Annotated in this window: 48 protein-coding genes, 4 tRNA genes and 1 riboswitch (1 of these 53 cut by a window edge); of the genes, 22 read left to right on the top strand and 30 right to left on the bottom strand. The window is 59.9% G+C overall.

Translation table 11 applies throughout. The features are described from left to right. The 10 genes from AB5Y73_RS12335 to AB5Y73_RS12290 all read right to left on the bottom strand — a co-directional run. On the bottom strand, positions 1–478 hold the 5' portion of the coding sequence (locus tag AB5Y73_RS12335) for a response regulator (protein ID WP_005355774.1). It extends 206 nt beyond the left edge of the window; only the first 478 of its 684 coding nucleotides appear in the window; the start codon lies at positions 476–478; the stop codon falls past the left edge of the window. A gap of 58 nt (positions 479–536) precedes the next feature. Continuing rightward, on the bottom strand, positions 537–3125 hold the full coding sequence (locus tag AB5Y73_RS12330) for a sensor histidine kinase KdpD (protein WP_107683414.1): 2589 nt from the start codon (positions 3123–3125) through the stop codon (positions 537–539). Positions 3126–3251: 126 nt separating this feature from the next. Next, positions 3252–3779, bottom strand: a complete 528-nt coding sequence (locus AB5Y73_RS12325) for a potassium-transporting ATPase subunit C (protein ID WP_005355772.1) — start codon at positions 3777–3779, stop codon at positions 3252–3254. A 62-nt stretch (positions 3780–3841) separates the two neighbouring features. Beyond that, positions 3842–5899 carry a potassium-transporting ATPase subunit KdpB gene (gene kdpB, locus AB5Y73_RS12320; RefSeq protein ID WP_107683413.1) on the bottom strand — a complete coding sequence of 686 codons (2058 nt, stop codon included), beginning with the start codon at positions 5897–5899 and terminating at the stop codon, positions 3842–3844. A gap of 67 nt (positions 5900–5966) precedes the next feature. Further along, positions 5967–7661: a potassium-transporting ATPase subunit KdpA gene (gene kdpA / locus AB5Y73_RS12315; RefSeq protein ID WP_107683412.1), complete on the bottom strand. Its 1695-nt coding sequence runs from the start codon at positions 7659–7661 to the stop codon at positions 5967–5969. Between the two features lie 562 nt (positions 7662–8223). Next, complete coding sequence (gene gorA, locus AB5Y73_RS12310; protein ID WP_107683411.1) at positions 8224–9573, bottom strand: glutathione-disulfide reductase; 1350 nt, start codon at positions 9571–9573, stop codon at positions 8224–8226. Positions 9574–9649: 76 nt separating this feature from the next. Further along, positions 9650–11617 carry an ATP-binding protein gene (locus AB5Y73_RS12305; protein ID WP_076494201.1) on the bottom strand — a complete coding sequence of 656 codons (1968 nt, stop codon included), beginning with the start codon at positions 11615–11617 and terminating at the stop codon, positions 9650–9652. Positions 11618–11735: 118 nt separating this feature from the next. Continuing rightward, entirely contained in the window at positions 11736–14816 is a 3081-nt protein-coding gene (locus AB5Y73_RS12300) for a multidrug efflux RND transporter permease subunit (RefSeq protein WP_005339270.1), read from the bottom strand. Between the two features lie 15 nt (positions 14817–14831). Next, a complete protein-coding gene (locus AB5Y73_RS12295) occupies positions 14832–15965 on the bottom strand; it encodes an efflux RND transporter periplasmic adaptor subunit (RefSeq protein WP_005339268.1) in 1134 nt (377 codons plus the stop codon). Further along, positions 15962–16558, bottom strand: coding sequence for a TetR/AcrR family transcriptional regulator (locus AB5Y73_RS12290; RefSeq protein ID WP_005339267.1), 597 nt, complete (start codon positions 16556–16558; stop codon positions 15962–15964). Before AB5Y73_RS12290 ends, AB5Y73_RS12295 begins: the two co-directional genes overlap by 4 nt. Before the next feature lie 232 nt (positions 16559–16790). Between AB5Y73_RS12290 and AB5Y73_RS12285 the strand changes: the two genes are divergently transcribed. The 5 genes from AB5Y73_RS12285 (at position 16791) to AB5Y73_RS12265 (ending at position 17948) form a co-directional block, all read left to right on the top strand. Beyond that, a tRNA-Arg gene (locus tag AB5Y73_RS12285) sits at positions 16791–16867 on the top strand. Positions 16868–16918: 51 nt separating this feature from the next. After that, positions 16919–16994 (top strand) — tRNA-His (locus AB5Y73_RS12280). Between the two features lie 20 nt (positions 16995–17014). After that, a tRNA-Leu gene (locus AB5Y73_RS12275) sits at positions 17015–17100 on the top strand. Between the two features lie 76 nt (positions 17101–17176). After that, positions 17177–17253: transfer RNA gene (locus AB5Y73_RS12270), tRNA-Pro, on the top strand. A gap of 179 nt (positions 17254–17432) precedes the next feature. Then, positions 17433–17948, top strand: coding sequence for a ricin-type beta-trefoil lectin domain protein (locus AB5Y73_RS12265; RefSeq protein WP_005339265.1), 516 nt, complete (start codon positions 17433–17435; stop codon positions 17946–17948). Positions 17949–17971: 23 nt separating this feature from the next. Here the strand turns inward: AB5Y73_RS12265 and pyk are convergent, their stop codons facing one another. Together pyk and AB5Y73_RS12255 are read right to left on the bottom strand one after the other, a co-directional pair. Beyond that, a complete protein-coding gene (gene pyk / locus AB5Y73_RS12260; protein WP_107683409.1) occupies positions 17972–19450 on the bottom strand; it encodes a pyruvate kinase in 1479 nt (492 codons plus the stop codon). 72 nt (positions 19451–19522) lie between these two features. Next, the gene (locus AB5Y73_RS12255; RefSeq protein WP_100644745.1) at positions 19523–20860 is read right to left on the bottom strand and encodes an MFS transporter; all 1338 of its coding nucleotides are present in this window, start codon (positions 20858–20860) and stop codon (positions 19523–19525) included. A 314-nt stretch (positions 20861–21174) separates the two neighbouring features. Between AB5Y73_RS12255 and AB5Y73_RS12250 the strand changes: the two genes are divergently transcribed. The 4 genes from AB5Y73_RS12250 to AB5Y73_RS12235 all read left to right on the top strand — a co-directional run bounded on the left by AB5Y73_RS12250 (position 21175) and on the right by AB5Y73_RS12235 (position 26487). After that, a complete protein-coding gene (locus tag AB5Y73_RS12250; RefSeq protein WP_162895421.1) occupies positions 21175–22434 on the top strand; it encodes an ABC transporter substrate-binding protein in 1260 nt (419 codons plus the stop codon). After that, positions 22431–24839: an ATP-binding protein gene (locus AB5Y73_RS12245; RefSeq protein ID WP_107683408.1), complete on the top strand. Its 2409-nt coding sequence runs from the start codon at positions 22431–22433 to the stop codon at positions 24837–24839. Before AB5Y73_RS12250 ends, AB5Y73_RS12245 begins: the two co-directional genes overlap by 4 nt. Further along, positions 24823–26100, top strand: a complete 1278-nt coding sequence (locus AB5Y73_RS12240) for a sigma-54 dependent transcriptional regulator (RefSeq protein WP_107683407.1) — start codon at positions 24823–24825, stop codon at positions 26098–26100. The genes AB5Y73_RS12245 and AB5Y73_RS12240 overlap by 17 nt, the downstream gene beginning before the upstream one ends. Before the next feature lie 72 nt (positions 26101–26172). Further along, a complete protein-coding gene (locus AB5Y73_RS12235) occupies positions 26173–26487 on the top strand; it encodes a hypothetical protein (protein WP_107683453.1) in 315 nt (104 codons plus the stop codon). A 75-nt stretch (positions 26488–26562) separates the two neighbouring features. On the opposite strand, the gene AB5Y73_RS12230 is transcribed toward AB5Y73_RS12235, so the two are convergent. The 8 genes from AB5Y73_RS12230 to AB5Y73_RS12195 form a co-directional block, all read right to left on the bottom strand. Next, the gene (locus tag AB5Y73_RS12230) at positions 26563–27378 is read right to left on the bottom strand and encodes a Cof-type HAD-IIB family hydrolase (protein ID WP_005339262.1); all 816 of its coding nucleotides are present in this window, start codon (positions 27376–27378) and stop codon (positions 26563–26565) included. 89 nt (positions 27379–27467) lie between these two features. After that, positions 27468–28508 carry an alpha/beta fold hydrolase gene (locus tag AB5Y73_RS12225; RefSeq protein WP_107683406.1) on the bottom strand — a complete coding sequence of 347 codons (1041 nt, stop codon included), beginning with the start codon at positions 28506–28508 and terminating at the stop codon, positions 27468–27470. Beyond that, entirely contained in the window at positions 28508–29167 is a 660-nt protein-coding gene (locus tag AB5Y73_RS12220) for a CatB-related O-acetyltransferase (protein ID WP_107683405.1), read from the bottom strand. Before AB5Y73_RS12220 ends, AB5Y73_RS12225 begins: the two co-directional genes overlap by 1 nt. After that, on the bottom strand, positions 29167–29898 hold the full coding sequence (gene trmH / locus AB5Y73_RS12215) for a tRNA (guanosine(18)-2'-O)-methyltransferase TrmH (protein ID WP_021230464.1): 732 nt from the start codon (positions 29896–29898) through the stop codon (positions 29167–29169). Before trmH ends, AB5Y73_RS12220 begins: the two co-directional genes overlap by 1 nt. Before the next feature lie 44 nt (positions 29899–29942). After that, positions 29943–32060, bottom strand: a complete 2118-nt coding sequence (gene spoT, locus AB5Y73_RS12210) for a bifunctional GTP diphosphokinase/guanosine-3',5'-bis pyrophosphate 3'-pyrophosphohydrolase (protein WP_005339255.1) — start codon at positions 32058–32060, stop codon at positions 29943–29945. A 131-nt stretch (positions 32061–32191) separates the two neighbouring features. Continuing rightward, a complete protein-coding gene (gene rpoZ, locus AB5Y73_RS12205) occupies positions 32192–32467 on the bottom strand; it encodes a DNA-directed RNA polymerase subunit omega (RefSeq protein WP_005307060.1) in 276 nt (91 codons plus the stop codon). A 79-nt stretch (positions 32468–32546) separates the two neighbouring features. Beyond that, complete coding sequence (gene gmk, locus AB5Y73_RS12200; protein WP_005357125.1) at positions 32547–33173, bottom strand: guanylate kinase; 627 nt, start codon at positions 33171–33173, stop codon at positions 32547–32549. Between the two features lie 303 nt (positions 33174–33476). Then, positions 33477–34529: a glycosyltransferase family 9 protein gene (locus AB5Y73_RS12195; protein ID WP_107683452.1), complete on the bottom strand. Its 1053-nt coding sequence runs from the start codon at positions 34527–34529 to the stop codon at positions 33477–33479. Positions 34530–34751: 222 nt separating this feature from the next. On the opposite strand from AB5Y73_RS12195, the gene AB5Y73_RS12190 reads away from it, so the two are divergent. Then, complete coding sequence (locus AB5Y73_RS12190) at positions 34752–35465, top strand: 3-deoxy-D-manno-octulosonic acid kinase (RefSeq protein WP_005357122.1); 714 nt, start codon at positions 34752–34754, stop codon at positions 35463–35465. A 70-nt stretch (positions 35466–35535) separates the two neighbouring features. Further along, positions 35536–36399, top strand: coding sequence for a sensor domain-containing diguanylate cyclase (locus AB5Y73_RS12185; protein ID WP_040069586.1), 864 nt, complete (start codon positions 35536–35538; stop codon positions 36397–36399). 6 nt (positions 36400–36405) lie between these two features. Here the strand turns inward: AB5Y73_RS12185 and AB5Y73_RS12180 are convergent, their stop codons facing one another. Continuing rightward, positions 36406–37260 (bottom strand): carboxylate/amino acid/amine transporter, encoded by an 855-nt coding sequence (locus AB5Y73_RS12180; RefSeq protein WP_107683403.1) that lies wholly within the window; start codon positions 37258–37260, stop codon positions 36406–36408. Positions 37261–37299: 39 nt separating this feature from the next. Here AB5Y73_RS12180 and AB5Y73_RS12175 point away from each other — a divergent pair, with 39 nt between their 5' ends. After that, positions 37300–37761, top strand: coding sequence for a DUF6314 family protein (locus AB5Y73_RS12175; protein ID WP_107683402.1), 462 nt, complete (start codon positions 37300–37302; stop codon positions 37759–37761). 124 nt (positions 37762–37885) lie between these two features. Here AB5Y73_RS12175 and AB5Y73_RS12170 read toward each other — a convergent pair whose 3' ends face one another. Together AB5Y73_RS12170 and AB5Y73_RS12165 are read right to left on the bottom strand one after the other, a co-directional pair. Next, a complete protein-coding gene (locus AB5Y73_RS12170; protein ID WP_005339236.1) occupies positions 37886–38047 on the bottom strand; it encodes a hypothetical protein in 162 nt (53 codons plus the stop codon). Further along, complete coding sequence (locus AB5Y73_RS12165; protein WP_005355734.1) at positions 38032–38931, bottom strand: DMT family transporter; 900 nt, start codon at positions 38929–38931, stop codon at positions 38032–38034. The genes AB5Y73_RS12170 and AB5Y73_RS12165 overlap by 16 nt, the downstream gene beginning before the upstream one ends. Before the next feature lie 91 nt (positions 38932–39022). Between AB5Y73_RS12165 and AB5Y73_RS12160 the strand changes: the two genes are divergently transcribed. After that, positions 39023–39982, top strand: a complete 960-nt coding sequence (locus AB5Y73_RS12160) for a LysR family transcriptional regulator (protein ID WP_107683401.1) — start codon at positions 39023–39025, stop codon at positions 39980–39982. On the opposite strand, the gene trpS is transcribed toward AB5Y73_RS12160, so the two are convergent. Both trpS and AB5Y73_RS12150 read right to left on the bottom strand, forming a co-directional pair. Next, positions 39961–40974 carry a tryptophan--tRNA ligase gene (trpS, locus tag AB5Y73_RS12155; RefSeq protein ID WP_107683400.1) on the bottom strand — a complete coding sequence of 338 codons (1014 nt, stop codon included), beginning with the start codon at positions 40972–40974 and terminating at the stop codon, positions 39961–39963. The genes AB5Y73_RS12160 and trpS overlap by 22 nt on opposite strands. Positions 40975–41166: 192 nt before the next feature. After that, positions 41167–41604 carry a universal stress protein gene (locus AB5Y73_RS12150; protein WP_005339229.1) on the bottom strand — a complete coding sequence of 146 codons (438 nt, stop codon included), beginning with the start codon at positions 41602–41604 and terminating at the stop codon, positions 41167–41169. Positions 41605–42005: 401 nt separating this feature from the next. On the opposite strand from AB5Y73_RS12150, the gene fabV reads away from it, so the two are divergent. From fabV to AB5Y73_RS12120, 6 genes are all read left to right on the top strand, one after another. Continuing rightward, positions 42006–43193, top strand: coding sequence for an enoyl-ACP reductase FabV (fabV, locus tag AB5Y73_RS12145; protein ID WP_107683398.1), 1188 nt, complete (start codon positions 42006–42008; stop codon positions 43191–43193). Between the two features lie 92 nt (positions 43194–43285). Next, on the top strand, positions 43286–43810 hold the full coding sequence (ftnA, locus tag AB5Y73_RS12140; protein WP_005339225.1) for a non-heme ferritin: 525 nt from the start codon (positions 43286–43288) through the stop codon (positions 43808–43810). A 151-nt stretch (positions 43811–43961) separates the two neighbouring features. Further along, positions 43962–45146, top strand: a complete 1185-nt coding sequence (locus tag AB5Y73_RS12135) for an NAD(P)/FAD-dependent oxidoreductase (RefSeq protein WP_005355716.1) — start codon at positions 43962–43964, stop codon at positions 45144–45146. Between the two features lie 81 nt (positions 45147–45227). Further along, on the top strand, positions 45228–46901 hold the full coding sequence (locus tag AB5Y73_RS12130) for a sensor histidine kinase (protein ID WP_162895420.1): 1674 nt from the start codon (positions 45228–45230) through the stop codon (positions 46899–46901). Positions 46902–46947: 46 nt separating this feature from the next. Continuing rightward, on the top strand, positions 46948–47679 hold the full coding sequence (locus AB5Y73_RS12125; protein WP_107683397.1) for a LytTR family DNA-binding domain-containing protein: 732 nt from the start codon (positions 46948–46950) through the stop codon (positions 47677–47679). 109 nt (positions 47680–47788) lie between these two features. Next, positions 47789–48979, top strand: coding sequence for an MFS transporter (locus AB5Y73_RS12120; protein ID WP_040069602.1), 1191 nt, complete (start codon positions 47789–47791; stop codon positions 48977–48979). 73 nt (positions 48980–49052) lie between these two features. On the opposite strand, the gene AB5Y73_RS12115 is transcribed toward AB5Y73_RS12120, so the two are convergent. From AB5Y73_RS12115 to AB5Y73_RS12100, 4 genes are all read right to left on the bottom strand, one after another. Further along, positions 49053–50177 (bottom strand): 5-(carboxyamino)imidazole ribonucleotide synthase, encoded by a 1125-nt coding sequence (locus AB5Y73_RS12115; RefSeq protein WP_107683396.1) that lies wholly within the window; start codon positions 50175–50177, stop codon positions 49053–49055. After that, a complete protein-coding gene (gene purE / locus AB5Y73_RS12110; RefSeq protein WP_107683395.1) occupies positions 50174–50683 on the bottom strand; it encodes a 5-(carboxyamino)imidazole ribonucleotide mutase in 510 nt (169 codons plus the stop codon). Before purE ends, AB5Y73_RS12115 begins: the two co-directional genes overlap by 4 nt. Before the next feature lie 63 nt (positions 50684–50746). Continuing rightward, positions 50747–51049: a hypothetical protein gene (locus tag AB5Y73_RS12105; protein WP_005321666.1), complete on the bottom strand. Its 303-nt coding sequence runs from the start codon at positions 51047–51049 to the stop codon at positions 50747–50749. A 4-nt stretch (positions 51050–51053) separates the two neighbouring features. Further along, on the bottom strand, positions 51054–51980 hold the full coding sequence (locus AB5Y73_RS12100) for a sodium-dependent bicarbonate transport family permease (RefSeq protein WP_107683394.1): 927 nt from the start codon (positions 51978–51980) through the stop codon (positions 51054–51056). A 109-nt stretch (positions 51981–52089) separates the two neighbouring features. Here AB5Y73_RS12100 and AB5Y73_RS12095 point away from each other — a divergent pair, with 109 nt between their 5' ends. The 3 genes from AB5Y73_RS12095 to murI all read left to right on the top strand — a co-directional run bounded on the left by AB5Y73_RS12095 (position 52090) and on the right by murI (position 56035). Then, positions 52090–52992 (top strand): LysR family transcriptional regulator, encoded by a 903-nt coding sequence (locus AB5Y73_RS12095; RefSeq protein WP_107683393.1) that lies wholly within the window; start codon positions 52090–52092, stop codon positions 52990–52992. Between the two features lie 35 nt (positions 52993–53027). Then, positions 53028–53206: riboswitch (cobalamin riboswitch) on the top strand. 51 nt (positions 53207–53257) lie between these two features. Further along, entirely contained in the window at positions 53258–55123 is a 1866-nt protein-coding gene (locus tag AB5Y73_RS12090) for a TonB-dependent receptor (RefSeq protein WP_107683392.1), read from the top strand. Between the two features lie 108 nt (positions 55124–55231). Then, positions 55232–56035, top strand: a complete 804-nt coding sequence (gene murI, locus AB5Y73_RS12085) for a glutamate racemase (RefSeq protein WP_107683391.1) — start codon at positions 55232–55234, stop codon at positions 56033–56035. Between the two features lie 7 nt (positions 56036–56042). Here the strand turns inward: murI and AB5Y73_RS12080 are convergent, their stop codons facing one another. Further along, positions 56043–56534, bottom strand: a complete 492-nt coding sequence (locus AB5Y73_RS12080) for an RNA-binding protein (protein ID WP_033138874.1) — start codon at positions 56532–56534, stop codon at positions 56043–56045. Positions 56535–57058: the final 524 nt, after the last annotated feature.

The following is a 57058-nucleotide window of genomic DNA, read 5'->3' as shown; positions in this document are numbered from 1 at the left end:
GGGCGAACTCCTTGCGGGAGAGGGGGATTTCTTCTTCCTTCATGGTCACCTTGTGGCTGCTGATATCCAGCGTCAGGCCGCATTGGGGGAAGTGGCGCCGCTCGCCGCTGCTGACGCCAGCCCGTTGGCGCAAGAGCACACGGATGCGGGCCATCATCTCGCCGATGCCGAACGGCTTGCTCATGTAGTCGTTGGCGCCGGCATCCAGCAGCCGCACCTTCTCCTGCTCCGAATCGCGAGCCGACAGCACCAGCACCGGATTGGGGTGATGCTCGCGAATGGCCTGCAACACCTGAATGCCATCGCCATCCGGCAGACCGAGATCGAGGATCACCAGATCGGGGTTGAGGTGGCGATACTGCTCCAGCCCTTCATTGACCCCCACCGCCTCACTCACCTGATGCCCTTCGGCAATCAGGCTGATCCGCAGAAAGCGACGGATCGCCGCTTCATCATCTATGACCAGAATGTGCGCCATCGAACCTCCAGAGGCGAATGGTGGGAGGGGCTGAGTGACCCGATCTGGCGGTCAACCATCAGACCTCCGGTGAATTGAGGGCGAGCGGCAGGGAGATGCGCATGCAGGTGCCGTTGCCATTGGGGCCGGAGAAGGCCCAAATCTTGCCGCCGTGGGCCTCTATCATAGCGCGGGAAATGGCGAGGCCAAGCCCGGTGCCACGGCTACCGCAATCGCCAACCGGCTGGGTGTAGAAGAGGTTGAAGATCTTTTCCCGATCCGACTCGGCGATACCGACCCCGATATCGATGATATCGATGATGAGGTCGGGTTCGGCCACCATCACCTTGAACTCGATGGGGGTGCCTGCCGGCGAGTAGCGGGAGGCGTTGTCGAGGATGTTGACCAGCACCTGCTCGATCAGGGCGCCGTGCACATAGAGCTGGGGCACATGCTGATCGAAATGGACCAGCAGCTTGTGCTGGCGCCAGGAGGAGTCGAGCCGCTTGCGGGCGCTCTCCACCAGATCTGCCAGATCGACCCAGTCTCGTTTCAGCTGGAAGTCGGGGGAGCCGATGCGGGTCATATCCAGCAGATTCTGCACATAGCTGTGGAGGCGGCGCGCCTCCTCCTGCACCGAGTGGAGCAGTTCGTCACGGTCTTCGGCGGGGATCCGGTCACCATATTCCAGCAGGGTGCTGCCGGCACCCATGATGGTGGCCAGCGGCGTTTTCAAATCGTGGGAGACCGAGGAGAGCAGGGCCGCGCGCATCCGGTCGGTCTCCGCCTGCAACTGGCTGTCGGCCAGCCGCTCGTTGAGGTCGATCCGCGCCAGCGCGGCGCGAATGTCGGTGAGCAGCGCTTGCAGCTGATGCTCGGCAGAGGAGGAAAGCGGATTGGCCAGCGTTATGCCGATCACCAGATCATCGCTGAGGTGGTGATACTGGGCCTCAGCGGCATTGAGGGTGGCGGTGTGGGCCCCGGCGCTCTGCTTCTGGGCCAGACACCAGTCGATGGCCGCCTTGTCGGTCTGGCCGGGCCTGTGCTTCTCGTTGCCGAGCCTGTCGTTGAACTCCTTGTCGATCACCACGGTCGGCTGGCCGAGCGCCAGCGAAATGGCCTGGGCACCTTGTCTCAAAACCTCCTCCGGGCTGCTGGCGGTGGCCAGCCCCTGACTGAGGGAGAGCAGGGCATTGCCCAGCTGCTGGGTCTCGCGCAGACCGATCAGCTGTTGCCGCTGGCGGGAGGCGAGCCGTCCCGCCGTCATGCCGACGATAAGCAGCACAAACAGGGTGAGCAGATCGCTGTGGTTGGCGACGCTCAGGGAGAAGTAGGGGGCGGTGAAGAGCAGATTGTGGGCGATAAAGCCCAGCACAGCCGCCAGCGTGGCGGGTACCAGACTGGTGGTGAGGGCCGTCGCCAGCACCCCCAGCACGAAGATGAGCGGTAACGCTGCGGGGGGCAGCCAGTAGGAGAGCCCCCAGGCGGCGGCCGAGGTGATCCCCATGATGGTCAACGCCAGCAGGCTGTGGTGAATATCCTTCGGGGTCGGGACGCGCATCCCCACTTCGGGCTTCTGCTTCTCGGTATCGACCAGCGTGATTTCGAGCCCCTGTGCCTGCTTGAGCAGGTGCTGCACCAGCGAGCGGCGCCACGGTGCCTTGTGGGGTTTGCCGAGCAGCAGCTGGGAGACCTGCTGCTGTTCGGCGGTCTCCAGCAGGGTGTTGGCGACCGCCGGGCTGGATAGCGTCAGCACCTTGGCGCCGAGGTGGGAGGCGAGCGCCAGCGCCTGCTCCACATCGGCCGAGCGGCGGCCATTGCTGTCGACATGCACCACCAGCCACGGGAGCTGACGGCGCTGGGCAAAGCGGTGGCCGTAGCGCACCAGCGCCGAGCCGTGCAGGTCACCGAGGCAAACCATCAGCTTGCCCCGCAGCGGCAAGGTGCTCTTGCCTGCTGCCTGCCATTGCAGTTGCAGATCGCCCTCCACATGGCTGGCGGCAGTCTGCATCGCCAGCTCCCGCAATGCGGTGAGATTGTTGAGGGAGAAGAAGGATTGCAGGGCAGCCTTGGCCTGATGGGGCACATAGACCTTGCCCTCCTTGAGTCGGCCGAGCAGCTCCTTGGGGGGCAGGTCGATCAGCACCAGACTGTCGGCTTCCAGCAGCACCTGATCGGGCAGAGTCTCTTTCACCCTGACCCCGGTCAGCTGCCACACCAGATCGTTGAGACTCTCCAGATGCTGCACGTTGAGGGTGGTGTAGACGTCAATCCCGGCGTTGAGCAGCTCCTCCACATCCTGCCAGCGCTTCTCGTGGCGGCTGCCAGGGGCGTTGCTGTGGGCCAGTTCGTCCACCACGGCGATGGCCGGCTTGCGCGCCAGCAGGCCGTCGAGGTCCATCTCCTCCAGCCGCTGCTGACGGTGCATGTGGATCTTGCGCGGCATGATGGCGAGTTTGTCGAGCAGGGCCAGCGTCTCCTGACGGCCGTGGGTCTCCACCACGCCGATCAGGATGTCGACCCCCTCCTTGGCCTGTTCCCGCACCGCCTGCAGCATGGCGTAGGTCTTGCCGACGCCGGGAGCGGCGCCGAGAAACACCTTCAGCTTGCCCTTGTGCTCCTGTTCCAGGCTCGCCAGCAGGGCGTCGGCCCTTACCTCATCACGCATCCCCATGCTCCAGTATCAGACTCGCCAGCAGGGCGTCAGCGCTTGCTACATCAGCCATTGTTATCCCTATCGAGCCAACCGCCCGTTGCGAAAATCGAGGTCATCACCAAACCGGAACGGGCGCCATCAGGCGCCCTTTTTATGATCCAGTTGCAGATTCAGCTGGAGAATGTTGACCACCTGCGGGCCAAGGATACCAGCTTGTGTGGCCGACTTGACCTGCTCCGTCAGTTGGGCGGGATCCAGTCCACGTTCTTTGGCGACGCGGTCGACCTGAGCCAGCACCGCATCCAGCGGCAGGTGGGGATCGAGGCCGGAGGCGGAGCGGGTCAGCATGGCGGGGGAGCTGGTTCCAGGCTGAGCCTTGGCTGCCTGTTCGGCAAACTCTGCCCGCAGTGGCGAGCTCATCCCCAGATTGCTGGCGCTGCCGCCTATGGTGTTGAAGTCGCTGGCGGAGGGACGGGGATGGAAATAGTCAGCCCGCTCGAATTTCTGCCCCAGCAGGGCGCTGCCGATGAGTTGCTGCTTGCTGTCGGTCAGCTGGCTGCCGTTGGCCTGCCAGGGGAACAGCAGTTGGGCCAGCCCGGTCACCGCCAGCGGATAACCCACGCCCAGCAGCAGGGTCAGGGTCAACAGGGTTCTGATTGCTATCATGATTCTCTTGCTCCAAAAGGATGGCTGGGGATGCGGGTCTGACCCGCATCCCGGTTATGTCGTTACACCAGACCCAGGCCGGTAATGACCAGATCGATCAGCTTGATGCCAATGAAAGGCACCAGCAGACCACCGACCCCGTAGATCAACAGGTTGCGGCGCAGCAGACTGGCGGCCGAGCCTTTCAGGTCGACACCACGCAGTGCCAGCGGCACCAGCGCCACAATGATCAGGGCGTTGAAGATGATGGCCGACAGGATGGCGCTTTGCGGGCTGCCCAGCTGCATCAGGTTCAGTGCCCCCAGTTGCGGGTAGGCGGCGATGAACAGGGCTGGCAGGATGGCGAAGTACTTGGCCACGTCGTTGGCGATGGAGAAGGTGGTCAGGGCGCCACGGGTCACCAGCAGCTGTTTGCCGACCAGCACCACATCCAGCAGCTTGGTGGGGTTGGAGTCGAGATCCACCAGATTGCCCGCCTCCTTGGCGGCCTGGGTACCCTCGTTCATGGCCAGCCCCACGTCAGCCTGCGCCAGTGCGGGCGCATCGTTGGCGCCATCACCGCACATGGCGACCAGACGGCCATCGGCCTGCTCCTGCCGGATATAGGCGAGCTTCTTCTCCGGCGTCGCTTCGGCGATGAAGTCATCCACCCCGGCTTCGGCGGCGATGGCGGCGGCTGTTTTCGGGTTGTCACCGGTGATCATCACGGTGCGGATCCCCATGTGGCGCAGGATCTGGAAGCGAGCCTTGATACCGGGCTTGATGATGTCCTTGAGGTAGACCACCCCCAACAGTTTCTCCTGAGTGCAGACCAGCAGCGGAGTCCCACCCTGACGGGCGATGCTGTCGACTGACTTGAGCACCAGCTCAGGCACCGCCTTGCGGTCGAGGCTGAGGTAGTTCAACACGGCATCCACTGCCCCCTTGCGATATTGATGACCGTTGCGATCCAGTCCGCTCAGGCGAGTCTCGGCGCTGAAGGGGATCACCTTGTCGCTCTCCAGCTGGCTAGGCTTGGCCATGCTCTTGCTGGCCAGAGTCAGGATGGATTTGCCCTCCGGGGTGTTGTCACCCAGCGAGGCCAGCATGGCCGCTTGTGCCAGCAGGGCAGGGTCGACGCCGGGGGCCGGGATCAACTCGTCGGCCATCCGGTTGCCGAAGGTGATGGTGCCGGTCTTGTCCAACAGCAGGGTGCGCACGTCACCGGCCGCTTCCACGGCACGGCCAGACTTGGCGATGACGTTCAGCTTCACCAGTCGATCCATACCGGCAATGCCGATGGCGGAGAGCAGGCCGCCGATGGTGGTCGGGATCAGGGTAATGAAGAGAGCGATCAGGTACAGACGCGGTACCTGGGTGCCGTTGTAGTCGAGGAACCAGGGCAGGGTGGCGACCACCAGCAGGAAGATCAGGGTCAGACCCACCAACAGGGCATCCAGCGCCATCTCGTTGGGGGTCTTCTGGCGCTTGGCCCCTTCCACCAGTGCGATCATCCGATCCAGCGTGCTCTCGCCCGGATTGTTGCTGACGCGCACCCAGATCTCGTCGGAGACGACCGTCGTGTTGCCGGTCACGCCGCTGCGGTCGGTACCTGACTCGCGGATGACGGGGGCGGATTCACCGGTGATGGCCGCCTCGTTGACCGAGGCGATGCCGGCGATTACTTCACCGTCGGCCGGGATCATCTCGCCGCTGCGTACCAGCACCAGATCCCCCTTCATCAGGCTGGTGGCGGGTACCCATTCGCCCTGACCATCTTTGGCATTCGCCACCCGGCGGGCCTTGAGCTGGCTCATGCCCGCTTTCAGGCTATCGGCACGGGCCTTGCCGCGTCCCTCGGCCAGAGTTTCTGCGAAGTTGGCAAACCAGAGGGTCAGCCAGAGCCAGGCGGTCAGCTGCCAGGCCAGTGAGGGAGCGACGCCGGAGAAAGGCTGCCCCAGCAGGGACTCCACGGTCGCCATGACTGCGGCCAGCCAGAGGGTGAACAGGATGGGGCTGCCAAACAGCGCCTTGGGATTGAAGCGATAGAGGGCCTCAACCATTGCCTGGATGATCTGTGATTTCTGTTTTTTGCCCTTCACCAACATGGTGTCGGTGTTCATTGCAGTGGACTTGCTCATTGGAAAGCTCCCAGCATCAGATAGTTGGCCATTGGCATCCGGATGGTGATCGACAGGGTCAGGTTCATCAGAGAGCCCCTCCGATCAGGCTCAGATGTTCGGCCACCGGGCCCAGTGCCAGCACCGGCAGGAAGGAGAGGCCACCTATCAGCAGGACGGTGATGATCAGCAGGGTAACGAACAGCGGGCCGCTGATGGGGAAGTCCCCTTCGCTCGTCTCCTGACGGGGCGCACGGGCCAGCTGACCGGCGATGGCCAGTACCGGAATGATGTAGCCGAAGCGACCGAGCAGCATGGCCAGACCGATGGCGATGCACTGCCAGTTGTCACCGGCGGCAAAACCGGCGAAGGCGGAGCCGTTGTTGCCGGCAGCCGAGGCGTAGGCATAGATAAGGCGTGACAGACCGTGCGGGCCATTATGGCCGATGATGGTGCTGGCATCCGGCATCAGCAGGGTGACACCACCGATCACCAAAACCCCCACCGGCATGACCAGCATGCTGGCGACCACCCACTTCATCTCGGTGATGCCGAGGCGTTTTCCCAGATAGGTCGGGGTACGTCCCACCATCAGTCCACACAGGAACACGGTCAGCAGCACGAACAGCATCATGCCGTAGATACCGGAGCCGACCCCGCCGAAGATGACCTCGCCCAGCAGCATGTTGATCATGCCCACCATGCCACCGAGCGGAGTAAAGCTGTCGTGCATGGCGTTGACGGCACCGTTGGAGGCGGCAGTAGTCGCCACTTCCCAGATGCTGGAGAGCACAGGGCCGAAGCGGCTCTCCTTGCCTTCCCAGTTGCCAGTCATGTTGCTGGCGTCAGTGGTGAGGTGGGCGAGGGCGGGATCCGGTTTCAGCTCCTGGGAGAGGGAGACGAAGAGCCCCAGCACCAGCATGAGGGTCATGGCACCGAGAATGGCGCGGCTGTGGGCCATGTCTTTCACATAGCGGCCCAGAGTAAAGACCATGGCGGCAGCGATGGTGAGCAGGGCGACCATCTCCAGCCAGTTGGAGAGGGCCGTCGGGTTCTCGAACGGATGTGCCGAGTTGATGCCGAAGAAGCCGCCGCCGTTGGAGCCGAGCTGCTTGATGGCAATTTGCGAAGCAGCCGGGCCGAGGGGCAGCAGTTGCTCTTGACCCTCCACACCGTGGAACGGCAGATAAGCGGAGAGGCTTTGCGGCACCCCTTGCCACACCAGCACCAGCGCCATGATCAGCGCGATGGGCAGCAGCACATAGAGGCAGAAACGCACCAGATCCTGCCAGAAGTTGCCAAGGTTGATGGTCTGCTGGCGGGCGATACCGCGGAACAGGGCAATGGCGACGGCTGCGCCCGTCCCTGCGGAGACGAAGTTCTGGGTGGTCAGGCCTACCATCTGGCTGAAGTAGGAGAGGCTGGCCTCACCGGAATAGGCTTGCCAGTTGGTGTTGGTCATAAAGCTGACCGCGGTGTTGAAGGCGAGTTGCCAGCTTAGACCCGGCAGTTGTTGCGGGTTGAGGGGCAGCAACCCCTGCGCCATCAGGATCAGGAACAGCAGACCGAAGCCGGCGCCGTTGAAGGCCAGCAAGCTGAGGGCGTAGGACTTCCAGTCCTGCTCCCGTCCATCGGTGCCACAGCAAGCCAGTGTGGCGCGCTCGACCGGTGCCAACCAGCGGACTTTGCCTTCAAATACCCGATAGATGTAGTTGCCCAGCAGCGGTGCCGGTAGCAGAACCAGCAGCACGAAGGCCACCGGATAGATTATTTCTTGCCACATGTTCTAGTTCCTCACTCGTGGTCACGGTGCGTCAGGGCACGCATTGGATTGCTCACGAGGCTCGGCAGTTTGCTGGCCACCGGGTAGATAATTTCTTGCTGCATATAGGTAGTCCCTCACTCGTGACTGCGCGTGAGTGCGCGCATCAGATAGGCCATCAAGGCGAGGACGAGCAGCAGATATAGCCAATTCATATCGACTCCATTGAGATAATTAGCTGCGAGAGCCGATGCAAGACCATATCGACTCTGTTGGTGTCATTGACGCTGAAAAGGGTATGTAAAACAGGCGTAAAGGCGCCATAAAGCGCCATGTGGCAGGCGTAAAATCGGCGTAAAGAACGACGGATTTGCGAGATAAATGGCGAGGAGTGATCAAAAAACCCGGCCTGAGCCGGGTTTGGATGAAGGGATTACATGGCTGTAGAAGCCGGCTGCTCGTGACAGGCCAACTTCATCAGCCCTTAGCGCATAGTGACGAACTCTTCCTCGCTGGTGGGGTGAGGCGTGGGAACGCAGTTGTTGAAGTTGGCCTGATAATGACAGGCCTGCTTCAAACGTGCTTATCGCATTGTCACGAACTCTTCAGCACTGGTCGGATGGATAGCCACGCAGTTGTCGAAGTCCGCCTTGGTGGCACCCATCTTCATGGCGACGCCGAAGCCTTGCAGGATCTCGTCCATCGCAAAGCCGATACCATGCAGACCGACCACCTTCTCTTCCGGGCCGACACAAACCAGCTTCATCCGGGTGGGCTGGCGATGCTGGGTCAGTGCCGAGTACATGGCGGTGAACTGGCTGCGGTAGACCTTCACCTGGTCCTCGCCGTATTCGGCGATGGCTTCAGGTTCGGTCAGGCCTATGGTGCCGATGGGCGGGTGGCTGAACACCACGGTCGGCACCAGATCGTAGTTGAGGTGCTCGTTGGGCTTGTTGTTGAACAGCCGCTCGGAGAGGCGACGGCCCGCAGCGACGGCCACCGGGGTGAGCTGGATGCGACCCGTGTTGTCACCCACTGCATAGATGTTGGCGACGGCGGTGCTCTGGAACTTGTCGGTCGGGATAAAGCCCTTCTCGTCCAGCGCGATGCCTGCGGCGGCCAGATTGAGGTTGTCGGTAGCCGGTACCCGGCCGATGGCCCAGATCAGGCAATCAACGGTGAGGTGGCGACCATCTTCCAGTTGCAGGGTCAGGCTGTTGTCAGCGTTCTTGAGCACGGCTTTGGGAATGGCGTGGGTGTGCAGCTTTGGGCCTTCCTGCGCCATGATTTCGACCAATGTCTCGTGGATCATGGGGTCGAAGTTGCGCAGCGGCGCGTGCTTGCGCACCACCAGATGGGTCTCGGAGCCGAGCGCCTGCATCACCCCTGCGATCTCGACTGCGATGTAGCCCGCACCCACTACGGCAACCCGCTTGGGTTGGCTTTGCAGGTCAAAGAAACCGTCGGAGTCGATACCCAGCTCGGCTCCCGGGATCGCCGGAATTTCCGGGCGGCCACCGGTGGCGATCAGGATGTGATCGGCCGTGTAATGCTCGCCATTGACCTCGATGGTGTTGCTGCTGACGAAGCGGGCGAAGCCCTTGATGACGGTGATCTGGTTCTTGCCCAGCACGTTCTGATAGGACTGGTGAATGCGGCCGATGTAGGCCTGGCGGGACTCGACCAGCTTGGCCCAGTTGAAGTGGTTTAGAGTGGTGTCAAAGCCGTAGTCGGCGCCATATTTCAGGGCATCGGCGATCTGGCCGGCATACCACATGGCCTTCTTCGGTACGCAGCCTACGTTGACGCAGGTTCCACCCAACTCTTTGGCTTCAATCAGGGCAACTTTCTTACCGTACATGGCAGCCCGGTTGGCAGAAGCAATACCGCCGCTGCCGCCGCCGATGGCGATATAGTCAAAATGCTGTGCCATTGCGAGGTTCTCCGCTCATTAAGAATGCAATCACAGCATGATGGGGATAAAGCGGCTGGCTCACAAGAGCCAGCGCTCAGTTATGTTGGATCGGCAGGCGAATATGGAACTGGGCGCCCTGGCCCGGTTCGCTGGCACAGCTGATACGGCCTTTCAGCAGTTGCACCACCAGGTTGTAGATGATGTGTGTGCCCAGACCGCTGCCGCCCTGACCCCGCTTGGAGGTGACGAAGGGATCGAAGATGCGCGGCAAGATTTCTGGCGGGATGCCGCGGCCGTTGTCCGAATAGTCGATAAACAGCTCCTCTCCCTGCTGTTCCACCTTGATGGTGATCTTCTTCGGTTTGTCCCAGTTGTCGAACCCGTGGTTGATGGAGTTGAGGATCAGGTTCGAGTAGATCTGGGTAAAGCTGCCCGGGAAGGAGAAGATAGACAGCTTGGGATCGCACTGGATATCCACTTCGCACTGGCTCTTCTTCAATTTGTGGCCAAGCGAGACCACTACCTGATGGAGATTGTCGGCGAGGCTGAAGTTGTAGCGCGCTTCCGATGACTGGTCGACAGCCACCTGTTTGAAGCTGGCGATCAGCTCGGAGGCGCGCCGCAGGTTGCTCTGCAGCAGCTGCATCGACTCGTCGAGGTTGACGGTGAACTCGTTGAGATAGGAGCGCGACAGCTGCTTGGAGTCGATATGGGACTTGAAGTCGGCGACCCGCTCCTGCAGGTAGGAGGAGGCGGTCACGCTGATGCCGATCGGAGTGTTGATCTCGTGTGCCACCCCGGCCACCAGCGAGCCGAGGGAGGCCATCTTCTCCGACTCCACCAGGGTTTGCTGGGCCTGTTTCAGGTCGTCGTACGCCTTGCCGAGCTGGTTGTTGGCTTCGCTCAGGCTGCGGGTACGTTCTACCACCTTGCCTTCCAGCTGTTCGTTGAGCTGGATTATCTCCCGCTCGACCTTTTTCAGCTGGGTGATGTCGTAACCGAAGCCGATCTGGTACTTGAGGTTGGGGCCATCGTAGAAGGGTACGAAGGTCCATTGCAGTACCAGCTCATGGGCCTGCTGGTCATGCATGATGACCTCTTTGTCGGCCAGTGAACCTTCCGCCGCCAGAATATCGTTCAGCTCTTCCCGTTGCGCCGGGCTGACAAAGAGATCCAGCCAGTTGTGCTGCAACAGCTCCTGCTGGTGGTAGCCGGTCAGCAGTATGGCTGCCGGGTTGATGCTGGCGATGGTCAAGTCTGGTTCCATGCAGCAGATGACCATGTTGGCGGAGTTGATCAGGGTGGCGGAGAAGTCCCGCTCCTTTTGCAGCTGTTCCACCGCCTGATGGCGGGCAACCAGCTCGTCACGCAGTCGGGTACGCATCTGGTTGAGGGTGGAGACCAGGGTATCCAGCTCATCGGGTTTCTTGCGTGGCTGCGGGCGGCCTTCCAGCTCCAGCGCCATGTCGAGCCGATCGAGGTTGAACTTCTGGGCGTAGTTGGCGATGCGGTTGATGTGCCTGACCACCAGATAGTAAATGATGATCAGGATGCAAAATGAGACCACCAGGGTCTTGATGGTCTGGCTGACCATGATCAGCACCGATTTTTCGATGAGGCGCTGGTAGATCTGCTCGAGAGAGGCGGCAACGAACAGCTTGCCGACGATTTCACCCTGATAGGTGAGATTGAATTCGCGGGAGATATCATAGCTTTCCCGCTCGACCCCCTGGGTCAGCAGCGGGACTTCGGAGTTGCCGAGCATCTCCTTGACCATCACGAACTGCATGTTGGGCAGGTTCATGATCCCTTCAATTTGCACTTTGACCTGCTCTTCATCCAGGTTCCACAAGCTGGCGGCGATGGGTTGCAGGAACGAGGCCTCGATCTGGCCGATGCTGTCTTCGATGACGGCGACATCCTTGCGGTAATCCCACGCGAGTTGCAGCGCCGTAATGATCATCGCCAATACGGTACTGCAGACCAGAATGTAGGAGAGCAGGCGATATGAGAGTCCGTTGCGGCCTACGGCCCTGGCGGTCTTGGTGAAGAGTCCTGACATGGCGTCCTTGCGGTCTGGATGTGGTGTTTTTTAGTTTAACTGCTTCATGCACTTATGTCGTCTTTCCTGCGAAGCATAAAAAAGGCCCCGTATCGGGGCCTTTGCATGTGATTGATGATTAATGTCCGCCGTTTGCTTTGGGCGGAATGGTTTCATCGAATACCGGCAAGGGTTTGTGCTCGGAAGCCAGATAGGTGTAGATCACCGGCAGCACGAACAGGGTGAACAGGGTACCGATGGCAAGACCTGCCACGATGACGATACCGATGCTGAAACGCTGTGCCGCACCGGCGCCTGCGGCGTAGAGCAGCGGGATCAGACCGGCAATCATGGCGGCCGTGGTCATCAGGATCGGACGCAGACGCACCTTGGCGGCCTGCATAACGGCTTCCATCCGGTTCATGCCGCGCAGCAGCTGCTCTTCCTTAGCTACTTCACAGATCAGGATACCGTGCTTGGTAATCAGACCCACCAGGGTGATGAGGCCCACCTGGGAGTAGATGTTCATGGTCGCCATACCCCATGCCAGGGCAATCAAGGCCCCGCTGATGGCGAGCGGTACAGAGACCATGATGACCAGCGGGTCACGCACCGACTCGAACTGGATTGCCAGCACCAGGAAGATGATCGCCAGTGCCAGCGCGAAGGTGGCATAGAGCGCATTGCCTTCGGTGACGAACTGACGGGCTTCACCCATGAAGTCGTAACGATAGCCTTGCGGCAGCTTCTCGTCGGCGGTGGTCTGGAACCAGTTGATCGCATCACCCATGGCCACGCCCGGAGCCGGAACGGCGCCTATGGTGGCAGAGTTCAGCTGGTTGAAGTGGGGCAGGGCGCGGGGCTCGCCAACCACTTCAATGCTGATCAGGCTGCCGAGCGGGATCGACTTGCCGTCTGCGGCCCGCACGTAATAGCCCTTGATGGACTCCGGATTGAGACGGTATTTGCGCTCGACCTGCGGGATCACCTCGTAGGAGCGGCCATCCAGGTCGATACGGTTGACGTAACCGTCCGCCATCATGGTGCCCATGGTGATTCCGATATCCTGCATGGTGATGCCGTAGGCACCTGCCTTGTCCTTGTCGATGCGGATCTTCATGGTGGCGGAGTCGTAGTTCAGATCGAGATCCGAATAGACGAACTGACCGTTACTCTGCGCCGCTGCCAGAATTTCACCGGCCACCAGGAACAGGCTTTCGAAGCTGTTCGGGGTGGTGATGACGAACTGGATCGGCAGACCACTCGATGCACCCGGCAGTTCCGGGAACTGGAAGGTGGTGATGGCCATACCCGGGATGTCTTTCACCAGATTGGCGACCCGGTCCAGCACCTCTTTCTGGCTCGCTTCACGCTGGCTCCAGGGCACCATGGAGGCGATACCGAACGCCTGGTTGGCGTTGAACACCCCTGAGAAGACCTGGGAGAAGGCGATCTCGGGCTGGTCGTCCAGGATCTTGTTCACATCCGCCATGGTGTTTTCGATGTAGTCCAGGTTGGCGTTGGACGGTGCGGTACCCAGCACGGCCATTACCCCCTTGTCCTCTGACGGTGCCAGTTCGCTCGGGATGAACTTGAACAGCAGCGGCAGGCTGGCGAAGACGATGACGGCGAACACCACGATGACGGGGCGCTTTTTCATCACGGCGTGCAGCATGCTGTCGTAGCGATCGGTCATCCGCTCCAGCAGGTGGTGGACCGTGCTCTCGAATTTGCCCGGCTTCTCGTTGGCCTTGAGCATCTTGGAACACATCATCGGGGACAGAGTCAGGGCGATGATGCCCGAGACGAACACGGCGCCAGCCAGCGTCAGGGCAAACTCCTTGAATAGGGAGCCTGTGATACCCCCCATCAGGGCGATAGGCGCGTATACCGCCGCCAGGGTAACCGTCATGGCGATAACCGGTACCGCGATCTCGCGGGTACCGATAATGGCTGCCCGGAACGGTTCTTCCCCCTCCTTGATATGGCGGTCGACGTTCTCCAGCACCACGATGGCGTCATCCACCACCAGACCGATCGCCAGCACCATCGCCAGCAGGGTCATCAGGTTTATCGAGAAGCCGAACATATCCATCATCATCACCACGCCGATGAGACTTAGCGGAATGGTGATGATCGGGATGATGACCGCGCGGAACGAACCGAGGAACAGGGTGATGACCACCAGAACGATGGCGGCTGCCTCCAGGATGGTCTTGATAACCTCGTGGATGGACTCGTTGATCGCCACGGTGGAGTCATACATCACGTTGAGACGCATGGTGCTCGGCATATTGCGCTCAAGGCTCGGCAGCAACGCCAGCACATCGTGGGCGATGTTGATGGGGTTGGCTGTCGGCGCGGCGTTGACCGCCATGACCACTGCTTCGCGGCCATTGGCGCTGGCTCGATAGATGTCGTGGCTCTTCTCGAGGGTCACCTTGGCAATGTCGGAAAGGCGGATCACCTTGCCGTCACGGGTAGCAACGACCAGACGCTTCAGCTCGTCGACATCCTTGACCTGGGTTTCGGCGTTGCCGTTGAACAGGGTGAAGTAACCGGTCGCCTGACCTGTCGCGGACTGATAGTTGTTGCTGTTGAGCACCGTCATCACGTCACTGGCAGTCAGGTTGAAGGCCGCCATCTTGGCCGGATCCAGCCATACCCGCAGGGCAAACTCGACACCACCGTAGAGATCAACCTTGGAGACCCCGCCCACGGTAAAGAGCTGCGGCTTGATAACCCGCTCCAGATAGTCGGTGATCTGGCTGGAATTGAGCTCCGGGCTGGTAAAGCCGAGGTAGAGCACCGCCGTGGTTGAACCGGTGGAGGAGGTGACCGACGGGTCTTCCGCCTCTTTCGGCAACTGGGAGCGCACCGAGTTCACCTTCGCCAGGATGTCGGACAGCGCGGCGTTGGGGTCGGTGTTGAGCTTCATGTACGCAGTGATGGTGGAGCTACCCAGCTGGCTGGAGGAGGTCATGAAGTCGATGTTGTCGGCTTGCGCGACCGCCTGTTCCAGCGGCTGGGTGATGAACCCCTGGATCAGATCAGAACTGGCGCCATAGTAGCCAGTGCTGACGGTGATCACCGTGTTGGTCACCTCGGGGTATTCCCGTACCTGCATCTTGAAGATGGCCTGAAAGCCCAGCAAGGCGATCAGGAAGCTGAGCGAGATCGCCAGCACAGGCCGTTTTATAAATATGTCAGTAAATCGCATCGCAGATCTCCGCGCTTACAGCATCGGGGTTTGTGCCGGAACGGCCAGGGCATCGTTCTCGACCACATGCACCTTGGTGTCGTTGCTCAGGCGAACCTGACCCGACAGTACGATCTGGTCACCGGCCTGGATGCCGGAGAGCACATGCACATCGTTGCCACGGCGCTCACCCGCCTTGACCACAACCTGCTTGGCTCGCAGCACTTTCACCTTGTTACCCTCTTTGTCGGTCTCTTCGCCCTCTTTGAGCACGTAGACGTTTTGACCGTAAAGGGTGAAGGAGATAGCGCTCTGCGGGATCACAATCTGATCTTTCACCGTCGGCAGAATGATGCTGGCGCGGGCGAACATACCGGAACGGAGCTGACCGTCGTTGTTCGGAATGTCTGCCTGTACCTGGATCAGGCCGCTCTGGAAGTTGACCGCAGGTTCGATGGCGGTGATGTGACCATCAAACTGGGTTTGCGGATAGGCATCCACATTGATCTTGATGGTCTGGCCCAGCTTGATTTTGGAGATATCGGTCTGGGGCACGGTGAAGCGCAGGCGCATCACGCTGGTATCTTCCAGGCGCACGATATCTGTGCCCGGCTGCAGATACTGACCGAGGAACACATTGCGCAGGCCGACCACGCCGCTAAAGGGCGCGCGCACTTCACGACGGGCAATGGTCGCCTTCAGACTCTCGATATCCGCTTCCAGCGAACGATAGGCCGCTTCGGCTTCATCCAGCTGCTCTTTGGAGATGGAGCTGGTCTTGTAGAGGTTCTGGAAACGATCGAACTTGGCTTTTGCCGCCGGTAGCTTGGCCTGGGAGGCGCGCAGATTGGCCCGCTCCACGGTGGAGTCCAGGCTCAGCAGCAGCTGGTCAGCCTTGACCGGTTTGCCCGACTCGAAGGTGATGGCGTCAATGGTACCTGCCAGTTCGGTGGAGAGGGTCACCCCCTGATTCGGCTCGATGAAGCCGATCGCTTCGATGGTCGGTACCCAATCCTGCGCCTTGGTCACCATGGCGGTGACGGGGAACTCGGGTTCCGGCCGGTTGGCCATATATTGGGCAATCATCTTCTGTTTGAACAAATTGAAGCCGATGACGCTGCCAAACAAGGCGATCGCTATCAGCAACATAATGGCCATCCACTTTTTCATGAACAGGCTCCTGAGGTGGAAAGATTGGGGGATAAAATGGCATTCCAGCTGGCCCGGATCGCGGTTTCCAACTGCGATTCGGTCAGCGTGATGTTGTGCACCCTGCACTGCAGGGCCAGATGCATGACACTGTCCAGACTCAACACCTGGAGTGCCCGTATCGGTAAATCAATAAACAATCCTTGTTCAACGCCCTGTTCAAAAAATCGGTCCAGAGGCTCCCAGGCGGCCAGAATGACAGGATTGGTTTCCAATTCTGCCCCTAGCGGAGAGCTCTCGTACTGCAATTTGCACCGGATAGCGTTGGGTTCGTTAACAAAAATGGCATGAATATTGAGCCATAATTGGCGAAATTGTTGAAATGAAACTTTATCGATTGCTACATCGGCCATGACCATGGGCACACACTGCAAGATAGTGTGCTGGTGCAGTTGCCGGATCAGATCATCCTTGTCGCCGAAGTAGCGATAGATGGTGCCTGTGGCAACATTGGCTTTCTTGGCGACTTCCGCAATCGACAGACCATGAAAACCCCGTTCACCCAGTACCTCATGGGCCGCGTTGAAGATGCTCTCTTTTTTATCCAGAATCATCAGTGTGACTTTCGATTGAATGAACGTTCATTCATTCTAGATGGGCATCAAATCAAGTCAAGGCAGCAAGGCGATTTGCGACTGCGATCTGCCCCTTTTCGGCTGTCAGCTGGGGAGTATTGGAAGAAAAGTGTGCAATGTGCTTGAAAAAACAACGAACAGTGTTTCGGTGACAGAAAAGTGTAGACAAACCAGCACCCATCATTAATAATGCGCCCCGTTCGACAGCGTAGCGCCCGTAGCTCAGCTGGATAGAGCGCTGCCCTCCGGAGGCAGAGGTCACAGGTTCGAATCCTGTCGGGCGCACCATCAAAAGTGCGTCGGTTAAACGGGCGTTGTTGTGGAACGAAAACAGCTGTGGTGGCTGTAGCTCAGTTGGTAGAGTCCCGGATTGTGATTCCGGTTGTCGTGGGTTCGAGCCCCATCAGCCACCCCATTTTACAGCTTGTCAGGTACGCGAAGGTGGCGGAATTGGTAGACGCGCTAGCTTCAGGTGTTAGTGCCCCCCGGGTGTGAGGGTTCGAGTCCCTCTCTTCGCACCATACTTGCTGTATGACGAGGATGACTATCAGGTCGTCTTTGTTTTTTTGAAGTAAACTATTTTGAAAGAAATAGCCTCGGTGATTAGCGCAGTCCGGTAGCGCATCTGGTTTGGGACCAGAGGGTCAAAGGTTCGAATCCTTTATCACCGACCACATTTAGAAAAACCTCGCTTCGGCGGGGTTTTTTGCTTTCTGGCCTCCGCTGGGCCAGTACTCTCTCCCTGTTACGTCTGTTTACACTCTATTTGGGCAGCGCGCCCCGCCTTTCGGTTATGCTTCAGCCTCGAGTCACTGACAACCGGATGTCATCGGCCCATTTCAGGCATTTTTCCATGAATAACAAAATTTCCTTTGCTTGCTCTCCCGCCCTGCTGGCTGCCTTGCTGCTGGGTGGCTGTACCATCAAGCCGCCATCCACCGATGTGATGATGGGCTCCATTGCTTCACAACCGCAGGAGGAGCGCTCTCTCTCCCCCTTGCTGACCAGCGGTGATTTTTGCGTTGCGGTGTCCCAACAGAAGGTGTTGGCACAACCTTGCAGCGGAAAAGACGATCAACTGTTCGAGTGGGATCTGGGTGAGTTGCGCCTGCAGGATCTCTGTTTGCAAGCAAAAAACGACAGCGAAGTGATGCTGGCACCCTGTGACGGTCAGGCGCAGTGGGAGTGGCAGAAAGACAGGCTTTTCAACAGCAAGGTCTCTCGCTGCCTCGATGTGGCCGGGCGACGCCATACCCCCGGCACGCCGCTGCGACTGGCTGAATGCTACGGCGGAGCGAACCAGAGCTTCAGCTGGCAGCGGCCCAATCCCTGGCTGGAAACCCTGAAAAAACAAAGCCTCACATGGTGAGGCTTTGTGGTCTCTATTCGGCGTTAGAGGCAGGATAATTTCTGGCTGGACTGAACGTCGCGGTGCTTGCTGCCGAGCGGGATCAGGCGGCAGACATCCTCACTACCCGCACCCTCCAGCGAATCGAGCCGGTTAATCAGCAGAGATTGAATGCCATGTAGTTGATTGGCTTGCTCCAGCGTTGCTATCAGCTGCCGTGAGTCTCTCTCATCTTCCACTTCCTCTTCATAAAAGAGGGGGGTGACACCGCGCAGAATCGTCATCTGGTTGAGTAACATGGGTTTGTTGGACAGTGCCCAGATTGGATTGTTCAGGTTGCTGCGAGAGATAGCGGTGACTGCATCTCCCTGTGAGGTCAGCACCGCGATACCACAGGATTGATCGTGACTGAACGCAGCCGTCATTGCTGCCAGTGCCATGCAGTGGCTGGATTGATCGCTGTGATGGGACGCTTTCTGCCAGCGTGGTTGAATCGGGTCTATTTCACGTTCTGCTCCGTGTGCGATGCGAGCCATGGCTTCCACTGCCTCGACCGGATAGAGACCCGCCGCCGATTCGGCTGACAGCATGACGGCATCAGTACCGTCTATCACCGCATTTGCGATATCCAGCACCTCGGCTCGGGTTGGCATTGGGCTACTGATCATGGACTCCATCATCTGGGTGGCCGTGATGACCGGTCGGCCGAGCTGATGGCAACGTTTGATCAGCTTCTTTTGTACGCCGGGCAGTCTGGCATCGCCAATCTCTACCCCCAGATCTCCACGTGCCACCATGACGATGTCTGCGGCGCGAATAACCTCGTCCATCGCCTCGACCGAGGCCACCACTTCCGCTCGTTCTACCTTGGCGACGATGGCGGCATGACTGCCTGCGGCCCGGATCAGCGTTCTGGCCTCAACAAGATCGGCAGCACAACGAGGGAAGGAGACGGCGATAAAGTCGGCCTCGATCTGGCTGGCGGTCAATATATCGGCTCTGTCTTTGTTGGTGAGTGCCGGGGCGCTGAGCCCTCCACCCAGTACATTGATCCCCTTGCGGTCGGAGAGGGGGCCACCGATCTGCACCCGGGTGAAGATACTGTTTCCTTCGATATGCAGGACCTCAAGCTGGATCCGGCCATCATCCAGCAGCAGGATGTTGCCGCTGCGTACGTCGTTGATCAGCTCCGGGTAGTCGAGGCCGACGCGATCCTGATCGCCCGGTTGGTCACCTGGAGCCGCATCAAGGATAAAAGAGGCGCCAGGGGTCAGGGTGATGCTCCCTGTGGCAAAGCGGGCAATACGGATTTTTGGGCCTTGCAGGTCGGCCAGTATCCCGATATGGAGCCCCAGCCGGGCGGCGGTCATGCGGATCAGGCTGGCGGTGGCAATATGTTGCTCACCGCTGCCATGGGAGAAGTTCAGGCGAAACACATTGGCGCCAGCCTCCATCAGTTTTTCCACCATGTCGGCCGTTGAGCTCGCAGGGCCCAGAGTGGCAATGATTTTGGTTTTACGCATCGGAAACATCCCTTCTCGGATTTGTCAATGAAAAAAGGGTGGTCAATTGACCACCCTTTGTCTGTTACAAGATCAATATTCGACCACTTTTTTGGCGTTCCATACCGTCAAGGCGAGCAGCATGGAGACCACGGATGCGCCGAGCCAGAAATACTGGGCACTGCTGAAGTCATAGTGAGTGACACCATCGACCACGCTGGTTTTGATCAGGGCGGCGGAGACCAGCTCCTGACAGGAGGCTGCGATGTAGGAGCAGAGGCCGATAAAGCCCTTCACGGCACCCACGGCCGTTTTTGGCATCAGGTCACAGGCTGTCAGGCCCGCCAGGAACACGACCAGTCCCCCTATGGCATAACCTATCAGCGCCAGCGCAACGGCATCCATCATGCGGCTCTGCGGGCCCCAGAACATCAGGCACATACCGGCAATGTTGGCCAACCCGTAGAGCAGGGTCGGGATGTGACGGTTGGCGTTGAACATCTTGTCAGAGATGATGCCCGCCAGAATGGCGCCGAGGAAACCGGCGATGGGGTAGGCAGACATGGCAAAACCCGCATCGATCAGGTTGTACCCTTTCTGCTCTTGCAGATAGAGCACGGCCCAGGAGCTCATGGCGTAGCGAGACATATACATGCAGGCACAGGCGGCAGCGATCAGCCATACGGTCGGCTGTTTGAGCACAAACAGCTGGGCGCGACGGATCTCGGCTGGCTCGACCTTCTTGGTGATCTCCGGTTGTTCGCCGAAGGCAACGGCAGGTTCCGGCAGGGCATAGGTCTGCGGGCGATCTTTCAGCACCAGATACATACAGAGCGCGGCAGCTAGAGAGGCAAGACCGGCACCGATAAAGCCCGCTTTCCAGCCGAAGAAGCTGACGACGCTGGCGGTCAGGATCCAGGAGATGCCTTCACCGATGTTGCGCGAGCCGCCCCAGATGGAATAGACGGAGCCCCGCTGCTTGGGGGAGAACCACTGGAAGATGGAGACGCAGGATGGTGCGGAACCGACCGACTGGAACCAGCCGTTCAGACCCCACATCAGTACCAGGAAGAAGGTCGCGGTATTCATGCCCATCAGGATGGTACAGATAGAGGAGAGACCGAGCGACACCGACATGAAACGGCCAATGTTGGCGTAGTCGGAGAGGAAGCCGTTCGAGAATTTGCCTACGGCATAGGTAAACAGGAAGGCGGAGCCAATGACCCCCAGCTCTTCCAGCGTCACTATGCCGGCATCCAGCATGGGTTTCTTGACCACGTTCAAACTCATTCGAACGACGTAGAACATGGCGTAGCCGAGTACCAGGCCGAGGAATACCTGCCATTGGTACTTGCGGTAAATCGAGCGGATTTTATCGGGCGAGGCATCCATGACCGGAAGGTCTGCTCGCGTTTTGAAAAAGTTGAACATATTGTTCTCCGTGTATGTTGGGCAGCAAGGTTTCAGGGGAAGCTCTGTTAGCTGGGGCCATCATATGAAAGGAGAAAACAGGCGGGCAAAATGGCCGAAATGAGTCAACCTTGACTCAACCGTGTGGGTTTCATGGGGCGAAAATGACTTCTTTTGACTGTCCCGGTAACGAGCGATGAATAACAATAGGCTCCTGTAACAGGGAGGTGAGTCAAAACTGGCTCACCCCTGATGAAATGATTTTTACACCTTGTGTTGAATATTGGATGTACCGCACATAATCCGATAATTGCCAGCGAGCCGACAGAGAGACCATGCCCATATTTTGCCGACAGCTCCCGTTTTTGCTGGTCGCGATCCTGCTGCCTTTTACCCCTCTCCATGCCTCGACCCTGACGGTATTGACCTCCTTTTCGGAGGCGCCGGTCAAGGCGGTGATCGAGGGATTCTCCCGGCAATATCCGGCGGTCCGCGTTGAGGTCATCTATCGCCGGACGCTGCCCGCCTTGCGGCTGCTGACGGCAGATGATGCTCCCGGGGTCGACATCATCATGTCTTCATCCCCGACTTTTTTTCACACGCTGGATCAGGCGGGTTTGCTGGCCGGTTTATCGGCTGAAACAGTGCCTCCCGATTGGCTGACTCCCCATATGTTGGGGCTGGGCAACAAGGTGGCCGTGGTTGGATACTCGGGCAGCGGCATCATGTATAACCGCCGCTATCTGGACAAGTACCACCTGCCGGTACCGACCACCTGGCAACAGCTGGCTTCGCCACAGTTCATGGGGCATGTGATGATGAGCTCCCCTTCCCAGTCAGGTACGACCCATATGATGGTGGAGAGTGTCTTGCAGCAGTATGGCTGGGAGCAGGGATGGGCACTCCTGATGAGGCTCGGCAGCAACCTGTCGGCCATTACGGCCCGCAGTTTCGGGGTTAGCGACGGGGTGACTCGTGGTCTGGCCGGAGCCGGTCTGGTGATCGACAGCTATGCCCGCAACAGTCAGGCTCGTTTCGATCACGTTGGCTTCAATATCCTGCCTGATGCAGTGATCCTGCCTACCTATCTTGGCGTTGCTCGCAGCAGCGAGCATCCGGCCAATGCGGCCCGCTTCATCAAGTATCTGTTATCAGCCAAGGGGCAGGCCATTATCGCCACCCCGGGTATGGCCAAGGTGACGCTGAATCAACCCCGCCTTGCCAGCGAGGCCAAATATGTCACCGACAAAGATCTGCTGTACCGGCGCGCCGGTCTGCTCAAGGCGTTGTTCGAGCAGACCATTACCCAGCAGTTACCGCGGTTGAAGCTCACCTGGCAGGAGATCAACGGCGCGGATACCCGGGGTAATCCTGCCCGTGAACGCCTGCTGGAACAGGCAAGAGCCAAGGCCAGCACACCCCCTTTGAGTGAGCTGGAGGCTAGTGACCCGGCCCTGCTGGCGCAGTTTGACGGACTGTATGACCGGGATCAGAGCAATCCGCAAACCGAGAAGGTGATGCACCAGTGGCGCCAGGCTATGGAAGCTCGTCTTGGCGAGGCTCGCCTGCTGGTCGATCAGGCGGTCAAGCCATGATGGGCTGGGGTCGCTTGTTGCGCTTGCCGAGAAGTCTGGGCCGTCGTCTTATTCTCGCGTTTGTTTCCATTACGGTTCTGACCTGTGTCATGGGGATGGCGGCTTACATGGTGTGGGGTCGACTGGGGCAGCAGGTAAACCGGATTGTTGAAGAGAGCCTGCCGGCCATCGGCAGCGCCTATCAGCTGGAGCGGGCCAGCTCCCGTCTGTTGCTGCTATTGGCACAGTTGCGTGATACCCGGGATCCGGTGAAATACAGCCAGCTTTCTGCTGCGGTCTCCAGCACCCTGCTTGATATCCGCAACGCATATCCTCGGGGCAGTGAGGATGAGCGCTCACAGCAGCAGGCGTTCGCCGAACTGAACTTGCTGGTGGACAATCATGGTACTTACCTCAAGCGCCAGATCGATCATCTTGAGTCGTTGCAACAGTTACAGAAGCGAATCAACTGGCTGCATCAGGATTTGGTGGACGATGTGGCGCCCTTGTTGCAAGAGGTGGAGTGGCATCTCACCGGTATGGTCGGCAGCCAGGATGACATGGGGGAGTTCGGCTCCGTCATCAAGGAGTTCTCTGCCTTGCAAGACCTTACGTTCAAGGAGAATGAGCTGTTGGCGCTGGTTAACGAGGTGATTGCCCAGCGCAATCAGCAGGATCTGGAGAGTGCATTTCTGTTTATCGGCTACAAGATCGACGAGATGGATGAGCTGATCTCCCGCCTGGCCGAGTATCCTTCGACCGTGAGTTATCGCCAGATCCTGCAGGATATCGTGACGCTGGTGAAGCCGAACGGGCACCTTTACCTGTTGTTGCAAGCCGATGCGCAAACCCACCAACAGCTAACAGCACTGCGGCCACAGCTTGATAGCGCTGTCTCCCGCTACCATCAGCGGGTCTCTCTGATCGTGACCGAGGCGAACCGCTCTCTGAGTGCGCTCGGTCGCAACAGTAGCCAGATGGTGGCAACGGGCAAGCTGGTGATCCTGGTGGTGCTCGGACTTTCCGTCTTGATCAGCATCTTTGTGCTGGTGGTGCTGATTGGGCGCAGGTTGATTGGCCGACTCGATACCCTGGGGAAGGATCTTGCCCGGGTTGCGGAAGGTCAGATGGATGCGGTGGTCAGAACGCAAGGCCGGGACGAGATCGGTCTGCTGGGGGAGAGCCTGCGCCACTTCTGTCAGCAGATGCAGCAAATGGAGAAGGCCAATGCCCTCAACCTCATCAATAACACCCAGGCCTGCTTAATTACCTGTCATCCCGATGGCACCATAGAGTCGGTCAACCCCAGTGCCTTGACCCTGTTTCAGCAGACAGTGATCAAACCGGAACAACCTCTGTGGCAGGTATTCCCCGATGATGCCAAGGCCATGCTGGCTGCCCAGTTCGAGCCTGGGCAGCAACTGCTCACGCTGGGCTACAGTGAGTGCACCATTGCCACCGGCGCTGACAGTCAGCCCCGTTTCCTGCACTTCAACCTGCGCCGGTTCGAGCAGGGGCGTGGACACAGGTTCATTATCACCATCACGGATGTGACCCGGCAGGAGATAACGGCCCGAGAGTTGGGGTCGCTGGTGGCTGAGCGTACCCGGGAGCTGACAGAAAAAAACCGGCTGCTTGCCGCAGAGGTGGTGCAGCGGCAACAGGCAGAACACAACTTGCTGCAGGCGCAGGATGAGCTGATCCAGGCGGCCAAGATGGCCGTGGTGGGGCAGGCGATGACCAGTCTGGCCCATGAACTCAATCAGCCGCTGTCAGCCATGATGACCTACCTCTATACCAGCCGTGCGGCGCTGGATGCCGGTCACTACCACTCTCTGGGCATCGATCTTGGCAAGGTCGAGAAACTGAGCCAGCGCATGCATCGCATCATTACCGCCTTGCGCAATTTTGCCCGTAAATCGCCCACCCCCGATACCCGCATCCGGCTCGATCCGAAAGAGTTGGCCGATCAGGCGCTGTTGCTGCTAGAAACCCGTGCGAAGCGCGATAGCTGCCAGTTGCACAACGAGCTGCCGGATGGCCTGTGGATTGAGGCTGATCCCGTGCTGGTTGAACAGGTATTGGTCAATCTGCTGGTCAACGGGATGGATGCCATCGCCGGACGGGATCTGCGCCAGATCCGTCTGCTGTGTCTCGCACAGGAGGGCGGGTCGCTGCGGGTCGGGATTGCCGACAGTGGACCCGGATTTGGGGAGGCCATCCTGCCCAAACTTTTTACCCCCTTTACCACCTCCAAAGAGGTGGGATTGGGGCTGGGACTGACCATCTGTCGCTCCCTGCTGGCGCGCTGCGGGGCGGATATCTTGCTGGGCTCCACGTTGGAGAGGGGGGCCATGGTTATAGTGGAATTTGCCGGGGGGCGTGAGCCACCGAAGGAGATGAAAAGCGATGCTGTTACCCCATAATCGTCAGGCCAATGTGTTGCTGGTGGACGACGATGAGGACGTGTTGGAGTCCTATTGCCACCTGTTGCGCCTATCCGGCTACCAGCCTAGGGCAACCACCTCTCCCCATGAGGCGTTGGCATTGTTGTCACAGCAATGGCCGGGGGTGGTCGTGTCCGATATCTATATGCCCGCCATGAACGGCATGGAGCTGCTGGACCAGGTGCTGGAGATCGATGGCGATCTGCCGGTCATCATGATCACTGGGCACGGCGATATCCCTTTGGCGGTGCGGGCAGTCAAGCTGGGGGCCTTCGATTTTCTGGAAAAACCGCTTAATCCCCAGTCGTTGCTCGATCTGCTGGAGCGGGCCTGCGCGCAACGCAGTGCGATCATGACCCAGCGCAGTGAGATCCGGGCGACGGTTGAGGATGAGTTGATCGGTACCAGTCCGCAACTGGTCGCTATCCGCCAGCAGATCAACCAGTTGGCACAGACCGACAAGGATCTGATGCTGGAGGGGGCGCCGGGGTCCGGCCGCTACACACTGGCGCAGTTGTTACACCGGATCAGCGCACGCAAGGCGCATCCATTCCACCTTCATGATTGTACGTCAGCGTGCTCCCTGAGCGAGATCCAGGCCAGCTTGATCAAGGCGGAACAGGGGACGCTGGTGCTGCAATCACCGGCAAGGCTGACGGCAGAGTGCCAGCGCTGGCTGGGCAACCATCTGCTGGAGCAGGAGCGGCGGGGAGAGAAGTTACTGCGTACCATCGCCCTGTTTGAGGAGTCTCCCGAGGCGCTGGTTGAGCAACAACTACTGATGCCCCAGCTCTACTACTTTCTTTCCCAGGTGAGACTCAAACTGCCGAGGCTGGTTGAGCGAAGCTGCGACATCATTCCCCTTTTTCGCCATTTTTTGCGAGAAGGGTGCAAGCGGATAGGCAAGACGGTGCCAGCAGTGGATCGCGCCTATCTGGAGACTCTCAAGCGCCATCAGTGGCCCGGCAATATTCGCGAGTTGAGAAACGTGGCCGAACTCTATGCGGTCGGGATCATCAAGCTGGCGGGCTCTGAGCGGGCCATCCCCGGCGCGAATGCCAAGGAGCCGCTGGACGATTTGGTCGACGAGTTTGAACGGCGGGTGATTGAGGACACCCTGTTCCTCTTTTCTGGCCGGGTGACCGAGGCGGCCAGCTACCTTGGCATTCCCCGCAAGAAGCTCTATCTGCGGATGAAGAAGCACGGGCTCGACAAGGATCAGTTCAAGCCTGGTAGCTGATGGCGGTTGCGGGTGACGCATTCATTGATCCTGACCGATAATGATGCAGTCCTGATTGAGCGGGAGTGGATCATGAGATGTCCAAGTTGCATGAGTGAGGCGGTGGACAAGGTTGAGGATGAACGGGTCGGCAGGGCCTGTGCCATGGGATGTGGTGCTGCGGGTGGCTACGCTTGTGCCGCGACCTTTGCCAAGCTGGGAGCCGGTTGGGGGGCCTCTTTGGGCAGTCTTGGCACGCCAGTCGGCGCTATCGCCGGCGCTGTGGGTGGCGCATTGCTGGGCGGGGCGACCGGAGGCTGGCTGGGTCTGTTGCTTGGCCGTTCCATCGATCGGCAGATTTCACGGGAATATTGCTGCACGGCCTGTGATTACCGTTTCAAGCGGTGAGCACGCCAACTTCGGCACAGTGACAGTCATGGATACCACACCGGGTATCCATGTTGATCTGCTTCTGGCCTGAACTCAGGCTGCGCTGACGCTCTCCAGCTCGAACAGCTTCTCCAGATAGACGGCGACGCCATCTTCGTCAGAGGTGAGGGTCTGCTCATACTCCGGCAGTGCCATTTTCAGGCGGTCATGGGCGTTGCCCATAACGATGCCGCGTCCCACCATGGTCAACATCTCGAAGTCGTTCATGCCATCGCCGAAGGCGATCGCCTCCGACATGTCGAACCCGTTCTGCTCCAGCACGGCACGCACAGCATTGCCCTTGTGCACCCCGGCGTGCATCACTTCGAGACAGTCCGGCAGGGAGAAGGTGACGTTGAGCTGATCGCCGTAGCGTTGGTTGAGGTGTGCCTCGATCTTCAGCAGCTTCTCGTGGTCGCCGATGTAGAACACCTTGTTGATCTGCTCTTTCGGTTCCTGTTTCAGGTCATCGACCAGACGGTAGGTGAACCCTGACTCGTCGTGGAACTGCAGCAGCCAGGGCAGCTCCTCTTCCACCACCCAATCATCACCCTGATAGACATTGAGGTGGATAGAGGGGTCGCGCTCCAGCGCAATCAGTTCGGCGGCGATCTCGGTCGGCAGCGGCTGGTTGAAAATCAGCTGATCCTGTTTGTCATGGACCACGGCGCCATTGGAGGTAATGAGGTAGATGTCCATCCCCAGCGCATCGCGGAAGCTGCGAACGTCAACGTGATGACGGCCGGTGGCGACCACGAATTTCACACCTTGTTCTACCAGGCGGTGCAGGGTATCCCGGGTACGGGGAGAGATCTGGTGCTGCTTGTTGAGCAGAGTGCCATCGAGATCGGATACAACTACCTTGAACATCATTACCTCGGCATCAATTGAAAACAGGGGCAGTTTACCTTAGCCCGTACTGTCACCCCATTTATTTAGGGTTACAAAAAATAGCCAGCTCAGAAGCGGGCGAAAAAGTCGACCACCGCGGTCAGGGCGGGCTGGCGCTTGTCATCGGATTCGATAAACAGCTCGTGCCAGGCACCCTCGATGCGCAGTGGTTTGCCCCCTTCACACTTGGCAATGGTGCAGAAGCGATCCTGAGCGGCATTGTCCACCACACTGTCGTCGCCAGCCTGCAGCACCAGCAGCGGCGTCTTGATGGCGCCCGCATCGGCGATGGCGGCATCGGCACCGGTGATCCCCTGATAAATCCAGTGGGCGGTCGCGCCACCCAGCTTGATCTGCGGGTGCTGCTCGTAGATTTGGCGGAACGCCTGATAACGGGACTGGCTGTGAGTCAGCCCGTTATCGGCAAAGCCGTGATCCTGATAGGTGCTCTGACCCGGCCCATAGGGTGGTTCGCCAAACCAGCCGCCGACCGTGCCTATGGTGCTAGCCAATCCCTTGGCCAGCCACTTGGGCAGACCGCCGAGATTGATGCCCAGCATGGGGGAGGAGAGCACGGCCGCCTTGATATCATCGGGCCAGCGCTCCAGATAGCGGGCCGAGATGGCACCGCCCATGGAGTGGGCCAGCAGGAACAGCTTGGCAGGTTGATCCACCATGATTATCTGGTCGTGAAACTGCTTGAGATCGACCACATAATCGTCGAACTGGTCGACATATCCCTTCTGCGGGTCATCCAGCATCCGATCGGACATCCCCTGACCGCGATGGTCGATGAGATAGAGGCTGTAGCCCTGACGCCAGAGATCCCACGCCAGCTCCTGATACTTGAGGTAGCTCTCGACCCGGCCATTGACGATGAGGATGGCGCGATCAACCTTCTCCTGCCGCAGCGCAGCATAGCGTATTGTCACCCCATCCTTGCCCTTGAACTCCCCTTCAACCGCATGCTGGCGCCAGAAGTCGGGCAGGGTTTGCTGGTAGAGGCTGGGTACATCGGCTTCGCTGGTGAGCTGATAGGTATTGGTCACGGCAAGGGCTCCGGCAGAAAACAGGGTCAGGGCCAACAGGGAAAGAGAGAGGGGTTTCATCAGGCACACTCCTGTTGCCAATGGTGATAAAGGGCGGTGATATCCCCCGAGCAGAGCAGCTCCATGCTGGCTTGCAAGCGGGGCAGGGGCCAGTCCCACCACTGCATCTCTTGCAGCATGAGGATCTGCTCATCACTGAAGCGACGGCGGATCGGTTGGGCCGGGTTGCCGCCGACTATGGCGTAAGGGGCCACATCTTTGGTTACCACGGCGCGGGTGGCGATGACGGCGCCGTCACCTATGGTGATGCCGGGCATGATCATCGCTTCCGAGCCGATCCAGACATCGTTGCCAATCCGGGTGTCCCCCTTGCGCTGAAAGCCGCTGCGGGCCCCTTCGCCAAAGGTGTCGGGGTTGAACGGGAAGGTGGAGACCCAATCCAGCCGGTGGCCCTGATTGCCCGCCAGCATGAAGGTGGCGCCCGAGCCGATGGAGCAGAATTTTCCGATGATCAGCCGATCCACCTCGCCCCAGAGGCCGCTCTCCCAGGTGTCGCGGGTCGAGCCATCACCGAGCAGGTAGCGGACGCAGTGATCCTCGAACGGCTTGCCGTGGTAATAGCCGGAGTAATAGCTGTAGTCGCCGGCCGCTATGTTCGGGTTGGTCAGGTGATCCCGAATGATTTGCGACTCCAGCCAGCTGCCAAAAGGGTTCTCCATCACTCCTCCTGCGGATCGTCCTGTTCGCTCTGCTGCGCCCACCCTTTGCGGGTCAGCTGCATCCGTTGCCACCACTCTTCGTCCGCCAGAATTTCACCGGCCGGGCCGAGCTGGGGGTAGGGCATCTCTTTCTCTTTGCAGAGCTGGGCATAGATAGGATAACCCCCCTCGAACAGGATGCTGTTCTGTTCTTCCAACGTGAGCGGGCAGCCGCGTTGATAGCAACCGGCCAGCTCGCGCTGGCGCTGCGCCTCGTAGAGGATGGCGGCGGCAGCCACCGAGACGTTGAGAGACTGCACCATGCCCACCATGGGGATGACGATATGGTGATCGGCCAGGGCCAGCGCCTCTTCACCGATGCCGTGCTTTTCCTGACCCACCAGAATGGCAGTCGGTTTGGTGTAGTCGATGGCGCGAAAATCGACCGAGCTGTCAGAGAGATGGGTCGCCAGGATCTGCATGCCGGAGGCTTTCAGCTCGGCAACGGCTGTGCCGATATCCGGGTGCAGTTTTACATCCACCCAGTTCTGGCTGCCGCGGGCGGTGCCCTTGCGCTTGTGGATCCAAGTTTTGGGCCAGACGGCGTGTACCCGGTGGATGCCGATGGCATCGGCGGTACGCACGATGGCGGCCAGATTGTGAGGTTTGTGTACCTCTTCCATACAGACGGTCAAATCGAGCTGACGCTGGGCCAGCATGTCGGTGATGCGCTTGAAGCGTTCGGGGGTCATGGCTTGTCTCAATAAAAGCAGCAGGCGGCTTGCGCCGCCTGTGTTCAGTTCTTCTGTCGGCTCACCTTGAGCACGTTGGGCATCACGCGGATCTTGCGCATGATGTTGGCCAGGTGGATGCGGCTCTTGGTGGTGATGAGCAGGCTGACCTGATAGACCCGGCCATCCTTCTCTTCGGTGCTGATGGCGTGAATATTGGCGCCGGTGGCGGCAATCACGTTGGCCAGCTCGGCCAGCGCACCCTGATGGTTGACGATCTCGATGCTGATGCCGGTGCGGAACTCCTGTTCCTGCTCCTTGTCCACTTCCCACTGCACCGGCAGGTACTTGTCCGGCTCCTTGCTGTAGCCCTTGATGTTGCGACAGGCTTCCTGATGGATCACCAGACCCTTGCCCGGGCTGATGTGGGCGATGATGGCATCTCCCGGGATCGGACGGCAGCAGTTGGCGAAGGTGACCAGCATGCCATCGGCACCCTTGATCGGCATCTTCTTGCTGCTGGTTTTGGGCTGCTCTTCCGGCGGCAGTTCATCCCCCAGCATGCGGCGCGCCACCATGACGCTCATGGCGTTGCCAAGGCCCACATCGGCCAGCAGCCCCTGCAGGTTCTCATGCTTGGTATCGGCGAGCACCTGCTTGATGCGCGGCTCGGGGATGTCTTCGATATTCTTGGCGCCCAGCGCATGGTTGAGCAGGCGGCGACCCAGCACCACCGACTCTTCGGTACGCAGGTTCTTGAGGAACTGGCGGATCTTGGAGCGTGCCTTGGTGGTCACCACGAAGTTGAGCCAGGCCGCGTTGGGGCGAGCCCCCGGCGCAGTGATGATCTCCACCGTCTGACCCGAGTGCAGCGGGCTGCTGAGCGGGTAGGGGTGGCGGTCGACCCGTGAACCAACGCAGGCGTGGCCAATGTCGGTGTGCACCGTGTAGGCAAAATCCACCGGCGTGGCGCCAGCGGGCAGCTCCATGATGCGTCCTTCCGGCGTGAATACGTAGATCTCGTCGGGGAAGAGGTCGGTTTTGACCCCTTCGATAAATTCAAACGAGCTGCCGGCGCTCTGTTGCAATTCCAGCAGGCTTTGCATCCAGCGCTGGGCGCGGATCTGGGCCGTGGTGCCCGAGCTGTCGCCATCCTGCTTGTAGGCCCAGTGGGCGGCAACCCCTTTGTCGGCCATCTGATCCATGAACTCGGTGCGGATCTGCACCTCCACCGGTACCCCGTGCGGCCCCACCAGCGAGGTGTGCAGCGACTGGTAACCGTTGGTCTTGGGGATGGCGATGTAATCCTTGAAGCGGCCGGGGCGAGGCTTGTAGAGGCTATGCATCTGCCCCAGCACCCGGTAACAGGTATCTATGTCCTTCACTTTTACTCGAAAGGCGTAGATATCCATTACCTCATGAAATTGCAGCTCTTTTTTCTCCATCTTGTTGTAGATGGAGAAGAGGTTTTTCTCGCGGCCACTGACCTGATGCTCGATTCCTGCCTCTTTTAGACGACCGCTGATTTCGCTCTGGATGGAGTCGATGATCTCGCGGCGATTGCCACGGGCGCGGCGCACCGATTCGCGCAACACGCGGGATCGCATCGGATAGAGCGCCTCGAAACCCAGCTCTTCCAGCTCGTTCTTCATGGTGTGAATACCGAGGCGGTTGGCGATGGGGGCGAAGATTTCGAGGGTTTCCCGGGCGATGCGGCGGCGTTTGTCAGGGCGCAGGGAACCCAGAGTGCGCATGTTGTGGGTGCGGTCGGCCAGCTTGATCAGAATGACCCGGATATCCTGGGTCATTGCCATCACCATCTTGCGGAAGTTCTCGGCCTGCGCCTCTTTGCGATCGCGAAACTTCAGCTTGTCGAGCTTGGAGACCCCGGCCACCAGCTCGGCAACGGCATTGCCAAACTGTTCAGCCAGATCGGCCTTGGTGACAGAGGTATCTTCGATGACGTCGTGCAGTACGGCGGCCATCAGGGTTTCATGATCGAGGCGCATGTCACCCAGGATCCGGGCAACGGCAACAGGGTGGGTGATGTAGGGTTCGCCACTGGAACGCATCTGGCCCTGGTGGGCATCACGGGCCACCACATAGGCTTGCTTGAGCTTCTCAACCTGCTCTGGCGGCAGGTAGGAACTGGCTATTTCTTTAAGGTTTTCAAATAAATACAAGACAGTCCCCGCAGCGGTGAAACGGCAATTCGTGGAATTGAGGGTATAGCCCTGAGTTTGCGAGGTTTTCGAGCGGTTGTAAATGGGGATGAACAGTCGGCACCCGGGCGGGTGCCAACCGGAGGAATAACTTAACCGCGGCCTTCAGCGATGGCAGCAACGGCAGCCAGCTCGGCGGCTTCCTGCTCTTGCTGTTCGTAGCGGTCCTGGGTGTCCATCACTTGATTGTTCACCAGACCCAGCTCGATCTCACGCAGGGCGATCACAGTCGGCTTGTCGTTCTCTTCGTCGACCAGGGGATCTTTGCCTTGTACCGCGATTTGACGAGCGCGGCGCGCGGCGACCAGCACCAGGTCAAAACGGTTACCTACCTGTTTTACAGCATCTTCTACAGTAACGCGTGCCATGCAGGACTCCAGTGTTTGGGCTTTCTGTATTTAGAAAAGCAGTGTTTAAAAATGACGCAAAAGTTTACTTGTTTTTGGCTTACTCTGCCAGTAGCTGTTGCAGCAAGTTTTTTTGAGCCTGTTGCTGGTGACGCATCTCCAGCCGTTGGCACTCAATAATGGACCTGAGCTGGAACAGCGCCTGCTCGAAGTCTTCGTTGATAATGACATAGTCATACTCGTCGTAGTGCACCATTTCGGCAATGGCTTTCGCCATCCGGCCGGCAATCACTTCGGCGCTGTCCTGACCGCGCCCAATCAGGCGGCGCTCCAGCTCTTCGCGGCTGGGGGGCAGGATGAAAATGGATTTGGTCGGCATCTGCTCGCGGATCTGGCGGGCACCTTGCCAGTCGATGTCGAGGAATACGTCGATCCCCTTGGCCAGACAGGCTTCGATGGCGGCGCGTGAGGTGCCGTAGTAGTTGCCGAACACTTCGGCCCACTCCAGAAAATCACCGCGTTCGATCAGTGCCTTGAACTCTTCCACCTGAACGAAGTGGTAGTGTACGCCGTGCTCTTCGCCAGGACGGGTGGCGCGAGTGGTGTGGGAAACCGACAGCTGCATCTTGCCCGCAGCGTTATGTTGGGTCAGCAAGGCATTGAGCAGACTGGATTTACCCGCGCCGCTCGGAGAAGAGATTATATAGAGAGTGCCTTGTTGCGCCATATTATTACCTTTAATCGAAACCGCTGTTTTGGTTGTAGCAGAGACCGCCGTCTTGTGCCCGAAAGGGAGACAGCCAAACGCAAAACGCGGAAAATTCTTGAGTCAGGAGGATGTAAAGGCGGCGAATTTTACCAGAATGCGGCGAATAAAAAAACGGCCGGAATCATATTCCAGCCGATCAAAGTATTCGTAGCTTGCTGCGGGAGCGTAACCCACATCAGCCTGCATTGTGCCTTTGGGGGCGGGCAGGGGCCATCAGGTTATCCCTGCCTGATGGCTCGGAATTCCCGAGGTGCCCTGTCACTACGGCAGCTGACGATCTGCACAGAGGCGGTCGAAGGCGGCGATCACCTGCTCGCTGGTGATTTTTCGCATGGCCTCCGGATCCTTGAGGCGGGTGCGCCAGCTCAATTCGGCCAGCGGTTTGCCGGTCTCCTGCTCGACCAGCTCCTGATAGACGCTGACCACGTAGTCGCGGCACAGATAGGGGCCGGTGCGGGCCGGATTGTGGTGGGCATAGAGACCGATCACCGGCGTGCCCACTATGGTGGCCATATGGGTGGGGCCGGTATCGGGGGCCAGCACCAGACTCGCCTCACCAATCAGTGCCAATAACTGCTTGAGGTTGGTCTGCCCCACCAGATCGACCGGCTTGCTCTGGCTGAGTTGCCGGATCTCGGCGGCCAGATCCCGCTCCAGCTTGGCCGGCCCGCCACAGAGATAAACCTGAAAGCCCTTGCTGGCGGCGTGATCCGCCAGCGCGGCATAGCCTGCGGCAGTCCAGTTCTTGAACGCCTTGCTGGCGGCGGCGCAGATAAGCAAGGTCGGTTTGCCGCCAATCTTATCCCTTGCCCACGCCTGATGTTGGGCGCTGATGGGCAGTTGCCAGTCCGGGGTCAGATCCTGGATGCCGAGCTCTTTGGCGAAAGCGAGGAAACCGTCCAGCACATGGGGGGAGGCAGGCGAAGGCACCTTGTGGTTGGTGAACAGCCACTGGCCGTCGTTGGCCCGCTCCCGATCAAACCCGAGTTTGACCTTGGCGCTGATGCCGAGGGTGGCGATGCTGGCCCGCATCGCCGCCTGCAGGTGGAGCAGGGCATCGAATTTGCGCCCCTTGAGGGTCTGCCAGAGATCGCGATAGCCGCGCCACCCCTTGCTCTTGTCGAAGGGGATCACCTCGACCCCGGGCAGATCGGCAAACAGGGTTGCCTCGATTTTGCCGGTGATCCAGGTGATGCGGGTCTGTGGCCACTCCCGCTGGATGACGCGCACCAGCGCCAGTGCGTGGCAGCAATCCCCGATGGCGGAGAGCCGCAGGATGCAGATGGAGGAAGGGGGCGTTTGAAATAGCGGCATGTTGTGGCGCACGGCTGGCAAAAAGGGTGGATGGCATTATGCAAACTCCCCTCTGGATTGTAAAATTGCGCACAATCGTCAGCCGGGATAGGCCAGGCCCTGCGCCATGACCTGTTTCTGCACGTCGTTGATTAAAGGCCACTATTGCGGGCATGCCAGAGCGGCAGCCTCATCGCCAATTGAAAAATTGCGATCCATGACCCACCGAGCGGGATCTCCACGATGCGAGTACAGACCGAACACAACCAGATCTGCTGGTATGCCGAAGGGGCCTTTCGCGACCCCTCTCCCCAGTTATTCGATCCTGCCTGGTGGCAGAACAACCGTCAGGTGGTGGGAACCTCCATCGGGCGGGGGGTGACCTGGTTCGTCAAGGATGAGTCCCGCCATCTGGTGCTGCGCCACTACTATCGCGGCGGCATGGTGGGCAAGGTTGTGCGGGATCGCTTCTGGTTCGAAGGGGTCGAGTCGAGCCGTGCCATGGCCGAATACACCCTGCTGGCCAAGCTGTGCGAGCTGGGGCTGCCGGTGCCGCGTCCGTTTGGTGCCCGCATGGTCAAACAGGGCCCATTCTATCGTGCCGATATCCTGATTGAGCGAATTCGCGGTGCCAAGGATATGGTGGCGCTGCTCAAGCAGGGGCCGGTGGCGACCGAGGTGTGGCACAAGATAGGCCAGACGGTGCGTCAGCTGCACGATGCCGGGGTCTATCACGCCGATCTCAACAGCCACAACCTGCTGCTCGATAAAGAGGGCAAGGTGTGGGTGATCGATTTTGACAAGGGTGCGATCCGCTCCCCCGGCGAATGGCAGAAGGCCAATCTGGAACGCTTGCTCCGTTCATTCAATAAAGAGTCTCAACTGCATACCAGTTTCCACTTCGTACCGGAGAACTGGCAGACCTTGATGAACGGGTATCAGGGAAAAGCGATCTGACCCTGTTGCTCGGCGTGAACGCCAATGTTACTTATTGAGCAGGTATTCAGATCCTGTTTCGAGGCGCCCCATGGAAATGCTCAAGACACCTTTGGTCGATGTGACTGCCCGGCTTGATCCGGGTCTGCTGTCTGATGCCATGGCGCTGCTGGAGGCGGGGATCTGGAGCTGGTCAGCCCAACACGGACTGCAGCGTGATCCCTCCTGCCTGCGCCTGTTGGGATTGGGAGAGTGCTGGCCGGATGATCTCGGCTGGCTGGATCGGGTTCATCCCGACGATGTTGCCCGGCTGGAAGATGCCCTGCTCGCCTGCCAGAGCGGCCGCAGCAGCGGTCTGCGCCTCGAATACCGCATTCTGCATCATCACGGTCACTACATCCGGCTGGAAGAGCGGATGCGTCGCGATGAGCGGGGGTATCTGCTGGGGGTTGTCCGTCACCTCGATCCCGCTGCCGTGCTGGTGGAGGAGCGACATGGCACCGATCCGCTGACCGGACTGGAGAGCCGTGGCCGTTTCGAGCAACTGCTTGAAGAGCGGCTGGCGACCGAGAGCGGCACTTTCAGTCTGCTGCAGTTTTCGGTCGATCACATGGCCAAAATCCAGCAATTGTTTGGCGAAGCGGCTTGCGACGCCATGCTGGCCAAGCTGGCGCGTATCGTGCGCCACGAGCTGCGGCGGGAAGATCCCTTCGCCCGCTGGGATGAGGACGGTTTTATCCTGATGCTCTCCCAGACCGAGCGGATGAGTGCGCTGGAGATCGCCGAGCGGCTGCGCCTCGAGATTGCCGATGCCAGCCTGCTGTCACAGCGGCCGGTCACCGTCAGTATCGGACTGGTACAGAGTCAGGCTGGCGAGCAGCTCGATCATCTGCTGGCCCGGCTGGCCAGCTGTCACAGTCAGGCCAGACGGGAGCACAACACCGTCGTCGGCTGAGTGCGGTCAGGGTAGGCCGCGCTTGTCACGCTGGCAGACCCAGAGCGAGGCCAGCATCAGCAGGCCGCCGATGGTCAACCGGGTCAGGTCGGTATCCTTGCCCCAGAGCAGCAGATTGACCAGCAAGCCGGCCGGAATGAGCGCATTGTTCATGATGGCCAGCACCCCGCTGGTGACCAGCGTCGCCCCCTTGTTCCAGAGGAAGTAGCCGAGGCCGGAGGCTCCCACCCCCAGCCAGAGCAGAATGCCCCACTGCAACCCTGACGTTGGGTATTGCGGCTTGCCCAGCAGCCACCAGGCGGGCAGTGCGATCACCAGCGCTCCCAGATAGAAGCAGCCGAACACCGCCAGTTGCGGCGGTTGCTCCGCCTCCCGTGCCAGCAGTACCTTGTAGCCCACTTGACCCAGGGCGAAACAGAGGTTGGCCCCCTGCACCACCATAAATCCCAGCACATAGCTTTCGGTCAGACCGTCGAAGCGGATGACGGCAGCCCCGATTACCGCCAGCAGGGCGCCCCACAGATAGGTGGGCTTGAAGCGCCCTTCCAGCAGGTCGTGGAGCAGGGTCACGTAGATGGGGGTGAAGATGGTAAAGACCAGCACTTCCGGCACCGTCAGCAGCAGAAAGGAGTGGTAGTAGAAGAGATACATGATGCCGAGCTGGATGGCGCCCAGCGCCATCAGCTTGGCCACCAGATCGGGGCGCAGCCAGCGGCGGCGCAGGAAGGGGAGAAACACCAGACTGGCGAGGGCGATGCGGGTCAGCACCGAGAAGTAGGCATCGACCTGACCAGCGAGGTAGACCCCGATCAGGCTGAAGGAGAATGACCAGAGCAGGGTGACCCCTATCAAGTAGTTCATGTGTTTGATTTATCGTCAGTTGTCAATTTTAAGGGGGCTATGATGGCCGAGATGGAAGCGGCAATCCAGCGTTTATGGGCGCGATTGCCACAGGTCGGAGCATTTTCCTTTACCGCCAGCAATGGCGAGGGGTCGACGACCGACTGGAATGGTCGGGGCGAGGGGCGTGTGCAGGTGACCGATCATCAGGGGGGCTGGCTGTTTAACGAGCAGGGCCGTTACATCACGCCTCATGGCAGGGAGCTAGCCATGCACAACCGTTTCTTGTGGCAGCGCAGCGAGCGGGGGATCCGCCTTTCTCACCTGCGTTATGAAGTGCCGGTCGAGCTGTTTGAGCTGCTGCCGCAGGGGGATGGCCGCTGGCTGACCGCCGAGCCCCATCTGTGCGGGGCGGATCACTACAGCGCCGAGTTGACCGAGATCGACGGTGGTTTTCTGCTGAGCTGGCAGATCACCGGGCCGCGCAAGAACGAGCGACTCAGCTATCGCTATCTGATCTGACGCCGGCTGGCAGGCATAAAAAAACCGGCGCAGAGCGCCGGTAGCGGGGGACAAATCGGAGGTTTTTTAAAACAGTCCCAAAAACAGGAGAGATAGACTCTCGTCACACATTCAGAGATGGACTTCAGGCATTCAGGGCATAGCTCAGCATGGCTTGCAGCTTGCTATCGAAGAACCAGGGCAGCAGTACCATCAGCAGGCCCAGGATCCCGGCCAGCCGCTGGCGATACTGCCAGCCGGCAATCAGTACCAGACCACCGCACAGTGTGGTCAGGATGCCTGACATAGGGAGACCTCGCGCTGCATGCGACGCTGCTGCGCCCACTGGTTCATGGCGACCGAGCCGAGGATCAGGGCCAGAGCCACGCCGGTGGTGGGGTGGATCTGCTCGCCGAGGAACAGGGCACCCAGCATCACGCCGAACAGCGGCACCAGATAGTTGCTGAAGGAGGCGAACGTCGGGCCGGCCTTCTGGATCAGCGCCATGTAGAGGAAGTAGACCAGACCGGTACAGAGGGTACCCAGCACGGTAATCGCGCTCAGGGCCTGGGTGCTCGGCAGGGTCAGGCTGCTGAGGTCAACCATGAAGGGGGCGACCAGCAGCAACTGGATTGCCGAGGAGATCAGGATATTACGGGCGACCACGACCGGATGGTCCTTGGCGAAGCGCTTGATCATCAGCAGGCCGATGGCGAAGCAGCTGGCACCCAGCAGGATGGCCATGGCACCGAGCAGACCGGCGTTCATGCCCTGGGAGAGTTTCGGCCAGAACAGGGTGAGTACACCGGCAAAGCCGATGATCACGGAAAGCAGACCGGTTTTGGTGATTCTTTCACCAGAAATAAACAGCGGTGCAGCCAGAATGGTCACAAACGGGATACAACCCATGACCACGGCAGCGATGGCGCTATCCACATACTGTTGGCCCCAGGCGACCATGATGAAGGGGATGGTGGCATCCAGCAGGGCGATCAGCATATAGGTGCGCCACGGGGTGTGCTCACTCTTGAGTCGCATGAACAGGCAGAGCAGACCCAGGGTCAGGCTGCCGCACAGGGCACGACCGGCAGCCACCAGAATGGGGGGCAACTCGGCAACGGCCTGGTGCATGAAAATGAACTGGGAACCCCACAGCAGGCCAATGGCCAGCAATAATAGATAGCTACGCATTTGAATCTCCGATGTATTAAGCCAGCGCATTCTAGGCAATCTGTTACTATGGTAAAAATGAATTGTTGGCATTTAACTATGGCTAATATCGATGGATAGCTCGCTCGCCCGTCTCGACCTCAACCTGCTCGCCGTATTCGACATGCTGATGCAGGAGCGCAACGTCACCCGTGCCGCCGAACGGCTGCATCTCTCCCAATCCACCGTCAGTCACGCCTTGGGGCGGCTGCGGGTGGCGCTGGATGACCCGCTGTTCGTGATGAGTCGGCGCGAGATGATGCCGACCGAGCGGGCCAAGGCGCTGGCCGGGCCGGTTCGCCAGGCGCTGGCGATGCTGGAGCAGGGATTGCGGCAGGCCAAAGGGTTTGATCCCGCCAGCGCGCGGCGGATTTTCCGTATCGCCACCCCGGGCTCGGTGGAGCATGGGTTGGTGCCGGTGCTGGTGGAGAGGCTCCATCGGCAGGCCCCTCACTGTCGGCTTGAGGTGTGCGAGCTGGCCGACAGCGACTACGAGCGGGAGTTGGAAAAGGGTGAGCTGGATCTGGTGATCGGTTTCGCCGGGGCGAATCACCTCTCACCCCGTTTGTGGCGGGAGGAGTGGTTCAACAACCCGCTGGTCTGCCTGTCGCCACTCGGTAGCGAGTTGCCCGATGTGCTGACCCCGGTCGAGCTGGTGAGCCGCCCCCACATACATACTTCCAGCTGGGGTCACAGTCAGGCGATGGTAGAGCTCTGGCTGGCCCGTTTCGGGGTGGAGCGGGAGCTGGGCGTGCGGTTGCCGAGCTTTATGGCGGTGCCGCCACTGATGGCGACCGGCCGCTATCTGGTGGTGGTGCCCGAGATGATCGGGCGCCACTTCTGCCGCTACTACCCGCTGCGGATGCACCAGCTCGACCCTGCCATCCCGATCGTCTACCTGATGGCGGGGCACCCGCTGACCGCCCATGACGAGGCGATCGGCTGGTTCAAGAGCCTGTTGCACCAGTTGGTGTTCGACCTCTACGGCGACGATGCACTCGGGACTCCCGCTCAGCGGATGCTGGCGAAGTAGTCGAGCCCCATGGCGCTTTTCACCTCCGCCAATACCTCATCGGTGATGATGCGAGCCTGCTCGGTGCCTTGATAGAGCAGCTCCAGCAGCATCTTCTTGTCGGCAATGGCCGCGGCCCGGCGCTCCCGCATCGGGGCGAGCAGGGTTTGCAGGCAGTCATTGAGCACCTGTTTGCAGCGCATGTCCCCCAGTCCGCCTCGTCGGTAGTGGGCCTTCATCTCGGCGACCAGCGCCTTGTCGGGGTGGAAAGCATCGAGATAGGCGAACACCGTATTTCCCTCCACCTGACCCGGATCGCTCACCTTGAGGTGGTTGGGGTCGGTATACATGGCGAACACCGCCTGTTTGATCTCTTCCGCCGACATGCCGAGCTCTATGGTGTTGCCGAGGGATTTGGACATCTTGGCCTTGCCGTCGATGCCGGGCAGGCGGCCGGTGTCGCTCAGGATCGGCTGGCATTCGGTCAGCACCTCTTTGCCTACCAGAGAGTTGAAGCGGCGGACGATTTCGTTGGTCTGCTCCAGCATTGGCAGCTGATCTTCCCCGACCGGCACGTGGCTGGCGCGAAAGGCGGTGATGTCGGCGGCCTGACTGACCGGATAGACCAGAAAACCGGCTGGCAGCGTGCGTTCGAACCCTTTTTGCTGGATCTCTGCCTTGACGGTGGGGTTGCGCTCCAGCCGGGCGACGCTGACCAGATTGAGGTAGTAACAGGTGAGCTCGGCGAGGGCAGGCAGGGCGCTCTGCAAGCAGAAGGTGGTCTTGGCCGGGTCGAGACCGACCGCCAGATAGTCGGCCATCACCTCCAGCACGTTGTCGGTCACCTTGGTCGGATTGTGGCCGTTGTCGGTCAACGCCTGCAGATCGGCGATCATCACGAATTGACGGTAGTGGTGCTGGGCTTCGACGCGCTGGCGCAGGGAGCCGACATAGTGGCCGATGTGCAGTTTGCCGGTGGGACGATCGCCAGTCAGGATTACGGGGTTGTGCATGTCACTCTCTCCAGTTGGGTGAGCCGGGAGGCGACAAAGGGATAAAAACAGTTGACCGCCTCTCGGCGGTCACGGTGTTTTCTTTGGGAAATTTACAATAGAAACGCGGTGCCGCCTGTTTAGGAGCAGCACCACCAGTAGTTGTGATTGAATGCGGTCATATTCATAGCAAATCAAACTACGCCGGTTTCATTACTTCTGCAAGGGGACGACCAGCAGATCGCAGGGCACCGTATTCATCAGCTGACGGGCGCTGGAGGTGAGCAGACTCCAGAAACTCTGGCGATGGCCGCACACCAGCAGGTCGATCTCATACTCCTTGACCGCCTGATTGACCCGCTCGCTCAGATCGCCGCAGATCACCAGCTTCTTCTCGATGGGGTAGTCCACCGAGGCCAGAAATGCCTCCAGCTTCTCTTTCGCTTCGGCGATCACCTGATCCTGCACGTTGTCGATATCGATATCGATCATCTCGGTGTAGAGATCCTTGAGGTCCACATCGACATGGATAACCGACAGCTTGGCGCCGTTGGAGCGGGCTCTGTCCACCGCCTTGTCGATCACCTTGCGGTTATCTTCAGAGAGGTCGATCGCGGCCAGAATATGCTTGTAATAGGTTGTTCCACTCATGGGGGTTCTCCTTACCGATCCTTCAGCCCACTATACCAATCTCTGCTGAAACTAAAATGGTGCCTCAGGCACAGTTTTGGGATTTAAATGAGTTTAATGACGTGTGACACAGTGTCAGCCACTCAGTTATTAACCACTATTTGCCTATAAATTAAACAAGAGTTTGACGCCGGTCACATCCCCCGGCTTGCCGATCAGGGGGGAGAGGCATAGGATGGGCCCGTGCTTCGCAATGAACACAAAACAACAAAAAGCATCTGAATACCGCTTTGGGGAGCCACGAGCTCCCTTTTGTTTTTCTGCCTCATTTCTTGCCGCTTTTCTGACTGATAGCGATCCGGCATCAAGTTAATCTCCTTCGATTTGGTTATGCTGTAGCCAGTTTCTTTGGAGGCCTTCCCATGATCATTCATCCCCAGATTCAAGGTTGTGTTGCCCGCAACTGTCACCCTATCGGCTGTCGCGCCGCCGTGCAGCAGCAGATCGAACGGATCAAGGCTGCTGGCCCGTTCAACGGCCCCAAGCGGGTGCTGGTGCTGGGTGCCTCCTCCGGGTTTGGACTGGCGTCGCGCATTGCACTCGCCTTCGGTGCCGGTGCCGACACCATCGGCATCTCCTTCGAGCGCGGCCCTTCCGACAAAGGATTGGGCAGCGCCGGTTGGTACAACAACATCTGGTTTCGCAAGGAGGCGGTGCAGGAGGGGCGTATCGCCATCAACCTGATCGGTGATGCCTTCTCCGACGGGATGCGCCAGCAGGCCATCGACACCATCCGCCAGCAGCTGGGGCAGGTGGATCTGGTGATCTACTCGCTGGCGAGCGGTATTCGAGTGCTGCCCGACGGCACGCTGGTGCGCTCGGTGCTCAAGACCACCGGTCAACCATTCAGCGGTTGGGGGCTGGATCTGGAGCGCGATACCCTGGTGCAGCAGTCGCTGGCGCCCGCCACGCCGGAGGAGATCCGCGATACCGTCACCGTAATGGGGGGGGAGGATTGGCAGCTCTGGATGCAGGCGTTGCAGCAGGCCGGTTGTCTCGCGCCCGGTGCGCAAACTGTGGCTTACTCCTACATCGGCCCCGAATCCACCTATCCCCTCTATCGGGATGGCACCATCGGTTATGCCAAGGAGCATCTGCACGCCACCGCCGAGACCATCAACCTGCAGCTGGCCGAGATTGGCGGCCACGCCTGGGTATCGGTCTGCAAGGCGCTGGTAACCAAGGCGAGCGCCTATATTCCGGTGCTGCCGGTTTATCTCGGCTTGCTGATGGGGGTGATGAAGGAGCGCGGTGTGCACGAAGGCTGCATCGAGCAGATGCAGCGACTGTTTGCCGCCAAGATGTACGGGCCCAATGGGGTGGTGGCCGATGGCAACCGGCTGATCCGGATGGATGACCACGAGCTCGACCCGGCCATTCAGGCTGCTGTTTCGGCGCTCTGGCCCAAGGTGACGCCGGACAATTTCCACGGGCTGGGGGACTTTGCCGGGCTGCGGCAGGATTTCATGCAGCTCAACGGCTTCGAGCTGCCGGGCGTCGATTATGCTGCGCCGGTGGATGTCGCCTCCCTTGGCGAGCTGACCCCCTGAGCTGAAAGAAACGGGATCTCCCTCTCGTTGGCGGGTTGATTCGCGGCGGGAGTGTGGCGACAATCGATACCAAATCACTGAGGAGAAACAAGATGCTGGCCCAAGCCATGATTGAGAAGTTGAACGAGCAGATTAACCTGGAGTTCTACTCCTCCAATCTCTATCTGCAGATGAGCGCCTGGTGCGAAGACAAGGGCTTTGAAGGGGCGGCGACCTTCCTGCGCCAGCACGCGGTCGAGGAGCGCCAGCACATGGAGCGTCTGTTCACCTACGTGAGCGAGACCGGTGCCATGCCAAAACTGGGTGCCATCGATGCCCCTCCCCACGAGTTCAAGTCGCTGGGCGACGTGTTCCGTACCACTCTGGAGCACGAGTATCACATCACCAAGTGCATCAATGGTCTGGCCCACGTAGCCTTCACCACTCAGGACTACTCCACCTTCAACTTCCTGCAGTGGTATGTGGCCGAGCAGCATGAAGAGGAGAAGCTGTTCAAGAGCATCGTCGACCGTCTGGGTCTGGTGGGTGAAGATGGCAAAGGCCTCTACTTCATCGACAAGGAGCTGGCCGAACTGGCCAAGGGCGCCCCGGCCAGCATCATGGACAGCAACGCCTGATAGTCGTGGACACTTAGTGTTCAGCCAGTACAATAACGGCCCTTTTAAGGGCCGTTGCTTATTCTGGTGGGCAGCCACTATGGTTCTGTTCCGCCAGAGGCAATCACGGTTCAGGCCAGGTGCCGTTTCTATTTTTGATAAGTGAGTGATGATGAAGCAGGTCGATGTGGTGGTGATCGGGGCCGGTGCGGCCGGATTGATGTGTGCGGCGCAGGCGGGCTACCGTGGCCGCTCCGTGCTGGTGCTCGACAACGCCAAGAAGCCGGGCCGCAAAATCCTCATCAGTGGCGGTGGCCGCTGCAACTTCACCAACCATCAGGCGGGCGCTCACGCCTACCTGTCGGAGAATCCCCACTTCAGCAAGTCGGCGCTGGCCCGCTACACCCAGCAGGATTTCATCGATCTGGTGGATCGCCACGGGGTCAACTATCACGAGCGCACTTTGGGGCAGCTGTTCTGTCTCGAGAGCGCCAAGGATATCGTCGATGTGCTGCTCACCGAATGTGACTGGGCCGGGGTGACCCTGCAGTTCCAAACCGAAATTCTCACCGTCAGCAAACAGGACGAAGGGTTTGTGTTGACGACCAGCAAGGGTGAGATCGGCTGTCACTCGCTGGTGGTGGCGACCGGCGGTCTCTCCATGCCCAAGCTGGGGGCGACCCCTTATGGCTTCAAGCTGGCGGAGCAGTTCGGCCTCAAGGTGCTGCCGACCCGCGCAGGTCTGGTGCCATTCACCCTCCATCAGGCAGAGAAAGAGGCGTTCGCCGATCTGGCGGGCATCAGCCTGCCGGTGGCGGTGACCGCCGAGGATGGCACCCGCTTCAAGGAGGCGATGCTGTTTACCCATCGCGGCCTCTCCGGCCCCGTTATCCTGCAGATCTCCTCCTACTGGCACGCTGGCGAGAAGATCCACATCAACCTGCTGCCGGAGCTGGATATTCCGGCCGCCCTGCGTGAGTGGGCGCAGGCACACCCGGCGCAGGAGCTGAAAACCGTGCTGGGGCGCGAGCTGCCCAAGCGCTTCGTCGACAAGTTGGTGGAGCTGGGTCAGCTGGTCAGCAAGCCGATGCGTCAGTACAACGAGCGGGAACTGGAAGCGGTGGCCAACTTGCTGGGTGACTGGCAGATCCTGCCCAACGGCACCGAGGGGTATCGCACCGCCGAAGTGACCCTGGGCGGCGTCGATACCAACGAGCTCTCCTCCAAGACCATGGAAGCGCGCAAGGTGCCGGGCCTCTACTTCATCGGCGAAGTGGTGGATGTGACCGGCTGGCTGGGTGGCTACAACTTCCAGTGGGCCTGGTCCTCCGGCTGGGTGGCCGGTCAGTACTGTTGATGTCACAGGGGCTGGTTTATCCGGCCCCGATTTATTGGTCAGGGTTAGGGTGATCGGTCGGGTTGCCGCAAGGGGGCGCAGATGCTTGAGAATCAGATGATGTTGTTGGCGGTGTTCGAACGGGCGGCGCTGATGCTGATGACCCTCTTCTTCCTGACCCGCACCCGGCCGTTCCAGCGGCTGTTCCAGAAGCGGGATCACACCCCGGCGGAGCTGGTGCTGGTAGCCTCCATCTTCGGCCTGTTTGCGGTGTTCAGTACCTATACCGGCATTCCGGTGGAGGGGGCGCTGATCAACGTGCGGATCATCGCAATTATCTCTGGCGGCATTCTGTTTGGCCCCTGGGTCGGCATTCCGGCCGGGGTCATCTCCGGTCTGCACCGCTATCTCATCGACATGGATGGTCACACTTCCATCCCTTGCCTTATCGCCAGCATCATCGCCGGGCTGCTCGCCACCTGGTTGCACCTGCGCTGTCGAAAGTCGCGGCTCTGGCTCTACGGCATTCTGGCGGGGATGCTCTGCGAAGGGCTCACTATGTTGCTGATCTGGCTGCTGACTGAGCCCCACGAAGTGGGGGTGGAGATCGTCAACCACATCGCCTATCCGATGATTGCCGGGGCGCTCTGCATCGGCCTCATCATCAAGCTGGTGCAGGATCTGGATGACGAGAAGGAGCTGATTGCCGCCAAGCAGGCCAAGCTGGCGCTCGATATCGCCAACAAGACGCTGCCCTTCTTCCAGAACATCGATCGCCACTCCCTCAGTCAGGTATGCGATGTGATCCGGCGGGACATCAGCGCCGATGCGGTGGCCATCACAGATACCCATGACGTGCTGGCTTATGTCGGGGTGGGCAAGGACTATTACGAGCTGGATGAGCACCACGCCATCAGCGGCATGACCCAGCAGGCAGTGTTGCTCGACCAGATCATCATCAACAACGATTTGCGCCAGTATCACCTCTCCGATTTCCACTCGGTCATCATTATTCCGCTGCGGGAAAACGGCTCGGTGAGCGGCACCCTCAAGATCTACTATCGCCGCACCCACAGCATCACCAGTTCGCTGCGGGAGATGGCGGTGGGCCTCTCCCAGCTCATCTCCACCCAGATGGAGGTGTCGCGCATCGAGCAGCTCAAGGAGATGACCCGCAAGGCGGAGTTCACCGCGCTGCAGAGCAAGATCAACCCGCATTTCCTGTTCAATGCCCTCAACGCCATCTCATCCTTGATCCGCATCCGCCCCCAGCAGGCGCGCCAGCTCATCGCCAATCTGGCAGATTACCTGCGCTACAACCTCAACAAGGGGGATGAACTCATCGACATTCAGGAGGAGCTGCAGCAGGTGCGCGACTACGTGGCCATCGAGCAGGCCCGCTTTGGCGATAAGCTGGAGGTGGTGTTCGAGGTGGACGATGTACACATTCAGGTACCGAGCCTGCTGTTGCAGCCGCTGGTGGAAAACGCCATCCTGCACGGCATCCAGCCCCGTAGCGCGCCAGGTCGGGTCACCATCGAGGTGAAACAGCTGGCGGGCGGCATCCGGGTATCGGTGCGGGATACCGGCTACGGCATCAGTCAGGAGGTGATCGACGGGGTGGCAGCGGGGCGGGTGGAGAGCCGCAGCATCGGTCTGATGAACGTGCATCAGCGGGTCAAACTGCTCTATGGCGACGGCCTGCACCTCAAGCGGCTGGAGCCGGGTACCGAAGTGAGTTTCTATCTGCCGGATCAGGAGTCGATGCCATGCTGAGAGCCATCATGGTTGAGGATAAGTGGGTGCCGCGAGAGGTGTTGTCATGCTGAAAGCGATCATAGTGGAAGACGAGTATCTGGCTCGCGAGGAGCTGGCCTATCTGGTGAACCAGCACAGCTCCATCGAGATAGTGGCGAGCTTCGAGGATGGGCTGGAGGCGTTCAAATACCTGCAGGATCACGAGGTGGATGTGGTGTTTCTGGATATCCAGATCCCCTCCATCGATGGTCTGCTGCTGGCCAAGAACCTGCACAAGTCGAGCCATCCGCCCCACATCGTCTTCGTCACCGCCTACAAGGAGTTTGCGGTGGAGGCGTTCGAGCTGGAGGCGTTCGACTACATCCTCAAACCCTACAACGAGCCGCGCCTCATCAGCCTGCTGCAAAAGCTGGAGCAGGCAGGCAAGTCGCAGGCGGGGCAGGGGAGCGAGCCGGGGGCTGCGCAGAATCGCACCGTCAATCTGGTGAAGGGGGAGCGCATCATCGTCACCCCCTGCGAGCAGATCTACTACGCGGAAGCCGACGAGAAGCTTACCTATGTCTACACCCGCGATGACCGCTACGTGATGACCATGACCATCAGCGAGTTTGTCAGCCGGCTGCCTGCCGAGGGGTTCTTCCGTTGCCACCGCTCCTACTGCGTCAACATTAACAAGATCCGCGAAATAGTCCCCTGGTTTAACAGCACCTATCTCATCCGGCTCCATGATCTGCCGTTCGAGGTGCCGGTCAGTCGCAGCAACATCAAGGCGTTCCGTCAGCTGATGCGGCTCTGATTGTCATTCATTCCCGCCGATCTGCATTTCATGCCTTAATCGATCGGCGCGAACTGCGTCTTGCCTATAGTGGCCTCAATTTCCTTAAGGCCATCGACCGAGACGCATCATGACCAAAGAGATGAACCGCACCCGGTACCTGACACTGATCGGTACCATCATCACCCAGTTCGCACTGGGTTCTGTCTACACCTGGAGCCTGTTCAACGCCCAGCTCTCCGACAAGCTGGACGAGCCGGTGAGTCAGGTCGCTTTCGCCTTCGGCCTGCTCAGCCTCTCGCTGGCAGTCGCCTCCTCCATGGCGGGCAAGCTGCAGGAGCGATTCGGGGTGCGCAACGTGACCTTGGGCGCCGGTGTGCTGCTCGGCATCGGCTTCTTCCTCACCGCCCATGCCAGCAATCTGGCGATGCTCTACCTCTGCGCGGGCATTCTGGTCGGTTTTGCCGACGGCACCGGCTACCTGATGACTCTCTCCAACTGTGTGAAGTGGTTCCCGGAGCGCAAGGGGCTCATCTCCGCCTGTTCTATCGGTGCCTATGGCCTCGGTAGCCTCGGTTTCAAATACATCAACCTGCTGCTGCTCTCCAGCTCCGGCCTTGAGACCACCTTCCAGCTGTGGGGGCTGATCGCCATGTCCATGGTGCTGGTGGGCGGCATGCTGATGAAGGATGCGCCCAAACAGGCCGCTTCCGTGCAGCAGAGCGAGAGCCGTGACTTCACTCTGGCTGAGGCGATGCGCAAGCCGCAGTACTGGATGCTGGCGCTGATGTTCCTCACCGCCTGCATGAGTGGCCTCTATGTCATCGGCGTGGCCAAGGATATCGGCGAGAAGATGGTGGGTCTGCCTGCTGTAGTCGCCGCCAATGCCGTCGCCATCATCGCCATGGCCAACCTGGGTGGCCGTCTGGTGCTGGGTATCCTCTCCGACAAGATGTCCCGCATCCGGGTTATCACCATCGCTCAGCTGATTACCCTGGCGGGCATGGCGCTGCTGCTGTTCGTGCCGCTCAATGCCAACCTGTTCTTCGTGGCGGTCGCCTGTGTGGCGTTCAGCTTCGGCGGCACCATCACCGTCTACCCCTCGCTGGTGAGCGACTTCTTCGGTCTCAACAACCTGACCAAGAACTACGGCGTCATCTATCTGGGCTTTGGTCTGGGCAGCATCATCGGCTCCATCGTGGCCTCCCTGTTTGGCGGCTTTATGGCGACCTTCCACCTGATCCTGGTATTGCTGGTAGTGGCGCTGGTGCTCTCCCTCACTATCCGCCTGCCGGCACCGGTCGCGGTGGAGCGGGCCTGATAAGCCTCCTTGCCACAGCAAGCAAAAACAGAGACCCGGGCCACGCCCGGGTCTTTGCATTTCCGATGCTCGATCAGCGTGGCGCTAGCCCCAGCAGCTGGCGGGCCTTGCGGCAGCTTTCCTCCACCGTTGACCAGTCGTCACCGGTTACCGTGATATGGCCCATCTTGCGGCCGGGGCGGGGTTCGCCCTTGCCATAGAGGTGCAGATGCAGGCCGGGCAGCGCCAGCAGGGCAGCCCAGTCGGGTGTGCCGTTCTGCCAGAGATCTCCCAGCAGGTTGATTAACAGGGCGGGGCGCACGGCGATCTGCTCCGGCAGCGGCATATCGCACAGGGCCCGCACCTGCAACTCGAACTGGCTGCATGCGGCGTTGTCGAGGCTGGGGTGACCCGAGTTGTGGGGGCGGGGCGCCAGCTCGTTGACCAGCAGGCGGCCTTCCACCAGAAAGAACTCCACCGTCAGCACCCCGACGTAATCGAGGGCTGCGATCAGCCGCTCAGCGATTCCTTTGGCTTCGCTCTCCAGCACCGGCACATTGGCCGGGGAGCGAGTCTGATCGAGGATGCCGCCGCTGTGCCAGTTCTGCACCAGCGGCAGGGCGCTGATGGCGCCACTCGGGCTGCGGGCCAGGGTCAGGGCAAACTCCCCCTCCAGCGGCAGACGTTTCTCCAGCACGCAGGGCACACCACTCGCTGCCAGTGCCGTCGCCAGCTCATCCAGATTGCTCACCTGCCACTGCCCCTTGCCGTCGTACCCTTCGCGGGCCGTCTTGAGGATGGCGGGGAAGAGTTCGCTGGCCTGTGCGGGGATGGGCTCTTCCGGCAGTAGCGCCAGATAGGGGGCGATCGGGATGTCAGCACCGCGCAGAAAGGCTTTCTCCTCGCGGCGATCCTGACAGATGCGCACCGCGCTGGCGCCTGGGCGCACCGGCTTGTGTTTTTCGAGCAGCGCGAGGGTGGCGGCTGGCACATTTTCGAACTCGCAGCTGATGGCCTCGCAGCGGCTGGCCAGCTCGAGCAGGGCGGTCTGGTCGTCATAGGGGGCGACAATATGGTGATCGGCTGCGGCACCGGCGATGCTGGCCGGATCGGGATCCAGTACCACCACCTTGTAGCCGAGGCGGTGGGCGGCCATCACGAAGTAGCGGCCAAGTTGGCCGCCCCCCAGCATGCCGAGGGTGGCGGGTGGCACTATCATGTCGGCTCCTCCAGTTGCAGCGCCAGCACCCGGTCGCGCTCGTGGGTACGGAAGTCGTCGAGCTGCTGCCGGTAGCGGGGGGCGTCGTCATCTCGGTCGACCGAGAGCAGAGAGACCGCGAACAGGGCGGCGTTGGCGGCCCCCGCCTCGCCGATGGCGAAGGTGGCGACCGGCACCCCCTTGGGCATCTGCACGATGGAGAGCAGGGAGTCCATCCCCTTGAGATGGCGAGAGGGGATGGGTACCCCCAGCACCGGCAATGTGGTCTTGGCGGCTACCATACCCGGCAGGTGAGCGGCGCCACCGGCTCCGGCGATGATGGCGCGCAGTCCGCGCTCGCGGGCAGTGGCGGCATACTCGAACAGCAGATCCGGGGTGCGATGGGCCGAGACCACCTGCGCCTCGTAGGGCACGCCGTGCTCCTTGAGGATACGGGCGGCAGCCTGCAGCACTGGCCAGTCGGAGTCGGAGCCCATTACTAGGCCGATCAGGGGAGCGGTGTTCATTTTTTCTGGTTCCTTGCTGTTAAACGTTTGCTTTTGGTGGGCAAAAAGAGCCGGCAAGCCGGCTCAGAATTTCTCGGGTCGCACGATTTCGACCGGTTGCAGAAAGGCGATCATGGCGTAATCTGGGTAGTAACGACTCTGCAGGTGGGCCAGCAGCCGCTCCGCCTGCTCCCGGCTGCAGATCGCCTCCAGCCGGATGTTGCCGCTCTCGCTCCAGCTGGCGTTGCGCTCGCCATGATCCCCCCGGCCACGGGCATCCGTGATGGTGTAGCCGCGCAACCCCTCGCGGGTGAGGGTGCGCAGCAGGGTGGGCTCCAGATTGGCTTCCGTGATGACGGTCAGCAGGGTGCGGGTCTCGGTCTGCATGTGGCTACTCCGTGAAGTGGCGGGCCCAGCTGTGGTAGAGCGGGATCCCCAGCATGATGTTGAACGGGAAGGTGACCCCCAGCACGGCGCTGAGGGACAGCCCCGGGTTGGCCTGAGGCACGGCGATGCGCATGGTAGCCGGCACGGCAATATAGGAGGCGCTGGCCGCCAGGGTAGCCAGCAAGGTCAGGCCGCCGAGAGAGAGGCCCATCAGCTGGCCAGCCGCCAGCCCCAGTCCCGCCGAGGCGAGCGGCATCAACAGGGCGAAGCCGAGCAGGAACAGGCCGTGGCGGCGCAGATCCTGACACTGACGGGCGACGATCAGGCCCATCTCCAGCAGGAACAGCGCCAGCGCACCCTTGAACAGGTCGACAAACAGCGGTTTGAGTGGGGCAATTCCGTCCGGCCCGGCCAGATAGCCGATGGCCATACTGCCGAGAAGCAGGGTTACCCCTTTGCCGAGGAAGGTCTCGTGGGCCAGCATGCGCCAGCGGGTCTCGCGGCTGATGCCGCGGGCCAGCACTATGCCCACCAGAATGGCGGGGATCTCCATCACCGCGAGGAAGATGGAGAGCTGTGATTCAAAGCTGATGCCCCGCTCGGTGAGCCAGTTCACCCCGACCGCAAAGGTGGCGACGCTGACCGAACCATAGTGGGCGGCGGTGGCGGCGGCATCGACCCGGTTCATCTTGAGGCGCAGCACGGCAAAGCCGAGCAGGGTCTGCACCACGCCGAGCAGGATCACTAGCGCCAGTTGTGGCAGCAGAGGTTGCAGGGATTGCTGGGCCAGACCGACGCCGCCCTTGAGGCCGATGGCCAGCAGCAGAAAGAGAGAGAGGGTGTCGTAGAGGGCGGGCGGCAGCTTGAGCTCGGATCGCACCAGACCGGCCAGCAGACCAAACAGAAAGAAGAGTACAACAACGTCCAGCATGATGGTTCGCAGGGCAGTTCAGATAATGGTTGCATGCTAGAGCCCGCAATGTTTCGATAAAATCAGATTTTCGCTGATGGTTGTTCGGTAAAAACTGATAGGGAACGGCATGCTCAACTACAAACAGCTCTACTACTTCTGGCATGTGGCGCGCAGCGGCAGTGTGACGCAGGCCGCCGAACAGCTGCATCTCACGCCGCAGACCATCAGCGGTCAGGTCGCCGAGCTGGAGCAGTCCCTCGGGGTGGCGCTGTTCAACCGGGTGGGGCGGCGTCTGGTGCTGACCGCCGCCGGACGGCAGGCGCAGGAGCAGGCGGGGGCGATTTTCTCGCTCGGTGCCGAGCTGGAGCACACCCTGCGCCACGCCAGTCAGGAGCTGACCATGCAGGTGGGGATCGCCGATTCGGTACCCCGCACCCTGGCGTTCGAGCTGCTGGCTCCCGCCATGGCGCTGGCGACGCCGCTGCGGCTGGTGTGCCACGAGGAGCGGGCCGAGCAGCTGTTCAGCGAGCTGGCCCGTCACAAGCTGGATATGGTGCTGATCGATCGCCCGCTTCCCCCCGACAGTGGCGTGCGCGGCTACAACCACGAGCTGGGGCGCAGCCCGCTGGCGCTGTTTGCCAGCCCGGAGCTGGCGGCTCGGGCGCGGGACGGCTTTCCCGCCTCGCTGGAGGGGTTGCCGCTGCTGATCCCCGGAGAGAAGTCTGCCACCCACGATCGGCTGCTGGCGTGGTATCGTCAGCAGGGCATTCATCCCCATCTGGTGGGGCAGTTTGATGACTCCACCCTGATGAAGTCGTTCGGCAAGGCGGGGATGGGGATCTTCCCGGCACCGCTGGCAATGGCTGACGAAATTGGCCGCCTCTACGGGGTGGAGCGAATTGCGACCCTCACCGATGTCACCCTCTCTTACTATCTGGTCTCGGCAGGACGCCATCTCTCTCATCCCGGGGTACAGGCGGTGATGGAGGGCGCCCAGCAGCGGTTGGCGGCGCTGGCTGGCAATAAATAGAAATCTGGATGGCTATACATCCAGCTTGGCTCTGCCTATAATCCTCCCGCTTTGGCGCATCATGCTTAATAGGGAATCCGGTGAAAATCCGGAGCTGGCGCGCAGCGGTAAGGGGGAACGAAGCGACATCAGGGCACTGCCGTCAGGCGGGAAGCCGTCGCCGTAGGCCATCAGCCCCCGAGCCCGAAGACCTGCCAGAGTTCGTATTTCGGGCCGAGAGAAACCGGCCACGAAGTAGATACTTACGCGAACTTAAGGATCTCTCATGTCGAAGAAATTTCTGGCGGCTGCCCTGTTGCCGACGGCGGCGTTTGCCCAGCAGCTGACCATTCCCGTCAATCCTACCATGGTGGTGACCGCTACCCGCGTCGCCCAACCTGCCTCCAGCGTTCTGGCCCCGGTCAATGTGGTGACCCGGGACGAGATCGATCGCCTGCAAGCCCAGACCGTGACCGATGTGGTCAAGACCCTGCCCGGTGTGGAAGTGGTCAGCAATGGTGGCCGAGGCCAGCTCAGCTCGCTGCGGGTGCGTGGTGGCACCTCTTCCCAGACGCTGGTGCTGGTGGATGGGGTACGCAGTGCCTCCCTGACCGCCGGGATGACCGAACTGAACAATCTGCCACTCAATCAGGTCGAGCGGATCGAGTATATCCGCGGCCCGCGCGCCACCATTTATGGTTCTGATGCCATCGGCGGGGTGATCAACATCATTACCCGTCCCGACAAGGGGACAAATCAGCACAAGTTCAATATCGGTGCTGGTTCCCATCAACAGCGTCAGGCCGCTTTCAGTAGTGCCAGCCAGGTCGGTGAGGCGGGTCAGCTCAAGGTGGCTGGCGGTTTTGATGATGAAGAGGGTTACAACGTACACCCCTTGCCCGGCATCAACGATGGTGATCGTCACGGGCATCAGGGCTACAACGCCATGCTGGACTACCAGCAGGCGCTCGGCAGCAATTGGGATCTGTTCGGTACAACCCGCTGGTTCCGCAATGTCGCCCAGTACGACCGCTCTTCTGCTGCTTCCGCCTGGGGGCCTGCCACCCATCAGCGCAACGAGACCTGGACTGAAAACCAGAGCTATCAGCTGGGGTCGCGCTATCACGATGACCGCTATCTGAGCGAGCTGCGTGGCGCTTTCTCCAAACAGGATGCTTACGACTATCAGGACAACAGTGGCCGCGATCAGGCTGATAACCGGACCTATACCCGCCAGTACAGCCTGAACTGGGTCAACAGCTTGAAATTGAACGAGAGCTGGACCTTGGGAGGCGGGGCCGATTGGCAGAGTGATCGACTGGATGATCGCTCCCTCTCTTCTGGTGTGACTTACCCAGCCGATGCCAAAGAGCGCGACAACACCGGCCTCTATGCCCTTGCTCAGTTCGACAACCATACCTGGCAGGCCGAGCTGAGCGGCCGTAGCGATGACAACGAGCAGTTTGGCCGCCACAACACCTGGCAGACCGGCGCAGGCTGGCGCTTTGTGGAGGATTACCGCCTGAGTGCCCGCTACGGCACCGGTTTCCGCGCCCCCTCCTTTAACGACCTCTACTATCCGGGGTCAGGCAATCCTACCCTGAAGCCGGAAGAGTCGAAGAGCAGCGAGCTGATGCTGGACGGTCAAACCGCTGGCGTGGAGTGGCGAGCCACCGGTTATCGCAACGACTTCGAACAGATGATCCAGTGGGCACCCAACAGTCAGGGTATGTGGACACCACAGAACGTTGGCAAGGCGCGAATTGAAGGGATCGAGCTGGAAGGGGAGTTTGATACCGGCTGGGTGAGTCATAGAGTCTCTGCCGAATACAAGGATCCCAAAGACAAGGTAACCGACAAGCAGTTGCAGCTGATCTCCCGCAAAGGGGCCAAGTGGGTGACGCAGGCGCAGTGGCAGCAGTTTGATGGTTCATTGAGCTGGATCTATCAGGGTGAGCGCTATGGCGATGTGGCTAACACCACCAAACTCGGTGGCTACAGCGTGTGGAATCTGGCTGTCGGCTACAAGGTCACCCCGGCGCTCAAAGTATCTGGCAAGATCAACAACCTGCTGGACAAGGACTATCAGACGGCGGTGGGTTACCCTGCCGATGAGCGCGCTTACTACGTGACAATGGAATACTCACTCTAAGCCGGACCCGGCCAAGCGGAAAAATCAGGGGCCCTGCCATTGGCAGGGCCTTTTCTATTGGCGGCAGGCGGGAGTATGATCGCCGCCTTGCACCAAAGGGGAGCTCAAGTGGCCAATATTCTCGTGTTTGATTCCGGTATGGGTGGCCTGACCATCTACCGCGAGATCCGCCGCGTTCTGCCGGCACACAACTATTTCTACTGCTTCGACAACGCCAACTTCCCCTATGGTGAATTGAGCGAGCCCGCCCTGATTGCTGCCTGCACCCGCTTGGTGACCACCATGGTAGCCCGTCATCATATCGATCTGGTGGTGATTGCCTGCAACACGGCCAGCACCATAGCGCTGCCGGCCCTGCGCGAGGCGCTGGATATTCCCGTGGTGGGGGTGGTGCCAGCCATCAAGCCCGCCGCCGCGCAGACTCGCAACGGTTGTATTGGTCTGCTGGCCACACCGGGAACCGTCAGCCGCGACTATACCCACGAACTGATCGCCCAGTTTGCCCCCGGCAAGCGGGTGCTGCTCAAGGGCACCACCGAGCTGGTCATAGAAGCCGAACACAAGCTGGCGGGCCTGCCGGTCAATATGGCGCTGCTGCGCGAGGTATTGGTCGACTGGCTGGAAGGGGAAGAGCAGCCGGATACGCTGGTGCTTGGTTGCACTCACTTCCCGCTACTCAATGAAGAGATTGGGCAACTGATGCCGCAATGCCAGCTTATTGACTCGGGCAGTGCCGTTGCCAAACGGGTGGCCTGGTTGCTGAGCAATGGCGGGCACGCCGCCGTGCAGCCTGTACATATAGAAGAGGTGATTGCCAGGGCTTACTGTACCCGGCTGGATGGGGAGGCCCAAAAACTGACAGCCCCCTTGCAAGCATGGGGGCTGTCATCACTGGAAGAGGTGAGGTACTGACGAGCGGTTAGACGTCAGCTTCGCTACCTTCCCTTTCCTCTTTATCACGTTTGTCATTCGCTTCACGTACCTTGAGGGTGCGCTGCTGGTACTCTTTATCATTCAAAGCGGCAATCGCCTTGGCGGCATCGGCGGCGGGCATCTCCACGAAACCGAAACCTCTGCGCTTGCCGGTTGCCTTGTCCTTCATCAACCGCACGGAAATGACCTGGCCCTGCTCGGCAAACAATTCGCGCACTGCAATCTCATTGGCGCGATAGGGCAGGTTGCCTACATATAAGGTGCAAGTCTCCTGATTGGCGATCGACTCGGCGACATTAGCCGGGGTTCGCTTCAGGAACAGCGGTACCACGAAACCGCCGATGGCCAGACCTGCTGCAAAAATCACTTCCGCTTTCAAAGAGAACTGCAGGGCCTGGGCAACCAGGTAGCCAACCACTGCCAATACCAGAGCAAGGATTGCGGCCTGCATATATACGGGAAACTTGGATAAATTCATCTTAAAAGACCTTTTGTAAAAGAAAGCAAAAAAGGTGCAACACTATATTCACCTCCATGGTAACCAGCTTTCCTGATTGGCGCTACCATGGACCACTCGGGAGAGGTTATCGGCTCCAGTATGGCATTCCCAAGGTCACTGAAGGCGACATAAATGACGCTAAAATGGGAGTGAAATAACCGGATTGTGGATAACATTGTATATATACACTGAATAAGCTGTTTCTAATTGAATAATTTGAAATTTTCGTGATTTTCTTCAAAAAAAGTCTTGTCATCGCAGCGCCGCTCCCTATAATGCGCCCCTACCAGCACGGCGGAACACGCCGAACTGATGAGCCAGCTTCCTAGCGAAGTGGGCGCCGAAAGAAAAGCGAAAACAATCGCTTGACTTTCGAAGTGAGAAGCGTAATATGCGCCTCCTCAACGCGACAAGCGTGACGCTCTTTAACAATTTGAATCAAGCAATCTGTGTGGGCACTCACAGCATCGAACATCAAAAACAATTTTTGATTTTCAATGTCT

Source organism: Aeromonas sp. s7(2024) (genome assembly GCF_040907825.1).
In the GTDB taxonomy this organism is placed as follows: domain Bacteria; phylum Pseudomonadota; class Gammaproteobacteria; order Enterobacterales; family Aeromonadaceae; genus Aeromonas; species Aeromonas veronii.
Note: the sequence above shows the minus strand (reverse complement) of the source record. Positions and strands in the feature narration are given on the sequence as shown.

Bases quoted from the DNA above. Each gene is read 5' to 3' on its own strand.
- AB5Y73_RS12295 (WP_005339268.1), bottom strand. From the start codon at position 15,965: ATGAAAAAGTGGATGGCCATTATGTTGCTGATAGCGATCGCCTTGTTT.
- AB5Y73_RS12170 (WP_005339236.1), bottom strand. From the start codon at position 38,047: ATGTCAGGCATCCTGACCACACTGTGCGGTGGTCTGGTACTGATTGCC.
- rpoZ (WP_005307060.1), bottom strand. From the start codon at position 32,467: ATGGCACGCGTTACTGTAGAAGATGCTGTAAAACAGGTAGGTAACCGT.
- AB5Y73_RS12190 (WP_005357122.1), top strand. From the start codon at position 34,752: ATGCGAGTACAGACCGAACACAACCAGATCTGCTGGTATGCCGAAGGG.
- kdpB (WP_107683413.1), bottom strand. From the start codon at position 5,899: ATGAGCAAGTCCACTGCAATGAACACCGACACCATGTTGGTGAAGGGC.
- gorA (WP_107683411.1), bottom strand. From the start codon at position 9,573: ATGGCACAGCATTTTGACTATATCGCCATCGGCGGCGGCAGCGGCGGT.
- AB5Y73_RS12235 (WP_107683453.1), top strand. From the start codon at position 26,173: ATGAGATGTCCAAGTTGCATGAGTGAGGCGGTGGACAAGGTTGAGGAT.
- gmk (WP_005357125.1), bottom strand. From the start codon at position 33,173: ATGGCGCAACAAGGCACTCTCTATATAATCTCTTCTCCGAGCGGCGCG.
- AB5Y73_RS12305 (WP_076494201.1), bottom strand. From the start codon at position 11,617: ATGTCAGGACTCTTCACCAAGACCGCCAGGGCCGTAGGCCGCAACGGA.
- AB5Y73_RS12220 (WP_107683405.1), bottom strand. From the start codon at position 29,167: ATGGAGAACCCTTTTGGCAGCTGGCTGGAGTCGCAAATCATTCGGGAT.
- AB5Y73_RS12325 (WP_005355772.1), bottom strand. From the start codon at position 3,779: ATGATAGCAATCAGAACCCTGTTGACCCTGACCCTGCTGCTGGGCGTG.
- AB5Y73_RS12300 (WP_005339270.1), bottom strand. From the start codon at position 14,816: ATGCGATTTACTGACATATTTATAAAACGGCCTGTGCTGGCGATCTCG.
- AB5Y73_RS12115 (WP_107683396.1), bottom strand. From the start codon at position 50,177: ATGATAGTGCCACCCGCCACCCTCGGCATGCTGGGGGGCGGCCAACTT.
- AB5Y73_RS12175 (WP_107683402.1), top strand. From the start codon at position 37,300: ATGATGGCCGAGATGGAAGCGGCAATCCAGCGTTTATGGGCGCGATTG.
- AB5Y73_RS12185 (WP_040069586.1), top strand. From the start codon at position 35,536: ATGGAAATGCTCAAGACACCTTTGGTCGATGTGACTGCCCGGCTTGAT.
- AB5Y73_RS12120 (WP_040069602.1), top strand. From the start codon at position 47,789: ATGACCAAAGAGATGAACCGCACCCGGTACCTGACACTGATCGGTACC.
- purE (WP_107683395.1), bottom strand. From the start codon at position 50,683: ATGAACACCGCTCCCCTGATCGGCCTAGTAATGGGCTCCGACTCCGAC.
- AB5Y73_RS12255 (WP_100644745.1), bottom strand. From the start codon at position 20,860: ATGTTCAACTTTTTCAAAACGCGAGCAGACCTTCCGGTCATGGATGCC.
- AB5Y73_RS12230 (WP_005339262.1), bottom strand. From the start codon at position 27,378: ATGTTCAAGGTAGTTGTATCCGATCTCGATGGCACTCTGCTCAACAAG.
- AB5Y73_RS12105 (WP_005321666.1), bottom strand. From the start codon at position 51,049: ATGCAGACCGAGACCCGCACCCTGCTGACCGTCATCACGGAAGCCAAT.
- AB5Y73_RS12180 (WP_107683403.1), bottom strand. From the start codon at position 37,260: ATGAACTACTTGATAGGGGTCACCCTGCTCTGGTCATTCTCCTTCAGC.
- trpS (WP_107683400.1), bottom strand. From the start codon at position 40,974: ATGCACAACCCCGTAATCCTGACTGGCGATCGTCCCACCGGCAAACTG.
- AB5Y73_RS12080 (WP_033138874.1), bottom strand. From the start codon at position 56,534: ATGAATTTATCCAAGTTTCCCGTATATATGCAGGCCGCAATCCTTGCT.
- AB5Y73_RS12150 (WP_005339229.1), bottom strand. From the start codon at position 41,604: ATGAGTGGAACAACCTATTACAAGCATATTCTGGCCGCGATCGACCTC.
- AB5Y73_RS12135 (WP_005355716.1), top strand. From the start codon at position 43,962: ATGAAGCAGGTCGATGTGGTGGTGATCGGGGCCGGTGCGGCCGGATTG.
- AB5Y73_RS12245 (WP_107683408.1), top strand. From the start codon at position 22,431: ATGATGGGCTGGGGTCGCTTGTTGCGCTTGCCGAGAAGTCTGGGCCGT.
- AB5Y73_RS12225 (WP_107683406.1), bottom strand. From the start codon at position 28,508: ATGAAACCCCTCTCTCTTTCCCTGTTGGCCCTGACCCTGTTTTCTGCC.
- AB5Y73_RS12130 (WP_162895420.1), top strand. From the start codon at position 45,228: ATGCTTGAGAATCAGATGATGTTGTTGGCGGTGTTCGAACGGGCGGCG.
- AB5Y73_RS12290 (WP_005339267.1), bottom strand. From the start codon at position 16,558: ATGATTCTGGATAAAAAAGAGAGCATCTTCAACGCGGCCCATGAGGTA.
- AB5Y73_RS12330 (WP_107683414.1), bottom strand. From the start codon at position 3,125: ATGCGTGATGAGGTAAGGGCCGACGCCCTGCTGGCGAGCCTGGAACAG.
- AB5Y73_RS12265 (WP_005339265.1), top strand. From the start codon at position 17,433: ATGAATAACAAAATTTCCTTTGCTTGCTCTCCCGCCCTGCTGGCTGCC.
- fabV (WP_107683398.1), top strand. From the start codon at position 42,006: ATGATCATTCATCCCCAGATTCAAGGTTGTGTTGCCCGCAACTGTCAC.
- AB5Y73_RS12165 (WP_005355734.1), bottom strand. From the start codon at position 38,931: ATGCGTAGCTATCTATTATTGCTGGCCATTGGCCTGCTGTGGGGTTCC.
- AB5Y73_RS12125 (WP_107683397.1), top strand. From the start codon at position 46,948: ATGCTGAAAGCGATCATAGTGGAAGACGAGTATCTGGCTCGCGAGGAG.
- AB5Y73_RS12090 (WP_107683392.1), top strand. From the start codon at position 53,258: ATGTCGAAGAAATTTCTGGCGGCTGCCCTGTTGCCGACGGCGGCGTTT.
- trmH (WP_021230464.1), bottom strand. From the start codon at position 29,898: ATGACCCCCGAACGCTTCAAGCGCATCACCGACATGCTGGCCCAGCGT.
- ftnA (WP_005339225.1), top strand. From the start codon at position 43,286: ATGCTGGCCCAAGCCATGATTGAGAAGTTGAACGAGCAGATTAACCTG.
- AB5Y73_RS12160 (WP_107683401.1), top strand. From the start codon at position 39,023: ATGGATAGCTCGCTCGCCCGTCTCGACCTCAACCTGCTCGCCGTATTC.
- AB5Y73_RS12240 (WP_107683407.1), top strand. From the start codon at position 24,823: ATGCTGTTACCCCATAATCGTCAGGCCAATGTGTTGCTGGTGGACGAC.
- AB5Y73_RS12250 (WP_162895421.1), top strand. From the start codon at position 21,175: ATGCCCATATTTTGCCGACAGCTCCCGTTTTTGCTGGTCGCGATCCTG.
- pyk (WP_107683409.1), bottom strand. From the start codon at position 19,450: ATGCGTAAAACCAAAATCATTGCCACTCTGGGCCCTGCGAGCTCAACG.
- AB5Y73_RS12095 (WP_107683393.1), top strand. From the start codon at position 52,090: ATGCTCAACTACAAACAGCTCTACTACTTCTGGCATGTGGCGCGCAGC.
- AB5Y73_RS12100 (WP_107683394.1), bottom strand. From the start codon at position 51,980: ATGCTGGACGTTGTTGTACTCTTCTTTCTGTTTGGTCTGCTGGCCGGT.
- AB5Y73_RS12195 (WP_107683452.1), bottom strand. From the start codon at position 34,529: ATGCCGCTATTTCAAACGCCCCCTTCCTCCATCTGCATCCTGCGGCTC.
- kdpA (WP_107683412.1), bottom strand. From the start codon at position 7,661: ATGTGGCAAGAAATAATCTATCCGGTGGCCTTCGTGCTGCTGGTTCTG.